Source organism: Sphaerisporangium aureirubrum (assembly GCF_042658925.1).
Classification (GTDB): domain Bacteria; phylum Actinomycetota; class Actinomycetes; order Streptosporangiales; family Streptosporangiaceae; genus Sphaerisporangium; species Sphaerisporangium aureirubrum.
This window is the reverse complement of the sequence record NZ_JBHSRF010000012.1, coordinates 56,797-114,300: the sequence shown is the minus strand read 5'-3', so window position 1 is coordinate 114,300 and position 57,504 is coordinate 56,797. Positions and strand designations below refer to the sequence as shown.

General features: G+C 71.9%; 49 protein-coding genes (2 of these 49 cut by a window edge). 30 read left to right on the top strand and 19 right to left on the bottom strand.

Annotated elements, in window-relative coordinates; translation table 11 throughout:
* Window positions 1-146, bottom strand: the beginning of a protein-coding gene (locus tag ACFP1K_RS11990; protein ID WP_380750726.1) for a class I SAM-dependent methyltransferase. The gene continues 622 nt to the left of window position 1, outside the view; 146 of the gene's 768 nt are visible here — the first part of the coding sequence; it begins with the start codon at window positions 144-146; the stop codon falls past the left edge of the window.
* Window positions 147-363: 217 nt separating this feature from the next.
* On the opposite strand from ACFP1K_RS11990, the gene ACFP1K_RS11985 reads away from it, so the two are divergent.
* Together ACFP1K_RS11985 and ACFP1K_RS11980 are read left to right on the top strand one after the other, a co-directional pair.
* The gene (locus ACFP1K_RS11985) at window positions 364-1,110 is read left to right on the top strand and encodes a copper resistance CopC family protein (RefSeq protein WP_380750723.1); all 747 of its coding nucleotides are present in this window, start codon (window positions 364-366) and stop codon (window positions 1,108-1,110) included.
* Entirely contained in the window at window positions 1,107-2,150 is a 1,044-nt protein-coding gene (locus ACFP1K_RS11980) for a copper resistance D family protein (RefSeq protein WP_380750720.1), read from the top strand. The genes ACFP1K_RS11985 and ACFP1K_RS11980 overlap by 4 nt, the downstream gene beginning before the upstream one ends.
* Window positions 2,151-2,565: 415 nt before the next feature.
* Here the strand turns inward: ACFP1K_RS11980 and ACFP1K_RS11975 are convergent, their stop codons facing one another.
* The gene (locus ACFP1K_RS11975) at window positions 2,566-3,762 is read right to left on the bottom strand and encodes a hypothetical protein (protein ID WP_380750717.1); all 1,197 of its coding nucleotides are present in this window, start codon (window positions 3,760-3,762) and stop codon (window positions 2,566-2,568) included.
* A gap of 132 nt (window positions 3,763-3,894) precedes the next feature.
* Between ACFP1K_RS11975 and ACFP1K_RS11970 the strand changes: the two genes are divergently transcribed.
* The 4 genes from ACFP1K_RS11970 to ACFP1K_RS11955 all read left to right on the top strand — a co-directional run bounded on the left by ACFP1K_RS11970 (window position 3,895) and on the right by ACFP1K_RS11955 (window position 11,950).
* Window positions 3,895-6,660 (top strand): alpha/beta fold hydrolase, encoded by a 2,766-nt coding sequence (locus ACFP1K_RS11970; RefSeq protein WP_380750714.1) that lies wholly within the window; start codon window positions 3,895-3,897, stop codon window positions 6,658-6,660.
* Window positions 6,657-7,553 carry an ABC transporter permease gene (locus tag ACFP1K_RS11965; RefSeq protein ID WP_380750711.1) on the top strand — a complete coding sequence of 299 codons (897 nt, stop codon included), beginning with the start codon at window positions 6,657-6,659 and terminating at the stop codon, window positions 7,551-7,553. Before ACFP1K_RS11970 ends, ACFP1K_RS11965 begins: the two co-directional genes overlap by 4 nt.
* A gap of 192 nt (window positions 7,554-7,745) precedes the next feature.
* The gene (locus ACFP1K_RS11960) at window positions 7,746-9,023 is read left to right on the top strand and encodes a hypothetical protein (RefSeq protein ID WP_380750708.1); all 1,278 of its coding nucleotides are present in this window, start codon (window positions 7,746-7,748) and stop codon (window positions 9,021-9,023) included.
* Window positions 9,024-10,813: 1,790 nt separating this feature from the next.
* Window positions 10,814-11,950: an NAD(P)/FAD-dependent oxidoreductase gene (locus ACFP1K_RS11955; RefSeq protein ID WP_380750705.1), complete on the top strand. Its 1,137-nt coding sequence runs from the start codon at window positions 10,814-10,816 to the stop codon at window positions 11,948-11,950.
* A gap of 320 nt (window positions 11,951-12,270) precedes the next feature.
* Here the strand turns inward: ACFP1K_RS11955 and ACFP1K_RS11950 are convergent, their stop codons facing one another.
* Entirely contained in the window at window positions 12,271-12,438 is a 168-nt protein-coding gene (locus tag ACFP1K_RS11950; protein WP_380750703.1) for a hypothetical protein, read from the bottom strand.
* Window positions 12,439-12,630: 192 nt separating this feature from the next.
* On the opposite strand from ACFP1K_RS11950, the gene ACFP1K_RS11945 reads away from it, so the two are divergent.
* Window positions 12,631-14,745: an ATP-binding protein gene (locus ACFP1K_RS11945; RefSeq protein WP_380750701.1), complete on the top strand. Its 2,115-nt coding sequence runs from the start codon at window positions 12,631-12,633 to the stop codon at window positions 14,743-14,745.
* Window positions 14,746-14,774: 29 nt separating this feature from the next.
* Here ACFP1K_RS11945 and ACFP1K_RS11940 read toward each other — a convergent pair whose 3' ends face one another.
* Window positions 14,775-15,707, bottom strand: a complete 933-nt coding sequence (locus tag ACFP1K_RS11940; RefSeq protein WP_380750698.1) for a 4-epi-cubebol synthase — start codon at window positions 15,705-15,707, stop codon at window positions 14,775-14,777.
* A 168-nt stretch (window positions 15,708-15,875) separates the two neighbouring features.
* Window positions 15,876-16,322, bottom strand: a complete 447-nt coding sequence (locus ACFP1K_RS11935) for an ankyrin repeat domain-containing protein (RefSeq protein WP_380750693.1) — start codon at window positions 16,320-16,322, stop codon at window positions 15,876-15,878.
* Window positions 16,323-16,444: 122 nt separating this feature from the next.
* Here ACFP1K_RS11935 and ACFP1K_RS11930 point away from each other — a divergent pair, with 122 nt between their 5' ends.
* Entirely contained in the window at window positions 16,445-17,350 is a 906-nt protein-coding gene (locus tag ACFP1K_RS11930) for a proteasome assembly chaperone family protein (protein WP_380750688.1), read from the top strand.
* 43 nt (window positions 17,351-17,393) lie between these two features.
* Here the strand turns inward: ACFP1K_RS11930 and ACFP1K_RS11925 are convergent, their stop codons facing one another.
* Window positions 17,394-18,248, bottom strand: coding sequence for a tyrosine-protein phosphatase (locus ACFP1K_RS11925; RefSeq protein WP_380750685.1), 855 nt, complete (start codon window positions 18,246-18,248; stop codon window positions 17,394-17,396).
* A 169-nt stretch (window positions 18,249-18,417) separates the two neighbouring features.
* Here ACFP1K_RS11925 and ACFP1K_RS11920 point away from each other — a divergent pair, with 169 nt between their 5' ends.
* From ACFP1K_RS11920 to ACFP1K_RS11885, 8 genes are all read left to right on the top strand, one after another.
* On the top strand, window positions 18,418-19,290 hold the full coding sequence (locus tag ACFP1K_RS11920; RefSeq protein ID WP_380750682.1) for a hypothetical protein: 873 nt from the start codon (window positions 18,418-18,420) through the stop codon (window positions 19,288-19,290).
* A gap of 237 nt (window positions 19,291-19,527) precedes the next feature.
* Entirely contained in the window at window positions 19,528-21,186 is a 1,659-nt protein-coding gene (locus tag ACFP1K_RS11915) for an ABC transporter ATP-binding protein (protein WP_380750679.1), read from the top strand.
* Window positions 21,183-21,755: an ECF transporter S component gene (locus tag ACFP1K_RS11910; RefSeq protein ID WP_380750677.1), complete on the top strand. Its 573-nt coding sequence runs from the start codon at window positions 21,183-21,185 to the stop codon at window positions 21,753-21,755. The genes ACFP1K_RS11915 and ACFP1K_RS11910 overlap by 4 nt, the downstream gene beginning before the upstream one ends.
* Window positions 21,756-21,759: 4 nt before the next feature.
* Window positions 21,760-22,575: an energy-coupling factor transporter transmembrane component T family protein gene (locus ACFP1K_RS11905; protein WP_380750674.1), complete on the top strand. Its 816-nt coding sequence runs from the start codon at window positions 21,760-21,762 to the stop codon at window positions 22,573-22,575.
* Window positions 22,563-23,855: an amidohydrolase family protein gene (locus ACFP1K_RS11900; protein WP_380750671.1), complete on the top strand. Its 1,293-nt coding sequence runs from the start codon at window positions 22,563-22,565 to the stop codon at window positions 23,853-23,855. The genes ACFP1K_RS11905 and ACFP1K_RS11900 overlap by 13 nt, the downstream gene beginning before the upstream one ends.
* 21 nt (window positions 23,856-23,876) lie before the next feature.
* Window positions 23,877-25,931 carry a sensor histidine kinase gene (locus ACFP1K_RS11895; RefSeq protein ID WP_380750668.1) on the top strand — a complete coding sequence of 685 codons (2,055 nt, stop codon included), beginning with the start codon at window positions 23,877-23,879 and terminating at the stop codon, window positions 25,929-25,931.
* 397 nt (window positions 25,932-26,328) lie between these two features.
* Window positions 26,329-27,339: a glycoside hydrolase family 11 protein gene (locus ACFP1K_RS11890; RefSeq protein WP_380750665.1), complete on the top strand. Its 1,011-nt coding sequence runs from the start codon at window positions 26,329-26,331 to the stop codon at window positions 27,337-27,339.
* Window positions 27,340-27,511: 172 nt separating this feature from the next.
* Window positions 27,512-28,636, top strand: coding sequence for a methyltransferase domain-containing protein (locus ACFP1K_RS11885; protein WP_380750662.1), 1,125 nt, complete (start codon window positions 27,512-27,514; stop codon window positions 28,634-28,636).
* An 82-nt stretch (window positions 28,637-28,718) separates the two neighbouring features.
* On the opposite strand, the gene ACFP1K_RS11880 is transcribed toward ACFP1K_RS11885, so the two are convergent.
* The 3 genes from ACFP1K_RS11880 to ACFP1K_RS11870 all read right to left on the bottom strand — a co-directional run bounded on the left by ACFP1K_RS11880 (window position 28,719) and on the right by ACFP1K_RS11870 (window position 30,710).
* Window positions 28,719-29,417, bottom strand: a complete 699-nt coding sequence (locus ACFP1K_RS11880) for an alpha/beta fold hydrolase (RefSeq protein WP_380750831.1) — start codon at window positions 29,415-29,417, stop codon at window positions 28,719-28,721.
* Between the two features lie 250 nt (window positions 29,418-29,667).
* Window positions 29,668-29,889 carry a DUF397 domain-containing protein gene (locus ACFP1K_RS11875; RefSeq protein WP_380750659.1) on the bottom strand — a complete coding sequence of 74 codons (222 nt, stop codon included), beginning with the start codon at window positions 29,887-29,889 and terminating at the stop codon, window positions 29,668-29,670.
* A complete protein-coding gene (locus ACFP1K_RS11870; protein WP_380750656.1) occupies window positions 29,820-30,710 on the bottom strand; it encodes a helix-turn-helix domain-containing protein in 891 nt (296 codons plus the stop codon). Before ACFP1K_RS11870 ends, ACFP1K_RS11875 begins: the two co-directional genes overlap by 70 nt.
* Before the next feature lie 605 nt (window positions 30,711-31,315).
* On the opposite strand from ACFP1K_RS11870, the gene ACFP1K_RS11865 reads away from it, so the two are divergent.
* Entirely contained in the window at window positions 31,316-31,717 is a 402-nt protein-coding gene (locus ACFP1K_RS11865) for an ATP-binding protein (RefSeq protein WP_380750653.1), read from the top strand.
* 190 nt (window positions 31,718-31,907) lie between these two features.
* Here ACFP1K_RS11865 and ACFP1K_RS11860 read toward each other — a convergent pair whose 3' ends face one another.
* From ACFP1K_RS11860 to ACFP1K_RS11840, 5 genes are all read right to left on the bottom strand, one after another.
* Entirely contained in the window at window positions 31,908-32,564 is a 657-nt protein-coding gene (locus tag ACFP1K_RS11860) for an HAD family hydrolase (protein ID WP_380750650.1), read from the bottom strand.
* A 307-nt stretch (window positions 32,565-32,871) separates the two neighbouring features.
* A complete protein-coding gene (hrpA, locus tag ACFP1K_RS11855; protein ID WP_380750647.1) occupies window positions 32,872-36,771 on the bottom strand; it encodes an ATP-dependent RNA helicase HrpA in 3,900 nt (1,299 codons plus the stop codon).
* Window positions 36,772-36,879: 108 nt separating this feature from the next.
* Window positions 36,880-37,317, bottom strand: a complete 438-nt coding sequence (locus ACFP1K_RS11850; RefSeq protein WP_380750644.1) for an ATP-binding protein — start codon at window positions 37,315-37,317, stop codon at window positions 36,880-36,882.
* Window positions 37,318-37,432: 115 nt separating this feature from the next.
* Window positions 37,433-38,179: a polyphosphate--glucose phosphotransferase gene (gene ppgK / locus ACFP1K_RS11845; RefSeq protein WP_380750641.1), complete on the bottom strand. Its 747-nt coding sequence runs from the start codon at window positions 38,177-38,179 to the stop codon at window positions 37,433-37,435.
* 104 nt (window positions 38,180-38,283) lie between these two features.
* Window positions 38,284-40,101, bottom strand: coding sequence for an aminotransferase class I/II-fold pyridoxal phosphate-dependent enzyme (locus ACFP1K_RS11840; RefSeq protein WP_380750638.1), 1,818 nt, complete (start codon window positions 40,099-40,101; stop codon window positions 38,284-38,286).
* A 714-nt stretch (window positions 40,102-40,815) separates the two neighbouring features.
* Here ACFP1K_RS11840 and lanKC point away from each other — a divergent pair.
* The 12 genes from lanKC (at window position 40,816) to ACFP1K_RS11780 (ending at window position 51,215) form a co-directional block, all read left to right on the top strand.
* Window positions 40,816-43,422 carry a class III lanthionine synthetase LanKC gene (gene lanKC / locus ACFP1K_RS11835; RefSeq protein WP_380750635.1) on the top strand — a complete coding sequence of 869 codons (2,607 nt, stop codon included), beginning with the start codon at window positions 40,816-40,818 and terminating at the stop codon, window positions 43,420-43,422.
* A 14-nt stretch (window positions 43,423-43,436) separates the two neighbouring features.
* Window positions 43,437-43,559, top strand: a complete 123-nt coding sequence (locus tag ACFP1K_RS11830; RefSeq protein ID WP_380750632.1) for a SapB/AmfS family lanthipeptide — start codon at window positions 43,437-43,439, stop codon at window positions 43,557-43,559.
* Window positions 43,560-43,629: 70 nt separating this feature from the next.
* Entirely contained in the window at window positions 43,630-43,755 is a 126-nt protein-coding gene (locus ACFP1K_RS11825; RefSeq protein ID WP_380750629.1) for a SapB/AmfS family lanthipeptide, read from the top strand.
* 70 nt (window positions 43,756-43,825) lie between these two features.
* Window positions 43,826-43,951, top strand: coding sequence for a SapB/AmfS family lanthipeptide (locus ACFP1K_RS11820; protein ID WP_380750629.1), 126 nt, complete (start codon window positions 43,826-43,828; stop codon window positions 43,949-43,951).
* Window positions 43,952-44,045: 94 nt separating this feature from the next.
* Entirely contained in the window at window positions 44,046-46,274 is a 2,229-nt protein-coding gene (locus ACFP1K_RS11815; protein ID WP_380750626.1) for an ABC transporter ATP-binding protein, read from the top strand.
* Window positions 46,271-48,058, top strand: coding sequence for an ATP-binding cassette domain-containing protein (locus tag ACFP1K_RS11810; protein ID WP_380750620.1), 1,788 nt, complete (start codon window positions 46,271-46,273; stop codon window positions 48,056-48,058). Before ACFP1K_RS11815 ends, ACFP1K_RS11810 begins: the two co-directional genes overlap by 4 nt.
* A gap of 149 nt (window positions 48,059-48,207) precedes the next feature.
* The gene (locus ACFP1K_RS11805) at window positions 48,208-48,672 is read left to right on the top strand and encodes an Asp23/Gls24 family envelope stress response protein (protein WP_380750616.1); all 465 of its coding nucleotides are present in this window, start codon (window positions 48,208-48,210) and stop codon (window positions 48,670-48,672) included.
* Window positions 48,669-49,160, top strand: coding sequence for a hypothetical protein (locus ACFP1K_RS11800; RefSeq protein ID WP_380750613.1), 492 nt, complete (start codon window positions 48,669-48,671; stop codon window positions 49,158-49,160). Before ACFP1K_RS11805 ends, ACFP1K_RS11800 begins: the two co-directional genes overlap by 4 nt.
* A 50-nt stretch (window positions 49,161-49,210) precedes the next feature.
* Window positions 49,211-49,405, top strand: coding sequence for a hypothetical protein (locus tag ACFP1K_RS11795; protein WP_380750610.1), 195 nt, complete (start codon window positions 49,211-49,213; stop codon window positions 49,403-49,405).
* Window positions 49,406-49,578: 173 nt separating this feature from the next.
* Entirely contained in the window at window positions 49,579-50,058 is a 480-nt protein-coding gene (locus ACFP1K_RS11790; RefSeq protein WP_380750607.1) for an Asp23/Gls24 family envelope stress response protein, read from the top strand.
* A complete protein-coding gene (locus ACFP1K_RS11785; RefSeq protein ID WP_380750604.1) occupies window positions 50,055-50,624 on the top strand; it encodes a DUF6286 domain-containing protein in 570 nt (189 codons plus the stop codon). Before ACFP1K_RS11790 ends, ACFP1K_RS11785 begins: the two co-directional genes overlap by 4 nt.
* A gap of 21 nt (window positions 50,625-50,645) precedes the next feature.
* Window positions 50,646-51,215, top strand: a complete 570-nt coding sequence (locus tag ACFP1K_RS11780) for an alkaline shock response membrane anchor protein AmaP (RefSeq protein WP_380750602.1) — start codon at window positions 50,646-50,648, stop codon at window positions 51,213-51,215.
* Between the two features lie 5 nt (window positions 51,216-51,220).
* Here ACFP1K_RS11780 and ACFP1K_RS11775 read toward each other — a convergent pair whose 3' ends face one another.
* A complete protein-coding gene (locus ACFP1K_RS11775; protein WP_380750599.1) occupies window positions 51,221-51,946 on the bottom strand; it encodes a TetR/AcrR family transcriptional regulator in 726 nt (241 codons plus the stop codon).
* Window positions 51,947-52,089: 143 nt separating this feature from the next.
* Here ACFP1K_RS11775 and ACFP1K_RS11770 point away from each other — a divergent pair, with 143 nt between their 5' ends.
* Window positions 52,090-53,085, top strand: coding sequence for an aldo/keto reductase (locus ACFP1K_RS11770; protein WP_380750592.1), 996 nt, complete (start codon window positions 52,090-52,092; stop codon window positions 53,083-53,085).
* A 93-nt stretch (window positions 53,086-53,178) separates the two neighbouring features.
* Here the strand turns inward: ACFP1K_RS11770 and ACFP1K_RS11765 are convergent, their stop codons facing one another.
* The 4 genes from ACFP1K_RS11765 to ACFP1K_RS11750 all read right to left on the bottom strand — a co-directional run.
* The gene (locus ACFP1K_RS11765; RefSeq protein WP_380750586.1) at window positions 53,179-54,447 is read right to left on the bottom strand and encodes a cytochrome P450 family protein; all 1,269 of its coding nucleotides are present in this window, start codon (window positions 54,445-54,447) and stop codon (window positions 53,179-53,181) included.
* Between the two features lie 21 nt (window positions 54,448-54,468).
* Window positions 54,469-55,194, bottom strand: coding sequence for a TetR/AcrR family transcriptional regulator (locus tag ACFP1K_RS11760; RefSeq protein WP_380750581.1), 726 nt, complete (start codon window positions 55,192-55,194; stop codon window positions 54,469-54,471).
* Between the two features lie 350 nt (window positions 55,195-55,544).
* Window positions 55,545-56,336: a peptidylprolyl isomerase gene (locus ACFP1K_RS11755; RefSeq protein ID WP_380750578.1), complete on the bottom strand. Its 792-nt coding sequence runs from the start codon at window positions 56,334-56,336 to the stop codon at window positions 55,545-55,547.
* On the bottom strand, window positions 56,333-57,504 hold the 3' end of the coding sequence (locus tag ACFP1K_RS11750) for a glycoside hydrolase family 38 N-terminal domain-containing protein (RefSeq protein ID WP_380750575.1). 3,004 nt of this gene lie beyond the right edge of the window; only the last 1,172 of its 4,176 coding nucleotides appear in the window; its start codon lies off the right edge, out of view; its stop codon occupies window positions 56,333-56,335. The genes ACFP1K_RS11755 and ACFP1K_RS11750 overlap by 4 nt, the downstream gene beginning before the upstream one ends.

The window sequence follows — 57,504 nt, the reverse complement described above, 5'->3', positions numbered from 1 at the left end:
CCGGGGCCGCAGCCGAGGTCGAGCACGCGTGAGCGCTTGTCCAGTTCCAGCTCGCGGGCTATGTAGCCGACGACGTCGTCGGAGTACCCGTGGCGGTACCGGCTGTAGTGCGCGGCGGCGCCGGCGAACAGTGACCCAGGCTCCACACGGCCCACATTACGGCAGCTCTCCCGCACCCGGCGGTCTCCCGGGCCGTCCCGCCCAATGTTCAGGGACCGTTCATATGCTCGTTCACGGCACTGTCCACAGGCGGCCCCGTCTTCGGTCGGTCGTCCACAGCCGCTCCCGCCCCGGCGCCCGCGGCGTGGCGCAGGTGGCAGCATGGCAGGCGTCACACGTAGTCCAAGGAAAGGTCGTACACCGGTGAGGCGACTTCTCACGGTCCTGCTCGTCGCCTGCGCGGCACTGGCCACGGCGGTGGCCCCCGCCCAGGCGCACAACGTGCTGACGGGCAGCGACCCCAAGAACGGCGCCCAGGTGACCGCCGTGCCCGCGCGGGTGACCTTGACCTTCGACCAGCCGGTGCGCGTGGAGTTCGCCCAGCTCGCCCTGACGACCCCGTCCCGCGCCATCGTCAAGATCCCGGACCTGAAGGTGCGCGGCACCAAGCTGATCGGCACCGTCCCCACGGCCACCGCCGGCGCCGGCGTCTACGCCGTCGGCTACCAGATCGTCTCCAACGACGGCCACCCGGTCACCGGCACCATCCTCTTCACCGTCACCTCCGGCACCCCCCCGCCCCCCACCACCACCGCCGGGACCACCCCCACCCCCGGGACGAGCACCACGCCCGTGCCCCCGGCGGACGGCGCCGGGACTCCCACGGCCGGCGCGGGTGCCGGGAATCCCACAGCCGGTACGGGACCCGGGAATCCCACAGCCGGTGCGGAAGCCGGGAATCCCACGGCCGGTGCGGGAGCCGGGGATCCGGCGGACGCGTCGGGAGCCGGGGATCCGGCGGACGGCGTGAGGGTGGCCACCTCGGCCGTTCCGCAGGCGGGGGGCGGGTCGTGGGTGTGGGGGCTGCTGGTGGTGGCGTTGCTGCTGTCGGGGCTCGGCATCCTCGTGGTCGTGCGGCGGCCGGCGGCGGGGCGGGGGCAGGGGGCATGAGCGCCGTCGGCCAGGAGCCCGGCGTGCGGGCCGGGGCGGGGCCGGAGGCCGTGCGGGCGCGCGGGATCGCGGTGGGGGCCCTGTGCGCGGCGGCGGCGGTGGCCGTGCTGGCCGCGACGTGGTGGACGTTGCCGCGGGCGGCGCCCGGGATCGTGGTGCCCGGGGCGCTGGTGGAGTACGGGCTGCCGGTCGCGCGACTGGTGCTCGTCCTGTGCGCGCTGGCGGCGGTGGGGCTGAGCCTGCTGCCCAGGCTGGTGGGCTTCGAGGAGCCCGAGCGGAGCGAGGCCGTCCTGGCCCGCGCCAGGGAGTGGGCGGTCGTCGCCGCGTTCGGGTGGGCCATGGCCGCGCTGGCCACGATGATCCTCAGCGCGGCGGAGGTCATGCCGGGCCGCGTCCCCGACCCCGCGTCCTACGTCGAGGTGATCGGCTCCGGCCAGGGCCTGGTGATCAGCGCGGCCTGCGCCCTGGTGTTCGCGTTCTTCGCCCTGCTCGCGGTGCGCTTCGGCGAGAAGGTCCCCGCCGAGCTGCGGGTCCTGGTAGCCGCGTTCGGCCTGCTGCCCCTGCCGGTCAGCGGCCACGCCAGCAACTGGTACTGGCACGACCTCAGCATGGTCTCGATGGAACTCCACGTAATCGGCGCCTCGGCGTGGACCGGCGGCCTGCTGGCCCTGGCCGTCCTGCTGGCCGCCAACCGCGACCTCCTGGCCCGCGCCCTCCCCAGGTTCTCCCGCCTGGCCACCGCCGCCCTCCTGGTCGTAGCCCTCTCCGGCCTGTTCAACGGCCTCGTCGAGCTGGCCCTCTCCCCCACCACGTCCCTGCCCGGCTCCCTATTGACCACCCACTACGGCCGTCTGGTCCTCATCAAAACCGCCCTGGCCGCCCTGATCGCCCTCTTCGGCGCCCACATCCGCTGGCGCCTCCTCCCCGGCGTCCAGTCCCAACGCCCCACGGCCTTCGCCACCTGGGCCACCCTAGAACTGACCACAATGGGCCTCGCCTACGGCGTCGCGGTAGCCCTGACCAGAGCCCCGGTCGCCTGACCGAACACGTTCCACCCCACCCCCGAGGGCCAACCACCCCACCGCCCCCACGCGCGGCGCGGCGCGGCCTGCCGCGCCACGAAAACCGAGACCCGTCCTCCGCATCCCCCTGGGACCGCAGCCGCGTAACCGGCGGGCACCCAGCCGCGTAACCAGCCCCGCCCCGACCATGCGACCGAGGTCTGCCCACCACGCAACCCCCGGCTCCCCAGCATGTAAGCCCTGGCTCCACCCCACCACGCAACCCCAGGCCCCCACCATGCAAGCCCCGGCTCCACCCCACCACGCGACCCCCGGCTTCACCCCTCTGCGTAAGCCCGGGGGCTGTGCGGCCGCGTAACCGGAGTCAGCCGGCCCATGTAAACCGAAACCCACCCGGTCAGGGGACCGGGTGGGTGGGTTGGTGGGTCTGCGGCTACGAGGTGATGGGGTCGGTCTCCGGGGCCGGGGTGGGCTCTGGGGCGGGGGCCAGGACGCCTCGGCGGCGGGGGGTTCGGGAGTGGTACCACTCGAAGGCGAGCCAGGTCGCGGCTACCAGGGCGGCGGTTATGGGGGCGGAGGCCAGGAGGAACGGGGGGGCCTCCAGGATGCGGTCCTGGGCCAGGAGGCCGCCGTAGACGCCCGCGGTGGCCAGGGCGGTGCCCAAGAGGGCGCGGGCGGCAGGCCAGGGGATCAGGAAGGCGACGTCCACGCAGATGGCGGCGACCACCAGGAAGAACGGGACGGCCGAGGGCGGGAAGCCGCCGAGGACCAGCAGGGGCCAGATGATCGCGCGGTAGGCGACGTAGACGCCCGCGACGGCCGTGGCCGTCCACCGGCGGCCGACCAGCTTGCGCGCCACGACCAGCACCAGCACCGCCGCGACGCCGTACCACATGGGGTACACCCAGTCGGGGACGGGCAGCGAGAACTTCGCCACCATGACGCGGTCGACCGCGCGGCCCATCTGCTCGGCGGCGAAGTTGATCAGGCTGGGCTCGGCGTACGGGGTGCCGCGATCCCAGGAGGCGAGCTCGAGCACGCCGTACTCCTGGTGCTCGCTCGGGAACAGCACGTTCTCCAGGAAGTAGACGAAGAACGCCCCGAGGATGATCGGACGGCCCCGCCCCGCCGGCGCGCTGACGTACCATCCGCGGATCACTCCGGCGATCATGAACGCCGTGCCGATGTACAGCAGCATGTGGGACGGGCTCCACGAGGTGATGTCGAGCCCGTTCACCCGGTGGTTGATCAGGTCCAGCGGCACGGCGACCAGGAACAGCCCCGTCCCCCACTGGATCAGCCGCTGCGCCACGCGGTCCACGCCGTACCCCGTGTACGCGTGCACGATGACGAGCGCGACCACGATGGCGGTGCCCACGCTGTTCAGCAGATGCGGAGGCGCGAGGTCGTCGCGCAGCCACTTGAAGTGCCACGACACGTCCCACGAGGCGCCGAGCACCTTCAACGCGAATGCGACGAGCCACCACGTGTAGAGAATTCGGACCAGCTCGGGCGGGGTCTCACGGCCCGCGCTCCCCCGCGTCCAGTAGGGCGTGGCCACCTCGACAGCTCGAGTGACCCTGCCCGTGACCGGAGCGGCCATGGCTTTGATACGCGCGCCTTGGTTCACGCGTAGAAATGATGCCCGTCCCGGCACATGCTCCGCAATCAGGGACTTCCCTGATTGCGGACCTGTTACGCCCGCCGATCCACCCGTGCGTCACCTCAGCGATCTCTCAGCTGGTCTCAGTAGGCTCGCGGCATGAAGCTCGCGGGGAGGCGGACGGCGGCACTGCTCGTCGTGGCGGTGCTGGCCGTAGGTACCGGGGCGTGGGCCCTGTGGCCGTCGGGAGGGCCACCGCGCGGGCTCGATCAGCGCATCACGGTGATGGACGGCCCCCGGGACGACCAGCGGGTCACGCTGGACGCCACCTTCTTCCCGCCCGCCGGAGGCGGGAAGGCACCGGCCGTGCTGCTGGCGCACGGGTTCGGCGGCAGCAAGCGCAGCGTGCGCACCGAGGCCGAGCTGCTGGCCGAGCGTGGGTACGCGGTTCTCACCTGGTCGGCACGGGGATTCGGCGCCTCCACCGGGGAGATCGCCCTCAACTCCCCCGACTACGAGGTCAAGGACGTCCGCCAGCTGATCGACTGGCTGGCCAAGCGTCCCGAGGTGCAGCTCGACGCCCCCGGCGACCCCCGCCTCGGCGCCACCGGCGGCTCGTACGGCGGCGCGATCTCCCTGATGGCCGCCGCCTACGACCCCCGCATCGACGCCATCGTCCCCCAGATCACCTGGTACGACCTGGCCGACGCCCTGTTCCCCGACGCCACCGGCCGCGGCCCCGAGAACGGCGTCTTCAAACGCATGTGGGCCGCGCTGTTCTTCAGCAGGGCCTCCGACTCCCCCTTGGCCCCCGGCGGCGGCGGCCTGATCGCCCAGCCCGGCGACACCTCCGACCCGGGAACCGCCCCCACCGGCGCCCCGGCAGCGACCGCCGGACCACCGGCGAGCGCCGATCCGTCCGGGACCGCCGGCCCGCCGGCGACCACCGAGCCCTCCACCTCCGCCCAACCGTCTACAGGCGCCGAACCCTCCGCCTCCGGCCAACCGTCTACAGGCGCCGAACCCTCCGCGAGCGCCGAGCCGTCCGCCTCCGCCGCACCGCCCGCGACCGGCGAGGCCGCCGGGGCGGCGGGGCGGGATGTGCAGTGCGGGCGGTTCCTGCCGGCGATCTGTGACCTCTACCTGCAGGTGGCGCGGAGCGGGCGGGCGACCGCGGACGCGGTGCGGACGTTGCGGGCGTCCAGCCCCATATCCGTGCAGGGCAAGATCCGGGTGCCCACGCTGCTCATCCAGGGCAAACGGGACTCGCTGTTCCCCCTGGGGCACGCGGACGCCAACGCGCGGGCCATCGCCGCGACGGGGGCGCCGGTGGAGGTGGCCTGGTTCGACGGCGGGCACGACGGCGGGGACGGCGAGCCCGAGTGGCTGACCGACCGCACCACCGGCTGGTTCGACCGCTGGCTGAAGAAGGACGGCGCCGCCACCGGGGACGCCTTCACGGTGACCAGGGACGGCGGCCGGGACCCCGGCACCCGCCGTCCCGTCCTGGAGCACGCCACCTCCGGCCGCTACCCCGGCCTGGCCGGGACGGCGACGGTACCGGTCAGGCTCACCGGCCCCGAGCAGCAGGTGGCGACCCCGCCGGGCGGCTCCCCCGCCGCTCTCTCCTCGGTCCCCGGCCTCGGCGCCCTGCTCAGCGCCGCGAGCGGCGCCGGGGCGGCGCTGGACATGCCCGGCCAGGTGGCCGTGTTCGACTCCGAGCCACTGGCGGGGTCGGTGCAGGTGACGGGCTCCCCGGTGGCGAGGATCCTGGTGCGCGGCACGGGCGAGGTCTCCCTGTTCGCCAAGCTCTACGACGTCGGCGGCCCCCGCCCGGTGCTGCCGCAGGGCCTGGTCGCGCCGCTGCGGATCACGGCGACCGAGCAGGGCACGCCGGTCACCGTCACCCTCCCCGCGATCGACCACCGCTTCGCCCCCGGTCACCGGCTGCGGGTGGCGCTGAGCACCACCGACATGGGCTTCACCTCCGACACGGTCCCGGCCGTCCACGGGATCGCCCTGGCCGCCCCCGACCTCACCGTCCCCACCGACCCGGCCCTGCGCCTCACCGCCGGCGGCGTCACCTGGTCCGTCTGGGCCCTCCCCCTGGCGGCCCTGGTCGTCGCGGTCCTCATCCTGCTCACCGTCCGCCGTCCCCACCGCACGAGGGCCGGGGCCGCCGGGGACCCGGTCCCGCTGGAGATCACGGGACTGACGAAGAGGTACCGCAACGGGGAGCTCGCGGTGGACGGGCTGTCGTTCCGGGTGGAGCACGGGCAGGTGCTCGGGCTGCTCGGCCCGAACGGCGCCGGGAAGACGACGACGATGCGCATGCTGATGGGCCTGATCCACCCGGACGCGGGCGAGATCAAGGTGTTCGGGCATGCGGTGACCCCGGGCGCGCCGGTGTTGTCCAGGCTCGGATGCTTTGTAGAGGGACCGGGTTTCCTGCCCCATCTGTCCGGCCGGGAGAACCTGCGGCTGTACTGGCGCGCGACGGGACGGCCGGAACAGGACGCCCGGATGGCGGAGGCCCTGGAGATCGCCGCGCTGGGGGAGGCGCTGGAACGTCCGGTGCGCACCTACTCCCAGGGCATGCGGCAGCGCCTCGCCATCGCCCAGGCCATGCTCGGCCTGCCGGACCTGCTCGTCCTCGACGAGCCGACCAACGGCCTGGACCCGCCGCAGATCGCCGAGATGCGGCGGGTGCTGATCCGCTACGCGCGCGAAGGCCGCACCGTGATCGTCTCCAGCCACCTGCTGGCCGAGGTGGAACAGGTCTGCGACCACGTGGTGGTGATGCACCGCGGCCGCCTGGTCGCCGCGGGCCGGGTCTCCGACCTGCTGGTCGGCGCCACCTCGGCCAACGGCCACAAGGCCCGTCTGGAAGAGGTCTTCCTCGACCTGATCCAGGAGAGATCATGACAAGCGCAGGCACGGGAGAAGACATGGCGAGCCCCGGCACCGAGACGGCCCGCGCGGTGAGCCCCGGTTACTCCCCGAGGCGCACGCTGCCGCTGCGGGTTGAGGCGGTGCGTCAGTTCAAGCGCCGCCGCACCATGGTGATGTTCGGCCTGCTGCTGGCCCTGCCGTGGGTCCTGGTGATCGCCTTCGCCCTGGGTCCCGCCGCGACCCGCCCCGGGAACTTCCGCCTGTCCGACCTGGCGACCCAGGGCGGCCTCAACTTCGCCGCCTTCGTCCTCTCGGTCTCGGCCACCCTCCTGCTGGTCGTGGCGGTGGCCCTGTTCTGCGGCGACACGGTCGCCAGCGAGGCGAGCTGGTCCTCCCTCCGCTACCTCCTGGCCGCCCCCGTCCCCCGCGCCCGTCTCCTGCGCCACAAGCTGATCGTCGCTCTCGGCTACTCCGCCGTGGCCGTCATCGCGCTTCCCCTGATGGCCTTACTGGCGGGCACGGTCGCCTTCGGCTGGAACGACGTCCAGCTCCCCGGCACCGGCGACGTGATCCCCGCCGCCGCCGTCCTCCCCCGCTTCGGCATCGTGATCGGCTACGCCCTGATCAGCCAGCTGGTGGTGGCGGCCTTGGCCTTCCTGCTGTCGGTGAGCACCGACTCCCCGCTCGGCGCCGTCGGCGGCGCCGTGGGCCTGGTCATCGTCAGCAACATCCTCCAGGCGGTCGAGGCCCTGGGCGCCCTCCGCGAGTTCCTTCCCACCTTCTGGAACACCGCCTGGCTCGACGCCCTGGTCCCCGAACTCGACTGGAACGGCATGATCCGAGGCACCGCACTTTCCGTCACCTACGCCGTGATCCTCATAGCCGTCGCCTTCCGCCGCTTCCAGCACAAGGACATCGTTTCCTAGCCCCTCGGCCGTGCGACGGAGCGTCACGGGCCGGGTGTCCTGGGGGCCCGGGTGGGCCGGGTACTTGTGGGGGCGGAGAGATCGGATACTTTCTGTGTGGTCGATGTGGGTTCATGGAACATCGGGGCCGATGTTCTGCAATGATCCTCTCGGTAAATCCTGTCGGATATCGAGCATGACGGACAGTGACTGATGCCCCCCATTGATCAGATAACCACTTTCGCGTCGGACAATCCGGTCGGAACGGCCGTCATCTGCGTCTTCGCCCTCGCCCTGCTCGTCCTCGCGTACATCGCGCTGCGGACGGCCTATCGGGCCGGGGCCCATACCTTCCGGCGGTTCGCGGCCAACCGGCCGGCGGAGGATATTCTCACCATCGTCGCCGCCAGCATCGCCACCGGCGTGTCCGCGCAGGGCATGTGGCGGTTCTCGGGGGACGTCCTCGGGTTCGACGGGCCGCTCCGGCTGCTGCTGTTCGCGTTCATCGAGGTCGCGGTGATCACCAGCGCGGTGCGGGCCCGGCGCAACATGCGGGAGAACTTCTCCGCGGGCATCGACGGGATGGCCGTGTGGGTGCTCACCGGCCTGTCCGCGGTGCTGTCCAGCCTGGACGCGCGCAGCCTGGCGGAGGCCATCTTCCGGCTCGCCGCCCCGCTGGTCGCGGCGTGGCTGTGGGAACGCGGCATGGCCATCGAGCGGCACCGCATCACGGGCCGCTCCCGGATCAAGTGGCGGTTCACGCCGGAGCGGGCGATGGTGCGGCTCGGCCTGGCCGAGGTCAGTGACCGCACGGTCACCGAGGTGGACGCCCACCGCCGCCTGACCCGGGTGGCCCTGGCCGCCAAGCGGGCCCGCGCGCTGCGCGAGGCCGGCGCGTCGGACCGCCGCATGCGCGTCGCGCTGACCAAGCTGGACCGCATGATGGACCAAGCCGTGGAGCACACCGGGCTGGCCGTCGACCAGGCGCGCCAGGAGGCGTTGCTGTCCCAGATCGGCGCCCTGTACAACACCAGCGCCCTGATCGACCTGCGCCCGCCGGTGCCCTGGGAGCCCGAGCACGAGGAACCCCGCAACGCCCTCCCCCCCGTGACCTCCGCGCGCGGCCGAGGCTACCCCGACGACGACGAAGAGCCCGAGATGATGCACCAGTCCGCCCCCGTGGTGGACACCGCCCAGCGGGCCGCCCTGCTGCGCTCCGCCCGGGCGTACTGGGACAAGCAGATCGACCGCAAGTTCGTCCCCCGCGCCGCCGACATCGCCCGGGAAACCGGCCTGTCCCTCGCCACCGCCCGCGAATACCGCGCCCTCTGGAAGCTGGAGCCCCGAGCCCACGCCCTCATAGAGGCCGCCTACCGCGAACACGGCATCGTAGACACCGGCACCTTCCCCGCCATCGTCGTCCCCGACACCCCCGACCCCGACCCCTCCACCCCAGTCCTGTCAATGAACGGCGCCTCCCCCACCCTCTGACCCCCAACCCCCCAACGGCCCGGAGGCCCCAACCGGCCCCGGGCCGTCACCATACCCAGACCCCCAAAGTCCCGCAGTCCGCCTCAGCCGGCCCCAAAGGACCGCTCTCCCTACCCCGACGACCACCCCACCCCGAGGGGCCACCCCACGCCGGGGAGCGGCCCCACCCCGAGGGGCCGCCCCATCCCGGGGGAGCCGCCCCATCCCGGGGGAGCCGCCCCATCCCGGGGGAGCCGCCCCATCCCGGGGGAGCCGCCCCACCCGGGGGAGCCGCCCCACCCGAGGGGCCGCCCCACCCGGGGAGCCGCCCCACCCGGGGAGCCACCCCCCGGGGGAGCCACCCCACCCCAAGGGGCCGCCCCAAACCGGCGCCGCGTCGGCGGGACGTTGTACGGCGAATCCGGCGCCGCCGTACGGCGGGAAACCCGCACGTGCCGGGCGCCCTGGGAAATGGTCCTCGCGGAGGGCGCGCTCCGCGCGGAAGGCGCAAGGGCTGTTCCTCAAGCGGGGGACACCCCCGCACCCCCGGCCCTGCCGGGCTCATCCGGCGCCGCCAGGACGCGTTCCGTCAGGCCGGTGTCCCGCCGTACGGCGGCACCGGATTCGCCGTACCACGTCCCACCGACCCGGCGCCGATAAGACGAACCCCGACAAAGCGACGGCGCTTCGCGACGGGGCCGCCGCACGGCGGAAACCCGTGCCTACCGGGCGCCCTGGGAAATGGTCCTCGCGGAGGCCGCGCTCCGCGCGGAAGGCGCAAGGGCTGTTCCTCAAGCGGGGGACGCCCCCGCACCGCCGGGCCTGCCGGGCTCATCCGGCGCCGCCGGGACGCGTTCCGTCAGGCCGGTGTCCCGCCGTACGGCGGCACCGGATTCGCCGTACCACGTCCCACCGACCCGGCGCCGATAAGACGAACCCCGACGAAGCGACGGGGCTTCGCGACGGTGCCGCCGCACGGCGGGAAACCCGCGCGTACCGCGCGCCCCGGAAATGGTCCTCGCGGAGGGCGCGCTGGTGACGTCCCGCCAGGTGCTGTGATTTCCGTGACCGTGATCATGAACGCGCCGCCCTAGGCGCCAGGTAGCGGGCCATCGACACCCTTCACGAAGATCCCCAGGAGTTACACCATTTCAGGGGACGTCACAGGCGCTGCTGCTCCGTGCGGATAGCGCAAGGGCTGATCTCATGCGGGGGGGCACCCCCGCACCCCTGAGTCTGCCGGGGAGCGGGGACCCCCGTACCCCCGAGCCTGCCAGCCCGTCCCTCTCCCACCGCCTTGGCTCCGCTCCTCGAACGTCGCCGCATACGACCTGCGTGCGGTCTCGGCCCGCATCCAGGCCCACCCCGGCCTCGTCGCCCTCTGGGCGCCGTCGACGGCGGCCTCGTCCGCTCCCTTCAGGCCACGACCCCGACGGCTACGCGGCCGAGCTCTACATCGACATCCCCAGAGCCGGCCGGACCGACCCCTACCTGTTCATCAACGCGCCCGCAGGCCCTTTCGCCTGTGCCATCCGGGCCGCCACCATCCCTGATGAAGCCGTTACAGGAAGTACATGTAGTCGAACCGTGTCGGCGACACCCCGGCCAGTAGGTCGTCGGTGACCGGGAAGCCGCCGTAGACGGGCTGCCTTCTTCCGCATGCTCTCCGGCGTGCGAAAGCGTCCTGCCGGATGCCTTGAAGCCACCTCACGGCAGAGGAGCGTCCCCGAGTGTGGCGACGGTGTGGAGGTATGGGGCAGGTAGCGTGCAAATCATCGTACGGATGAGGCGGCGCACCTACCGTCGCGAGTATGCGGACGGTGGATGTACTGGTCGTGGGCGCGGGGCTGGCCGGTCTGCGCACAGCCTGCCTGCTCGCGCGACGGGGGCTGGACGTGATGGTGGTCGACCGTCGCAGGTCCTTGTCGGCCGGCATCCGCACGACAGGGATCTTCGTGCGCCGCACCCTCGACGACTTCGACATGCCGGAGCACCTGCTCGGGCCGGGGGTCCGGGACGTGCTGCTGTATCCGCCGTCGCGGCGGGCGCCGATCCGGCTCACCAGCGACCGGGACGAGTACCGCGTGGCCGACATGGCGGCCGTCTACGAGCATGCGCACCGCGCGGCGGAGTCGGCCGGGGCACGGGTCTTCTTGGGCGTACGGTACGTCGACGCGTCGCGGGGTTCTGTGCGGTTCGTGGGTGCGGAACCGGTGACGGCCCGGTTCATCGTCGGCGCGGACGGCGCCCGCTCCCGGGTGGCCCGTGATCTCGGCCTCGATGTCAACCGGCGCTTCCTCGTCGGCGCCGAGCTCGTCTACCCGATCGCGCCGGGCACGACCGCCCCGGCGTTCCACTGCGTGCTGGACCCCCGGATCGCCCCGGGATACCTGGGATGGGTCATCGACGACGGCCGGCATGCGCACGTCGGCGTCGCCGGATACCCGAACGCGATGCGCACCGGCATCCGCCACCTGCTCGACGCCTTCGCCGCCGATGCGCCCGGCACCACACCACCGGCCGGCCCGGTCGAGCGCCGAGGTGGCCCGATCCCGGTCGGCGGTGTGCTGCGACGCTTGGCATGCCCCGCCGGCCTGCTCGTCGGAGACGCGGCCGGCGCGGTGTCACCGCTGACGGCCGGCGGCTTGGACCCCTGCTTACGCATGTCCGAACTCGCCGCGGCCGTCACCGCCGCATACCTGCGCACCGGCGACCAGCGCATGCTGAGCCAGTACGACGGAAACGCGCTACGGACCCGCTTCCGAGGCCGGCTGCTACTGCGCCGCGCGTTCGCCGGCATCCGCTCCCCCGCCGCCGCAGAGGCGGCGGTGACCGCACTACGCGGCCGCGCCGGTCGCGCCTTGACGGCGCGGATCCTGTTCGGCGACGGCTCGTTTCCCGAAGTCAACCCACACCTCGCGGACCTGGCGATCGACCACCCTGACTGATCCCGGAAAGCGATCCATCCCGTTCCGGAGGGACCCTCGGCCAGGCGCGCGGGTACGCCTCGGCCCGGGGCACGGCTACGGCGGGACACGGTGAGCCCGGCAGGGCCGGGGGTGCGGGGGCATCCCCCGCAGGAGAACAGCCCTTGCGCCTTCCGCGCGAAGCGCGGCCTCCGCGAGGACCATTTCACCGGGCGCCCGGGTACACCGGGGGCTCCAGGCCTGCGTGAGGACCATTTCCAGGCGACCGGCATGGTGGGGGTAGCGGTGTGTGACGTGCCCGTTCATCTGTGGGGAGGGGGGCTCGGCCCGGGGGGCCGGGGTTAGCCCCAGTGGGGTGGGCGTTCCTCTAGGAGGTGGGAGACATCGTCGGGGGAGGGCCAGTCGCCCCAGCCTGAGTCGGTGTCGTCGCTTGTCTGGTCGGGTAGCACCGGCAGTCCCTCGTCGTGGAGGTCCACCGGACGCAGGTCATCCGGCTCGTGCGCAGTCACGGGGTCAATGCTACGCGGGTGGCGGGATGGTCGATCGCACCACCCGAAAAACCCCCGCAAATCCCTACGAATCAGCTGGTCGGCGGCTCGGATGGAGGGTGGGGAGGGCGTGTCAGGACCGGGACAGTGGGGACGGGACACGGGTACGATGCGGGGCAGACAGCACGCCGGGACGAGACCCGTGAGGCGGCCATGGCAACCCCCGCAGGATGGCGCAGAGAGGGCAACTTACCCGCGGAGCTGACGAGCTTCGTCGGACGTGACCGGCTGCTGGCCACGGTCAGACGGCGCCTCCAGGACGCGCGTCTCGTCACGATCACCGGCATCGGCGGCGTGGGCAAGTCCCGCACCGCCCTGCGCGTCGCCCATCAGGTCGGCCAGCAGTTCCCCGACGGCGTCTGGTACGTGGACCTTTCCCGCCTGCAGGACCACACCATGGTGCGCCACGCCGTCAACGCCGCACTAGGCATCGCCGACCAGTCGGCCCGCCCGGAGGTCGAGACCCTCACCGAGTGGCTGTCGGCCCGCAGGCTGCTGCTGGTCGTCGACTCCTGCGAGCACCTCATCGACGCGTGCGCCGAGCTGATCGACCGGGTGCTGCGCGACGCGCCGCAGGTGCGCGTCCTCGCCACCAGCAGGCAGTCCCTCGGCGTGCCCGGCGAACAGTCCATCCCCATCGCCCCGCTGCGGGTACCCGGCGAGGAAGCCGGGGAGAGCCCTTTCCTCAACGAGTCGGTGCAGCTGCTCACCGAGCGGGCGACGGCCGTCGTGCCGGACTTCACGGTCGACGAGGACAACATCGCGGCCGTCTCCGAGCTGTGCCGGCGGCTGGACGGCATCCCGCTGGCGATCGAGCTGGCGTCGGTGCGGCTGCGCGCGCTGTCGGTGGAGCAGATCCTGGCCCTGCTGACCGACCGCTTCAGCCTGCTGGCCGGCGCGAGCCGCACCGCGCTGCCGCGCCACCAGACGCTGCGGGCCGCGATCGGCTGGAGCCACGAGCTGTGCGAGCCCGCCGAGCGGCTGCTGTGGGCCCGGCTGTCGATCTTCTCTGGCGACTTCGAGCTGGAGGCGGCCCGTTACGTCTGCGCCAGCGAGGACCTCCCCGCCGAGCGCATCGTCGACCTGATCGCCGGGCTGGTCGAGAAGTCGATCCTGCTGAGCGGCAACGAGCGCATCGGCGTGCGGTACCGGCTGATCGACACGCTGCGCCACTACGGCAAGGAATGGCTGGACAAGCTGGAGGAGGGCGACTGGGTGCGGCGCCGCCACCGGGACTACTACCTCCAGGTCGCCCAGCGCGGCGAGCACGCCTGGTCGGGCCCGCGCCAGGTCTACTGGTTCGGCCGCATGCGCCAGGAGCACGACAACATCCGCGCCGCGCTCGACTACTGCCTGCGCGATTCGCAGGAGGCGCGCACCGGCCTGGAGCTGCTGTCCTCGCTGTGGTTCATGTGGGTGGCGTGCGGGTTCGCCCGGGAGGGCCGTCTGTACCTCGAACGGGCGCTGCACGCCTGCGTCGAGCCGAGCAAGGAACGTTGCAAGGCGCTGTGGGTGCTCGCCTACGTCCGCAACGCGCAGGGCGACACCACGGCGGCGCTGGAGGCCGCGGAGCAGTGCGCGTCGGACGCGGTGCGGGTCGGCGACTCCATCGCGGTGATCCTCGCCACCAAGATGCAGGGCACGGTGGCGTTCCTCCAGGGCGATCTGCACAAGGCGACCGCCCTGCTCGGCGTCGCGATCGAGTTCCACCGCAGCGGGCGCGAGCTCAACCCCGGGCTGCTGCCGGCCATCGCCGAGCTCGCGGTGGTGCTCACCCAGCAGAACGAGCTCGCCGAGGCCGAGTCGCTGCTGCGCGACTGCCGCCAGCTGTGCACCGAGCGCGGGGAGCTGTGGCTGCGCTCGTACGCCATCTGGGCGACGGCGTCGATCGAGCGGATGACCGGCCGCACCGAGCAGGCGGTGCTGAGCGCCCAGGAGGCGCTGCGGATCAAGCGGGACTTCCACGACGTGCTCGGCGCGGTGCTGGCGATGGAGACCCTGTCCTATCTCGCCGTCGAGCAGGGCGACGGCGTGCGGGCGGCGCGCATCCTCGGCGCGGCCCAGTCCAACTGGAAGCTGTTCGGGCTGCCGCTGTTCGGCTCGCCGTTCTTCGGCACCGAGCACGAGGCGTGCGTGAAGGAGTGCAAGCGCATCCTCGGCGAGGACGTCTTCGTCGAGGCGTACCAGCACGGCAGCACGATGAACTTCGAAGAGGCCGTCAGCTACGCCATGGGCGAGATCGACGCGCCCGAGGTGGCCGTCGGCTGACCCGGCGCGATCAGGGCGGCGGGACCGTGTCAGTTGTGGCGGTGGTGCGGATGTCGGTGGTGCGGTCGGGGCTGGGAGTGGCCCTGCCAGGCCCTGGTGTACCGGGTGCTGGTCAGCGAGTAGGCGATGCTGCCGCTGATCCAGTGCTCCAGGCCGCGGACGTAGGCGTCCACCGCGGGCGAGGTGAGCCGTTCCAGCCGTACGCGCAGGTCCTGCATGCCGCTGATCGCCTCGTCGCGCATCCGGCCGATGAGGTTCATCGCGTCCTGGATGGACCGATGCCGGTGCCGCGACAACACGCTGACCAGGTTGTTGCGGGCGTTCACCCCGCCGCGCTCCTTGGCGTAGGACAGCAGGTCGTTGTCCCAGACCACGACGTCGTTGGCGAACTGCGTGATCGCCCGGGTGTCGGGGTGCCGCCACTCGGCGGCGGTCAGCGGGTGGCCGGCGGCCAGGTCGATGAGCGCGAACACGGTGAGCATGGCGCCCGTTCGACGGCGCATGAAGATGTAGTCGCCGTAGGTGGGCACGATGTCGTCCTCGCGGTTGGCCGCCTCCCAGACCTGGGCGAAGAGATAGTCCTTTGTGACCCATCGCCAGCGGTCCAGCTGGTCGGGGTTGCCCGCCTCGGCGACTCGCAGCTTGACGTCCAGCAGGGCGCGGGCGAACGGGTCCGCCGCCTCCTCGCCGGCCCCGGCGTCGTCCAGCACGGCGAGCAGTTGCGGCAGCGCCCTGGCGATCTCCGCGGCCCGCCGGTCGGACTCGCAGAAGGCGTCGTCAAAGGCGAACAGCCACACGCACCAGTCGGTGACCAGGCGCAGCTCGGACGGCTCGGCGTAGGGGTAGGTGCGGGCCCCCAGCCAGCCGTACGCGGCCTCACGGTATCGGTCCAGCTCGGCCTGGTCGCTGATCATGTGGCTCGCGACCAGCCACGAGTACGTCTCCCTGTCCACCTGGTCCACGTGCGGGTTGATAAGGCTGGGGAACGGGCACGACAAACGCGGGAGAACAAGCTCGGACGGCGCTATTTCAGCCATCTCCATATCATGGCAATAAAAATGCACCGCAACTACAACGTGTTGCCCGGCACCCTGACACCGTACCGCCGCCCACCCCCGCGACCTGGCATTTCACGACGCACGGCCGCCAGGCGGCGCGTCACCGCGTCCTCCGGGCCGGGAGTTTCCCCCGCCGAACCATTCCAGGTATTCATCGTGGCCGAACATGCGGGCCGTGGCCACGGCGGACGGGGTGCCCTCGGCGGGGTCGGCCCCGGCGTCCAGCAGGGCCCGCACCACCTCGGGCTCCTTCTTGAAGACCGCCCCGGCCAGCGGGGTCTGGCCCCGGTCGTTGGCCCGGGAGGGATCGGCGCCCCGCGCGACCAGCGCCCGCACGGTCTCGGCGTGGCCGTGGTAGGCGGCCAGCATCAGCAGGGAGTCGCCCTTGTCGTTGGTGAGGCCGGCCGGGACGCCCGCGTCGACGTACGCGCACAACTGCTCGGTGCGCCCGGCCCTCGCCATCGCGAACAGCCTGGTCGCGAGCTCCTCCACGTCGTCGTCATCCCGCACGAGGTCCATTCTGCACCCGGGTCCCGGGCGGCCGGCGGCACGGTCGTGTCCACCTGCCGACTCGCCCGGCGGAATCCACAGCGCATCCCATAGGTTCTCTCTTCAGGACGATAGAAAGGCTGGGACCCGAGGTGTTCGACCCGACGGATCTTTACCGGCTCAGCGGCGATGTGCCCGAGCTGACCGATCCGGTGCTGCTCTACCACTTTGAGGGCTTCGTGGACGCGGGAGGGGCCGGCAGGCTCGCCGTCGGGCACCTGCTCGCCGAACTGGAGCACCGGGTCGTGGCGACGTTCGACGTCGACCGCCTTCTCGACTACCGGTCGCGGCGCCCGATCATGACCTTCGACACCGACCGGTGGGTCGACTGCGAGGCCCCTGAGCTGGCGGTGCGCCTGGCCCACGACACCACGGGCACGCCGTTCCTGGTGATGAGCGGCCCGGAGCCCGACCGCGAGTGGGAGCTGTTCACCGAGGCGGTGGGCGCGCTGGCCACCAGGCTGAAGATCGGCAAGCTTGTCACCATGCACGGCATCCCGATGGCGGCGCCGCACACCCGGCCGCTCGGCGTGACCGCGCACGGCACCAAGCCCGAGCTGCTCACCGGGCCGGGCAGCCCGTTCGGCAAGATCCAGGTGCCGGGCAGCGCCGCCGCGCTCCTGGAGTTCCGCCTCGGCGCCCGGGGCCACGACGCGCTCGGGTACGCCGTCCACGTCCCCCACTACCTGGCGCAGGCGGAGTACCCCCGGGCTGCCGTGACCGCCCTGGAGGCCGTCACCCGCAGCACCGGGCTGGTGTTCCCGATGGAGAACCTCCGGGACGCGGCCGAGAAGACCACGGCCGAGATCGAGGAGCAGATCGTCGCGTCCGAGGAGCTGTCCACCGCGATCAAGGGCCTGGAGCAGCAGTACGACGCGTTCACCGCGGGCGCCGAGCACGAGAACCTCATGGCCGAGCCCACCCCCATGCCCACCGGCGACGAGCTGGCGGCGCAGTTCGAGCGTTTCCTGGCCGAGCGGGACGAGCGCGACTCCTGACGTCCCGCCGCGCCTTTCCCGGGCGGCGCGCCGGGAGGGGGCGTCAGTCCCGCAGGCGGGAGCGCAGCGCCGCCGCGTCGGCGGCCGTCCAGCCGTGGCGGTCGAGCCAGCCGAGCGGGCCGTCGTAGTCCGCGCCGAGGGAGTCCAGGAAGAACTCCATGTACTCGGGCCGCGGCCGGTGGCTGTCGGGGGGGCGCGAGTCGAGGTCGTCGCGGTAGGTGGAGCTGCCGCGCAGCCGGCCGAGCAGGGACTCCAGCCGGTCTCCGGTCGCCACGTAGTCGGCCACGATGGCCTCGCGGGTGACGTCCGCCACCGACAGCGCCAGCGCGGACACCACCCCGGTGCGGTCCTTGCCTGCCGCGCAGTGCACGATGGCCGCGCCGTCGCCGTACGCCAGCACCCGCAGCGCCGCGAGCACCGAGTCGGGCCGGTCGCGCAGGTAGGCCGTGTAGAAGCCGACGACCCTGACCTCGGCGACCTTGTTCTCGTGCCGTCCCTGCCAGGGCAGCACCCGGTCACCGTCGATCCTGGCCGCCGCCTCGCGGGCCTCGGCCTCGGCGGTGGCGCGCAGCGGGACGGCGGAGGTGTCGGCCTCCACGTCGGTGTGCCTGCCGGCCTCGGCGAACAGGGTGTGGTGGTGAATGGTCACGTCGGGCACCCGCGTGAGGGGGCCCGGTCCCTCCAGGTCGACCTCGGCGTGGGAGCGAAGGTCCACCACGTCGCGCAGCTTGAGCTCCCCGAGGAGCCGCTCGATGTCCGGGTCGCTGAGGTCCTGGAGGTTGTCGGCCCGGAGCACCCGGCCGAACCTCGTCGTTCCGCCGTCCAGCGTGGGGAGACCGCCTAGGTCCCGCACGTTGACGGCGCCGTCCAGATCTATCCACCTCGTTAGTTCGTTCATCACTCCCCAGCGTATATGCGTTATATGTCCACACAGGGAATGCGGCAGAGGCACAGTGTGGAAAGAAGTTGAAGTGTCCACCACGTGGCGACCACCCCGGCCCGCGACGCGCTGATCCCGGCGTGGAGCGGTCCCGATCAGGCCCGGCCGCCTCTGCGAAGGAGCTCACGTGGAGCGTCCGGTGCCGCCGCCCGTCCCGGTCCTGGACCCGGCCCTCCCCCCGGACGTGGCGCGCTCCCTGCGCGACGGCCCCGAGGCGCTCAGGGCGGTGCGCGCCGGGGTACGGCCGCCGCCGCCCGGACCGAGCCCCGCGATCGTCCTGACCGTCAGCCTCTTCCTGCTGCTCGGGCTGATCTTCACCGGGCCGTGGGGCATGTTCGCCATGGGGGCGGCGCTGGTGTGCGTCGGCGGGGCGCAGGCCCTGGCCGCCGATCCCCGGCCCCGGGCGGCCCGGCGCCGCCTGCGGGTGGCCGCCCGGCACGCCGACCGGTTCGTGCTGCCGTCCGACCTGGACGCCGAGGGCCGCGAGCTGATGGCGAAGGCGCAAGCGGCGGTCGGCGAGGTGCTCGGCTCGGGGATCAACCGGGACCGCCTGCTCGACGACCTCGACAACGCCGTCACCCTGCCCGCCGAGCTGTGGAACCTCGGCCTGCGGCTGGCCGAGCTCGGCCGCGCCAGGGCCGAGCACGAGCGGATCGTGCCGAAGGACCTGCCGAGCGACATCGCCGAGATCTTCGAGCCGTACGACCAGGCGCTCGGCCTGGCGCGCCGGGCGCTGGCCGCGCGGGTGGCCGCCCTGGAGGCCTACGCGCGCGAGGTGCGGCGGGCCGACGCCGTCTACCGGGCCTACCGGCAGCTCGGGGTACTCAGGGAGCGCACCGGCGAGTACCAGCGGCTGGTGGCGGAGAACACCGTGGACCCGCCGTCCGCCGTGCCGATCGGCCGGCTCGGCGAGCAGGCCGAGGACGTGGAGCGGGTGTTCCGGCGGAGCATCGACGAGGCGAGGAAGGCCGGCGGCCACCTGCTCTCCCTGACCGCCTGAGCGAAGATTTTCCCTGCTCCCGGAGCCGCCGGATCGCATGGCACGACATGTGTCCGAAACCTCCATGACATCGTTTTACCGGTCCATCCCACCCGTTCGTAATTGAGCGACCCGAAAACCGGTAATCGGTCCATCGGATGCCCGATTCAAATGTCCTGCCTGCTAATTGCACGGAGTGATGATCTCCCCTTTAATCTCCTACGGGCATCGACCCGGGAAGGGAGGGGGGATCCCGTCATGACCACGCTCATCGAGGTCCGTGACGCCGGCGTCCGTTACCTCTCCACCGGGCTCCCCGCGCTCGGCCCGGTGAGCCTCACGGTGCGGCCCGGCGATCTCACTCTGGTGAGCGGGCCGTCCGGCTGCGGCAAGAGCACCCTGCTCCGGCTGATCAACGGCCTCATCCCCCACTCCTACCGCGCCGAGATCACCGGCGAGGTGCTGATCGGCGGGCGCCCGGCGGCCGGGCGGAGCATCCGCGACCTGTCGGCGGTGGTCGGCACCCTGCTCCAGGACCCGCGCACCCAGATCGTCGGGACGACCGTGGCGTCCGAGATCGCCTTCGGCCCGGAGAACCTCGGGCTGCCCCGCGCCGAGATCAGGCGCCGGATCGACGAGGTCGCGGCCCGGGTCGGCGTCACGCACCTGCTGGACCGCCCCACCGCGGGGCTGAGCGGCGGCGAGCTGCAGATGGTGGCCTTCGCGGGGGTGCTGGCGATGCGCCCCCAGGTCGTCATAGTGGACGAGCCGCTGGCCAACCTGGACCCCGCGGCCGGGTTGCGGCTGATGGGCGAGATACGGCGGTTCGTGGACGAGGGCGGCGCCGCGGTCGTCGTCGAGCACCGCGTCGAGGAGATCCTGGACTCCGGCCCCACCGAGGTCCTGTACCTCGACGACGGCGTCGCCCGCTACCAGGGCCCGGTGGACGGCTTCCTTCGGGTGGCGCCGATCGGGCAGGTCAAGCTGCCGTTCGGCACGCTGGTGTCCCGCGCCGCCGAGCTGCCGCCCACGCCCGCGCCGCCGCCGCGCGCCGCCGCGCCCGGCCCGGAGCCGCGCCTCGAGTACCGCGCGGCGAGCCTCGGCTACGGCACGCGCACCGTGCTGTCCGGCGTGGACCTCGCGCTCGGCGCCACCGAGCGGGTGGCGGTGCTCGGCCCCAACGGCGCGGGCAAGTCCACGCTGCTGCGCGCCGCCGTGCTGCTGATCGCCGCCCAGCGGGGCGAGGTGCTGGTGGACGGCTCCCCCATCGCCGAGCGGTCGGTGCTCAGCCTGGCGACGACGTTCGGGTACGTCTTCCAGCATCCCGGCCAGGCGCTGTTCAGCCCCACCGTCCGCCAGGAGCTCGCCTTCGGGCCGCGCAACCTCGGCTGGGACGCCGAGCGCATCGCCGAGGAGTCCTCCCAGGTGCTGAGGGCCATGCTGCTGGACCGCGAGAAGGACATCCTGGACCGCCCGCCGCGCACGCTGTCGTTCGGCCAGCAGCGGCGCCTGACCGTCGCCCTCGCGCTCGCCATGCGCCCCCGCACGCTGGTGCTGGACGAGCCGACCGCCGGGCAGGATCTGCGCACCACCACCGAGTTCATGGGCCACGCGCTCGCGGCGGGCAGCGTGGAGAGCGTCTACTTCATCACCCACGACGTCGACCTCGCGCTGACCTACGCCGACCGCGTCGTGGTGGTGGACGACGGCCGCGTGGTCGCCGACGGCACGCCCGCCGCGCTGGCGCGTGCGAAGGACGTCTGGGCGGGCGCCGGGCTGCGGGCCACCAGCCTGGTCCGGGCGATCCGCGACCATCTGCCCGAGGCGGGGACCCTGCCCCACCCTTTCGACCTCGCGCGCGGCCTGCCGCCCCATAAACGTTCCAACCCCTCCCCCCAGGAAGGAACCATCCCATGAGTGCAGAAAGCGCGGGTGCGACGGCGCCGCGAGAGCCTCTCTTCGCCATCTCCTCCCGCACGGTGGTGTTCGGTGCCGTGGGCGCCGCGCTGTACGCCGTGCTCGGCCTGTTCAGCTTCGTCATCCCCGGCACCCAGAACGTCACGGTCCGCCCGGCGTTCGCCCTGGTGCCGTTCTTCGGCAAGCGGTTCGGGATCATCGCCGGATTCTTCGTCGGGTTCGTCGGCAACGCGATCATCGACCTGATCCAGGGCTCCGGCCTGACGTACTGGAACTGGAGCGTCGCCAACGGCCTGGTCGGCGCGTTCGCCGGGCTGATCTTCGCCTACATCCCGCCGATCACCGGTGAGGCGCTGCGCCTGGTGGTGACCGCGCTCGGCTCGCTGCTCGCCACGGCGCTCGGCCTGCTGTTCGTGATCACCGACATCTGGCTGCAGGGCATCAGCTTCGAGACCTTCCTCACCCTGAACTACGGGCCGGTCCTGCTCGCCAACGGCATCGCCGTCGTCGTGCTGACCCCCGCGCTGGACGCCATCTGGGAACCGCTGTCCAAGCGGACGGGACGGTAACCGGGTGGATGTCACGCCCCGGTATCTCGGCGCGGGCTCCTTCCTCAGCCGCCGCGACCCCCGCGTGCTGCTGGTGGTGCCCGCGCTCTACCTCGTGGCCGTGGCCGGGATCGACGACCTGCGCGCCGTGCTGGCGTGCACGGTCGTCGCCCTGGTGTACTACCGCGCCGCGGGCATCCCGTGGCGCGGGGTACGCGCCAACTGGGCCTTCATGCTGACCTTCAGCACGCTCCTCGTGGTGGCCAACAGCATCCTGACCGGGGCGGACACCCGGACCGCCGGCGCCGAGCTGTTCACCGTGCCCCTGACCGGTACGGTTATCACCTGGGCCACGCTGTCCTACGCCGCCACGCTGCTGGTGCGGTACGTGTCGCTCGCCATGGTGGGCTTCCCTGTGGCGTTCAACATCGCGCCCACCGACCTCGGCGTGGCGTTCGCCCGGCTCGGGCTGTCGCAGCGGCTGGCCTACGGCGTGGACCTCACGTTCCGGTTCCTGCCGTCCACCTGGGCGAGCCTGCAGGAGACCGTCGACGCGCAGCGCATCCGCGGATACGAGCACAGCCGCAGCCGCAACCCGGTGAAACGGCTGCTCACCCTGAAACCGGTGGTCATCCCGCTGACGGTCAACGCGCTGGTCGACGCGGAGGACACCACCAACGCGATGGACCTGCGCGGCTTCGGCGGCAGGCACCGCACCTGGATGCGGGAGCTGGCGTTCGACCGCACCGACCGCCTGGTGCTCGGCGGCTTCGCCGCGCTGGCCGCGATCATGATCGTCGCCCGTGTTCTCGGCCTGACGGAGCACGTATGGGTGCCGTGATCCACTCGGCACCGCTGATCGTCCCCGTCTCCCGCCCGCCGATCCGCGACGGAGCGGTGGCCGCGCACCACGGCAGGGTGCTGGCGGCCGGGCCGCGCAGGGAGATCCGCGCCACCCATCCCGACGCCGAGGAGATGCGCTGGCCGGGCATGATGGTGGCCGGCCTGATCAACGCGCACACCCATCTGCAGTTCACCCGGATGGCCGAGGTGGGGCGGCAGTCCCACGACACCTTCGAGGACTGGTCCAGCGCCTTCGACGCGGTGTACTTCGCCAGCGCCGACACCGACTGGGCCGCCAGCGCCCGCGAGGGGGCGTACCTGGCGCTGCGGCACGGCACCACGGCCGTCGCGGACGTGGTGACCGACGTGGAGGTGCTGCCGATCCTCGCCGAGACCGGCCTCGGCGGCGTCTCCTACCTTGAGGTGCTCGGCGACACCGACGCCACCTGGGCGGCGACCGGGCGGGACCGCCTGACCACCCGGGTCCGCGAGTCCGGCGCCGTCGGCATCTCGCCGCACGCCCCCTACACCCTGGACACCGGGGTGCTGGCCGACCTCGCCGTGCTGGCCCGCGCGTTCGGGCTGCGCCAGCACATCCACCTGCTGGAGTCGGTGCACGAGCGGGAGTACACCGTGTCGGGCACCGGGCCGATCGCCCGGCTGGTGCGCGACCTCGGCTTCGACTTCCAGATCCTGCGCGCCGGCGGCACAGGCCACGGCCCGGTCGCCTTCCTCGACTCGCTCGGCCTGCTCGGCCCCGAATGCCACGTCGCGCACGGCGTGCACCTCGACGCCGGCGAGCGCGCCCTGCTGCGCGAGCGCCACGTGAGCGTGGCGCTGTGCCCGCGGTCCAACCAGGCGCTCGGCCTGGAGGGGCCGCCGATCGCCGCGCTGCTGGAGGAAGGCGGGCCGATCGCGGTGGGCACGGACTCGCTGGCCTCCGCGCCGTCGCTGGACCTGCTGGAGGACGTGCGGCTGCTGCGCGACCTGGCACGCAAGCAGGGGTACCGGCACCCCGACCTGTCGCGGCGGCTGGTGGAGGCCGCGACCGCCGGGGGCGCGCACGCACTCGGGCTCGGCACCGGGCCCGGCAGGATCGGCACGCTCGGGCCGGGCGCGCGGTGCGACTTCGCCGTCTTCGCCGTCGAATCCGGCGGCCGCAACCCCTATGACACGCTGGTCGAGGACGGCGCCGGCCGCTGCGTCGCGACCGTGACCGGAACCGGCCGGGCCGGGCGCGTCCATCCGGCCACCCTCTCCCCGCAGGACATCCCGTGACCCCCCACCCGGAGGTGCGCCGTGGGCGCCAGCTCCCCCGTCTTTGATCCGGGCGCCGCGTTACGCCGGGTCGCCTCCTACCGGCCCGGCGGCCAGGCCGGGTCCCCGGCGCGGCTGCGGACCATCCGGTTCAAGCTCTACTCCCTGCTGTGCCTGCCGATCGCGGCGCTCATGGTGTTGTGGGTGTTCATCACCGGGCACACCGTCCGGGACTACTTCGAGCTGCGCCGGGCCGTCACGCAGTTCGACCAGGTGGCCACGCCCGCCGCGAAGCTCGCGGGAGCCCTCCAGCAGGAACGGCGCCTGTCGTCCATCTACGTGAGCAGCGGCGTGCCGGACGGGGGGCGGCTGTCGGCCGCGCGCAAGCGCACCGACGCGGCGGTGTCGCTGTTCCACCAGCGGGCCACCTCGCTGGAGGGCCTGTCGGCCATCGGCCCCGAGGTGCTGGCGGACGTCACCGAGCTGGAACGCCAGGCGCAGGGCCTCGGCGCGATCAGGCAGGACGTGGACGGGCGGGCGCTGGACCGCCTGCGGGTGATCCAGGAGTACACCAGGGTCCAGGACACCCTGTACGGCATGTACGACCGGCTCGTCACCGTGCCGGAGGTGGCGCTGTACCGCCAGGCCTCGGGGCTGCAGACCGTGGTGCGCTCCCGCGAGCTGCTGTCCCAGGAGGACGCGCTGCTCACGGCGGCGATCCTGCGCGGCTCGCTGCCGGGCCACGAGCGGCGGGCCCTCGCCGAGATGGTGGCCGGGCGGCGGCTGCTGCTCGCCCGCGGCGTCGGCGCCCTCGACGCCGAGCTGCGGCGGCCGTACGACCAGCTGCTGGACTCGGCCGACTATCGGCAGCTCACCACGATGGAGAACCAGGTGCTGTCCAGCGAGGGCCTGCCCGCCTTGGTGAACGGGTGGCAGTCCCTGGCCGACGCCCTCGGGCAGCGGCTGGACCGGCTGTCGGCCGACCGTGAGGCGCTGCTCACCACCCGGGCCGACACGAACGCCTGGCGGCTGATCGCCGAGATCGTGGCCGCGGGCGGGCTCGGCCTCGTCGCGATCGTCGCCGCCCTCATCCTGTCCGCCCGGCTCGGGCGCGGCCTCGCGGAGGAGCTGGCCGACCTGCGCAGCGCGGCCCTGGAGCTGGCCGACGTGCAGCTGCCGCGGGTGGTGCGCAAGCTGCGCGACAGCGAGGCGGTGGATGTGGAGTCCGAGGCGCCGCCCGTCGTCATCACCGGAACCACGCTGGAGGCGCAGGACGTCGCCCAGGCGCTCACCACCGTGCGGCGCACCGCCATCGAGGCCGCCGTCGGCCAGGCGGACCTGCGCAACGGCGTCAGCCACGTGTTCCGCAACCTGGCGCGGCGCAACCAGTCCCTGCTGCACCGGCAGCTCACCCAGCTGGACACCATGCAGCGCAAGACCAACGCGCCCGACTCGCTCGCCGACCTGTACCGGCTCGACCACCTCACCACCCGCATGCGCCGCCAGGCCGAGGGCCTGATCATCCTGTCCGGCGCCCCCGCCGGGCGCGCCTGGCGCCGTCCCGTCCCCGTGCACGACGTGGTCCGCGGCGCCGTCACCGAGGTCGAGGAGTACTCGCGCGTCACCGTCCTGCCGATGTCCGACGCGGCCATCGCCGGGACCGCCGTCGCCGACGTCATCCACCTCCTGGCCGAGCTCATCGAGAACGCCACCGTGTTCTCGCCTCCCAGCACCCGCGTCCAGATCCGGGGCGAGCTGGTGGGCCGCGGCTTCGCCGTGGAGGTGGAGGACCGCGGCCTCGGCCTCACCGAGGACGACCGCGAGGAGATCAACCGCCGCCTGGCCGACCCTCCCGAGTTCAACCTCGCCGACAGCGACCGCCTGGGCCTCTTCGTGGTGAGCCGCCTGGCCGCCCGCCACCAGGCCAAGGTGACCCTCCGCCGCTCCCCCTACGGCGGCACCACCGCCGTGGTCCTCCTCCCCTCCTCCATGATCATCCTCCCGGACGGGGACCTCCCCCCCGACCCTCATCCCGCCCACCCCCTCGCCCGGAACCCTCACCCGGACCCGGCGTTGCATGATCCGAAAAACCCCTGAAACTTTCGGCGATTTTGGCCCCCAAATCTGAAAGTTAACTGGCGGCTCTGACAAGGCAGGCTCCGGCCTTGATCGGTTAAGTTAACGCTCTGACCAGGCAAAATCGATTTACTTGAGAGATCATTAGCCAAGATCAGGTTTCGGCGACATTTCCGAAAGTTATTGACAGCTCACCGAAAGCCGACCCATACTTTCGCCAATCGACAGCCCCCCAACCACTGTCGACTCAGGTCCCTTCCGCGACCTGCCTCTCCGGTCGTCGACCGCCCGACGACCGGCCACACCCCCGCGTTGCTACGACGCCGACGCGCGGTGGCCGTGACGCCGGTCACCGGCGGTCCCGTGTCGTATCACGCTGCCTGGCCTCCGGTCGGCCTCACGAGGAGGAAGCACGCACATGAACGACGTCCCCACCCACCGGAAGCGCCGCGGACGCGGCCATCCCCTGCTGTTCGCCGCCCGTGTCTGCGCCATAGTGGCGGTCGCGATCATCACGATGCTGCCGAGCATGGCCAACGCGGCCGTGACGACCAACCAGACCGGCACCAACAACGGCTACTTCTTCTCGTTCTGGACCGACAGCCAGGGCACGGTCTCCATGGAGCTGGGGTCCGGCGGCAACTACAGCACCTCGTGGCGCAACACCGGTAACTTCGTCGCCGGCAAGGGCTGGAACCCCGGCACCCGCAGGGCCGTGACCTACTCGGGCAGCTTCAACCCGTCCGGCAACGCGTACCTGACGCTGTACGGCTGGACCAGAAGCCCGCTGGTGGAGTACTACATCGTCGACAACTGGGGCACCTACCGGCCCACGGGCACCTTCAAGGGCACGGTCACCAGCGACGGCGGCACCTACGACATCTACCAGACGACCCGCTACAACGCCCCCTCCATCGACGGCAACCAGACGTTCAACCAGTACTGGAGCGTCCGGCAGCAGAAGAAGACCGGCGGCACCATCACCGCGGGCAACCACTTCGACGCGTGGGCCCGTAACGGGATGAGCCTGGGCAACCACTACTACCAGATCCTCGCCACCGAGGGTTACCAGAGCAGCGGCAGCTCCAACATCACGATCGGCGGCTCCGGCGGTGGCGGCGGCGGCGGGACCACCACTCCCCCGCCCGGCGGCGGTGGCGGCGGCGGCTGCACCGCGTCCCTGTCCGCGGGCCAGTCGTGGAGCGACCGCTACAACCTCAACGTCTCGGTCAGCGGCTCCAGCAACTGGACCGTCACGATGAACGTCCCCTCCCCCGCCAGCGTCCTGTCCACCTGGAACGTCAGCGCCAGCTACCCCAGCGCACAGGTCCTGACCGCGAGGCCCAACGGCAGCGGCAACAACTGGGGCGTGACCATCAAGCACAACGGCAACTACACCTGGCCATCGGTCTCCTGCAGCGCCGGCTGACCTAAGCCCTCGAAACACCCGTGGCGCGGCGGCCCTTGGCCGCCGCGCCATTCGAATCTGGAGGGAAAGCCACGCCCGAAGGCACGGAAGACGGGAAGTTGGCCCGCGGAGGGAAGCAAGGGACGGCGGGAGCCGAGGAGGACGGCAAGAAGTAACCGAGGGTGGGATATCTATGGAATCCCGGATCGAAGCCCTGGCCGACGAGCTCGCCGTGCGGGTGGAGATGGACGTGGGCTGGCGGGCGGCGATGCTCGCCGCGCCACGGCATCTCTTCGTCCCGCTCGTGGCGTGGGCCACGCCCTATGACGAACCGGGACATGTGATCGACCACGACGCCGACAGGGCGGGATGGCTCAAGGCGGCCTACGCCGACCACCCGATCGTGACCCAGATCGACGACGGGCGGACCGGTATCCGGGAGGCGGAGACCGGGGAGTGCTTCTCCTCCTCGTTGTCCGCGCCCGGCGCGGTGATGAGCCTCCTGGACCTGCTCTCTCCCTACCCCGGCGACAGAGTCCTGGAGGTGGGCACGGGAACCGGGTGGACGGCGGCGCTGCTGTCGCACCGGGTCGGGGCCGCGAACGTGACGAGCGTCGAGATCGACGCGAGCGTGCTCGCCACGGCGGCCGGCAATCTCGAGCGCGCCGGTCACCATCCCCGGCTCGTGCTGGGTGACGGCCTGCTCGGGCACCCCGGAGGCGCCCCGTACGATCGCGTGCACGTCACCTGCGGCGTTCACGAGGTTCCCTACGCCTGGGTGGAACAGACCCGGCCGGGAGGTCTGATCGTGCTGCCGTGGAATCCACCGTTCGAGACGGGACACGACCTCGCTCTCACCGTCACCTCCGAGGGAACCGCCGTCGGCCGGTTCCGTGGCGGCTCCTCGTACATGACGGTGCGCGGCCGGCGCCATCCGGCCAGACCACAGGTGGAGCCGGACCAGTGGCGCCATCGTGAGACGGCGGTCGACCCGCGCCGCGTGATGCGCGCGGGATACGGCGCGGACGTGGCCATGGCCACGCTGGTGCCGGGGGTCTGGTCGGAGACCGAGCCGGGCCGGGAGTCGATGACGGTCCGGTTGTGGGACCGGACCTCGGTGGCCCTGGTCCGCGGACGCGAGGTCCGCCGGTACGGCGAGCGGGATCTCTGGGGCGAACTGGAGACCGCGTTCTCCGAGTGGGTCGGATGGGGAAGCCCTGGCCGCAACCGATTCGGGCTGACCGTCACCCGGCACGACCAACACGTATGGCTGGACAGTCCGTGCAATCCCCTCAAGAAGATCGAACCGGCGACGTAGCGGGCCGGCCCAGCCAGACGTTCAGCCGACGCGTGGATCGACGGGAGACGCGGGCGATGCCGGCGCCGAGGCGGCCACGGGTTCAGCCGGCGCGTGGATCGACGACCTCGGCCACCAGGGACACGACCTCGCCGAGGTGGGCCGGGGTGGTGAGGTGGCCCGCGCCGGAGAAGACCCGGGTGTCGAGGTTCATCGTCCGGCGCACGGCCGGGACCAGCCGGTGAGGCGGGAGGAAACGGTCGTGCTCTCCGACCCCGACCACGCACGGCCGCCCCGCGCGAAGGGACAGTAGCTCGGCGGGCAGCGGTGGAGGGGCCAGGGTGGTGTGGCAGCTGGCGGCCATCAGCGCCATCCATTCCACCTCGACGTCGGGCGGGTCCGTGCCGGGAGCCACGAACAACCGCAGCATGCGGCGGGTGTGGTCGGCGGTGGGACGCAGCAGCCAAGTGGCCGAGGCCAGCACCAGTGCCGGATCCACACTGAGACGGATGAACCCGGCGGGAGAGACCAGCGCCCGCCCCGCGATCCGAGGCGAACCCGCCGCCAGGGCCACGGCCGCCCCCAGCGAGTTGCCCACCAGCACAACCCCGTCCGCGTCCATGACCGCCAGAACCTCGTCCAGCACCCGTCCGTACCAGGCAAGCCGCCCCCGTAGAGGCCGACGCGGATCACTGAGCCCAGGCTGCCCCGGCAGATCCACCACCGTGGTCGCCCAACGAGCCGACAACGCCCCCAACCACGGCAAAGCCACCGCCGCATTGGAACCGGTCCCCGGCACCATGACGACCCGCACCCGCCCACTCCCGGCCGAGGTCAACTCCACCCGCCCAACACTGGTGTCCACACTCACAGACCTGACCGAAAAGTCCACCCGCCCCAGGGCCTCCGAACACCACCGCCGCACCGCACGCTGACCACGGGGATTCTTGTACACGCTCGGCATCGCGCAAGTCTGTCCGTCACCTCACGCTTCGTCCAGCCCTGATCAACGCCGGCGGCTCATGCACCCTCGGGACCCGGCTCCAGGAACCTCAAAGGCGGGCACCCTCGGCCTTCAGCCACTCCAGGAAGGACGACCAGCCGTGAGCTGAAACGGCCACTGCCCGCCTCGCCGGGCTCTTGCTGTCCCTCACACCGGCTACGCCCGTCGGTTTCGAGGTGACCTCTACGCAGTTGCCACCCTCTACGCCCGACCAGCTTGATCGGCGCCATTCGGAATCGGGCAGATCAAGGCACCGCTCGTCGCGTTCCACAGGTTTCGCACATCCTTGATCATCTTTAGTGAGGTTCGGGCAGAACAGGCTTCGGATCGTATTTTGTCGTAGTAACCCCAGAGCCGGGCTACTAGCTCGTGATCTGCACTTACCTCCCCTCGGCCTGCCGACTCAACAGACACGATCATTCTCCGGTCCGGCAACTGGGCAAGAACGAACCCCGATGACAGACCAGCCAGACACGGAGCGTCGCCCGGTACGACTTGAATGTTCATGTTGTGGCGTTGAACCACTTCCAGTATGTAATCCAACTGCTCGCGCATCACTGCCACGTCACCTATCGGACGACGCAGCACCCACTCGTCGATCGTGATCCAGATAACGGGGGGCCGTTCCCGGTCCAGGATCATCTTCCGCCGCATGCGAGCCTGAACCCGGCTCTCGATCTCGTCGGGGGTCGCGTCGGGTGCGGCCGAGAACAAGCATCTGGCGTACGCGGGGGTCTGCAGCAGACCGGGGACGAGCAGCGGATCCCAGCTCCGTAGGACCACGGCTTCCGGCTCGATCTCCTCCACCCACCGCATGTACCAGCCTGGCCCGGCCGCGCGCTCGGTGATCCGCTCGCGGAGTTTGACGAAGTACCCGCGCTCGCCGAGCCCGAAAACGCGATCAAGCGTCTCCGCCTGACTCAGCTGCGGGGTTCGCTTCCCCATCTCCAAGCGGGACACATGGGTCTGTGTGACTTTCAGGCGCGCCGCGATCGCAGCCTGGGAGAGTTCGGCCTCCTCTCGAAATCGGCGCAATTCAACACCGAAGCGCAAACGTGGCGACTCTTGGTCGCAATAGGCCTCGTCGCTCAAACTTTCCTCCATTCAACAGGCAGCAGAGACCCGAACTCACGCCTTCTAGTCCTAAGCCAGTCCCTAGCAGTCCAGATCAAGAGCATGCCTTGTCGTTGCGTGGACTCAGGAACTGATGCCGAAAAGGGCTTCACCACCGGCATTCTAAACAATCAGTCCCGTACCCAGCGGGGCGATATCACGAATGCATGACCGGCTCAGACCTCTGGTCTGCTCGCGACAAGCATGGCAAAAGGATATAAACCACTCAATACGAGTACGGATTCGAATGGAGTTTCAATGACGGGCCGGAATCCTGTCCACAGCTTTCGCCAATGGGGCGACATACCAGTGGACAACCGACAGATACCTCGAACGCTGAGAAAGCAGCAGTACGGCCATCTCGTCCGATTGGCGTGGGCCCTGAACGCACGCGGACTCTGTGCTGCCGTCGACCTACCCATCACTGCCGAACCGCTTCTTCTGGTTCCACGGAGATCCGGTGCGCTGAGGGTCATGGCCGTATGTCACAAGGGGACCTGGTTCTACACCTGGGGCCGAGGCGCGAACCTGAGGGCGCGCGTGCTCGCGGATGACGCCGCCGACCGGATCTGGGAGGCCGCGCAGTGAAGACCGCACAAGTACTCGCCACGGTTGAGGTTCCGGGTGAGGCTGGTTCCGTCACGATCGCGCGAGCGTACATACGCGGGATACTTCTCGCGGCGGGACGACCGACCGTAGACCACATCGAGCTACTCATCGGCGAACTGCTGACGAATTCCGTGCAGCATTCGGACTCAGGCCGAAGGCCGGATGGAGTCGTACGACTCAGGGTGTTCGACGACGGAAGGACCGTACATGTCGATGTGACCGACCAAGGCTCATCGGCGTCCGTTCCACGGATCCCGCCGTCGACTGATCTGCTCAGCGAAAGTGGCCGTGGATTGCGGCTGGTTCAAGAGCTCTCGTCAGCATGGGGATGGAGAGCAGACCACTCCGGGCGAACCGTATGGTTTGAGGTGACGTGAGATTATTTTTCCACTCGATGTACGGCAACACACACTTCCCTCACGAAACCCAGCACCAGGTCTTTGGCGTGGTGCGGATCTATCGTGCGGGACGGACATAAAGCCATGAGGCGAGGGTCGCCTGAAATAAGGCTGCGCCGAAGGCACCGTTTCGGGGGTGGGTGCGTTCATATCCCTCGAACGGGAGCCCTCACAGGGGGGTCTTTGTCAGGGTGGTGGTGATTTCGGGGATGGTGTTGACGATCAGGTCGGCGTGGTGGGCGTTGGGGCGGGTGGCGTGGAGGTGGCCCCAGGGGCCTCGGCGGATGAGGGCGGTGCGTAGGCCGGCGTGGTGGGCCGGGAGGATGTCGTTGTCGAGGCGGTCGCCTACGTAGAGGATCTCGGCGGGGTCGCAGGTGACAGCGGCGGCGACCTTGGCGAAGAAACCGGGGTGGGGCTTGCTCACCGACCAGGCCGCGGAGGTGTGGATGGAGTCCACGGGGAGATTCATGGCGGCGAGGGCCTCGTATGCCTGGGGAGGCTGGTTGCCGGCGATGACGACCTGGTAGCCGGCCTCGCGCAGGGCCTCCAGGCCGGGGCGGGCGTCGGGGTACAGGTCGTCGGCGTCGAAGTTCTCGCGCAGCCCGGTGGGATCGTCACGGCGCCAGGCCTCGATCTCCGCCTCGACGTCGAGGCCGGGCCGCACCACCTCGAAGGCCTCCCGGTGCGAACGGTCCAGCGCGGCCATCCCCCCGAGCACGCCGAGCATCGTGAACCGCGACACTCCCAACCGATCCGCCCACCGCGTCCAGATGCGCGTCTCATCGATCAGCGTCTCACCGACGTCGAACACCACCGCCCGGATCACCCGGAGTCCCCCCTTCGCGCGAACAGCCGCCACAAACCTTACTGAACTGGTGTGGTCAGCCGGTCCGGGCCGTACCTTGCGGCCACTCCGAGAAGCCATTCACGTAGGTCTCGCGCGATCCCTGATCAGCTTCGAGAAAGTGGTCCGGATGGGTGCCGAGGATGCGACGCCCCTGTGCGCGGCGGGCATCTGGATGTGAGGCGAGGGTCGCCTGAATAAGACAGCGCCGAAGGCACCATTTCAGGGGGCAGCCGCGCACATCCCGAGGATCGCGAGTTCAGGCGGCGGGCCGGACGTGGCGGGCGGGCTACTGGGGCGGTGCGGTCAGGCGTTCCAGGGCCTTGCGGAAGCGTTTGTCGGAGACGGGGTAGGGGGTGCCGAGGGTTTGGGCGAAGTAGCTTACGCGGAGTTCTTCCAGCATCCAGCGGAGGTCGGTGACCGCCTCTTCCGAGCGGCGTGCCGGAGGGAGGTGGTCTACGGCCTCCTCGTAGGCGCGCCACAGTTCGTCCAGCTGGAGCATGCGGCCGCGGTCGCGGTAGGGGTCGTCGGGGAGTTTCTCCAGGCGGCGTTCCACTGCCCTGAGGTAGCGCTGGAGGTCGGGGAGGCGGCGGTAGCCGGTGCCGGTGACGAAGCCTGGGTAGACGAGGGTGCCGAGGTGCTCGTCGATCTCGTCGAGGGTGTCGGCGGGGTCCTTCATGGCGGCCAGGGCGGCGCGGGCGCGTTGCCAGATCGCCAGGGCGCCCTCCACGCGGGCCACGGCGGCGGCGGTGGTGTCGTACAGCTCGGCGCGGACGTGGTCGTGCAGGCGCAGGAAGGCGGCGGGGGTCCAGGCGGGGCCGCCGGCGTCGGCGATGAGCTTGTCGGCGGCGCAGGTGACGCAGTCCTCGAACAGCTCGGCGGCGTCGCGGTGGGGGCTGTGGCTGAGCGCGAGCTTCTGCTGGGTGGTGAGGGTGCGCAGGATGCCCTTGGCGGGGGAGGCGACGTTGAGGAGCACCAGGCGGCGGGTGCCCGCCCACATGGCGCTTCGCTGCTCGGCCTCGGTCTCGAAGACGCGCACGCCCACGGAGGCGCCCTCGTCGGTCAGCGCGGGGTACGCCTTCACCCGGCCCTGCTCGAACACCTTGGGCAGGTCGCCGAACGTCCAGGTGCGCAGGCCCGTGCGTTCGAGGTGCTCGCCGACCCGTGCCAGCGTGGCCCGCATCTTGGGGGCCAGGCGCTGTTTCAGTGCGGGGAGGTCCTTGTCCTCGGCCACGGTGTGGCGGCGCTCGTCGACGACGCGGTAGGTGACGCGCAGGTGGTCGGGGAGCCGCGCGGGGTCCCAGGCGTCCGGCGGCACCCGTACGCCGGTCAGGTTGAACAGCTCCCGCCCGACGGCCTCGGCGAGCGGCTCGGCGCCGGGCGTGACCCGCTCCAGCACGCGGCGGGCGAAGTCGGGGGCGGGCACGAAGTTGCGGCGCACCGGCTTGGGCAGTGAGCGGATCAGCTCGGTGACCAGTTCCAGGCGCAGGCCCGGGATCTGCCAGTCGAAGCCGTCGCCCTCGACCTGGTTGAGCACCTGCAGGGGGATGTGCACGGTGACGCCGTCGGCGTCCGCGCCGGGCTCGAACTGGTAGGTGAGCCGCATGCGCTGCCCGCCCTGGCGCCAGGTGTCGGGGTAGGACTGCTGGAGGTCGCCGCTCGCCGCGCCCTCGTTGATGAGCATCTCGGTGGAGAACGTCAGCAGCTCGGGCTGGTCGTCCCGCGCGCGCTTCCACCAGGAGTCGAAGTGGCGGCCCGACACGACGGTCTCGGGTACCCGGCGGTCGTAGAACTCGAAGAGCGTCTCGTCGTCGACGAGGATGTCGCGTCGTCTGGCGCGGTTCTCCAGTTCCTCGACCTCCGACAGCAGCCTGCGGTTCTCCTTGAGGAAGCGGTGGTGGGTGTCCCACTCGCCCTGCACCAGGGCGTGCCGGATGAACAGGTCGCGGGACAGCTCGGGGTCGATCCCGCCGTAGTTGACCTTGCGGTCCACCACGATCGGCACGCCGTACAGCGTGATCCGCTCCAGCGCCATCACCGCGCCCTGGTTCTTCTCCCAGTGCGGCTCGCTGTAGCTGCGCACGACCAGGTGGGCGGCCAGCGGCTCCACCCACTCCGGCTCGATCTTGGCGGCCACCCGCGCCCACAGCCGGGACGTCTCCACGAGCTCGCCCGCCATGACCCACCGGGGCGGCTTGCGGAACAGCGCCGAGCCCGGGAAGATCGCGAACTTGGCGCCGCGGGCCCCGATGTACTCGCGGGCGGGGCGGCGGCGGGGCCCCGAGTCCTTGCGGTCGGACTTGTCGACGTCCATCAGGCCGATGTGGGACAGCAGGCCGGCCAGCAGCGAGACGTGCACACGCTGGGGGTCGGGGCGCACGGAGTTGAGGGTGACGCCCATGCCCTGGACGACCTGGCGCAGCTGGCCGTAGAGGTCCTGCCACTCGCGGACCCGCAGGTAGTTGAGGAAGTCGGCCTTGCACATGCGGCGGAACTGGCTGGAGGACAGCTCGCGCTGCTGCTCGCGCACGTACTCCCAGAGGTTCAGGTAGGTGAGGAAGTCCGATTCCTTGTCGGCGAACCTGGCGTGCTTCTGGTCGGCCTGGACCTGCTTGTCGGCGGGCCGCTCGCGGGGGTCCTGGATGGACAGCGCCGCCGCGATCACCATCACCTCGGTGGCGCAGCCGTTGGTGTCCGCCTCCAGGACCATGCGGGCCAGCCGCGGGTCGATGGGGAGCTGGGCCAGCTTGCCGCCCATCGGGGTCATCTTGCGCTCGGCGTCGAAGGCGCCGAGTTCCCGCAGGAGGTTCACGCCGTCCTTGACCTGGCGCTGGTCCGGCGGCTCGACGAACGGGAAGGCCCCGATGTCGCCGAGGCCGAGCGAGGTCATCCGCAGGATCACCGAGGCGAGGTTGGTGCGCAGGATCTCCGGGTCGGTGAACTCGGGCCGGCTGAGGAAGTCCTCCTCGGAGTACAGCCGGACGCAGATGCCGTCGGAGGTACGGCCGCAGCGGCCCTTGCGCTGGTCCGCCGACGCCCGCGAGATCGCCTCGATGGGGAGGCGCTGCACCTTCAGGCGGAGGCTGTAGCGGGAGATCCGGGCGAAGCCGGCGTCCACGACGTACTTGATGCCGGGGACGGTGAGCGAGGTCTCGGCGACGTTGGTGGCGAGCACGATGCGGCGGCCCCGGTGGGACTGGAACACGCGGTGCTGCTCCCCCGACGACAGCCGGGCGAACAGCGGCAGCACCTCGTCGTCGCGGCCCTTGAGCGCCTCGGCGGTGTCGCGGATCTCCCGCTCGCCGCTGAGGAACACCAGGATGTCGCCGGGGCCCTCGGCGCACAGCTCGTCCACCGCGTCCACGATGGCCTGCGCCTGGTCCTCCTGCTCCTCGCTGATCGGGCGGTAGCGCACCTCGACCGGGTAGGTGCGGCCGGAGACCTCGACGATGGGGGCGTCGCCGAAGTGCCGGGAGAACCGCTCGGGGTCGATGGTCGCCGAGGTGATGATCACCTTGAGGTCGGGACGCTTCGGCAGCAGCTGTTTCAGGTAGCCGAGGATGAAGTCGATGTTGAGGCTGCGCTCGTGGGCCTCGTCGATGATCAGCGTGTCGTACCGCGAAAGGGTGCGGTCGCGCTGCATCTCGGCCAGCAGGATGCCGTCGGTCATCAGCTTGACCAGGGTCTCGTCCCCGGACTGGTCGGTGAAGCGGACCTTGTACCCGACCGCCTCGCCGAGCGGGGTGTCGAGCTCCTCGGCGACCCGCTCGGCCACCGTGCGCGCCGCGATCCGGCGCGGCTGGGTGTGGCCGATCTGGCCGCGCACGCCGCGGCCGAGCTCCAGGCAGATCTTGGGGATCTGCGTGGTCTTGCCGGACCCCGTCTCGCCCGCCACGATCACGACCTGGTGGTCCCTGATCGCCTCAAGGATCTCGTCCTTGCGCTGGCTCACCGGCAGGGCCGGGGGGTACGTGATGCGCGGCGTCAGCGCCCGGCGGGCCGCCACCCTGGACTCGGCCGCCTCGATGTCGGCCGTGACCTGGTCGGCGATCGCCTGCAGCGCCTTGCCGTCCCGCACCCGGCGCGCGCCGTCGATGCGGCGGCGCAGCCTGAGCTCGTCGCGCAGCATCAGCGCGGGCAGGCGTTCACGCAGGCCGGTGAGGGGTGATGTCGTCGAAGAGGTTCCCATGGTCGCTTTCCCGGCCGCCTTCGTCGGACGACCGCCCCCGGCAAGGATAAGCAACTCGCACGGGGGCTTCGCCAACGGTTTACCGGGGGGACCCGGTTCCGGCCGGGTTCACCGGGTGGTGAGCATGTGGCCGGCAGCGCCGTTTGTGAAGCGCAGGGCCTTTTCCAGGCAGACGATCGCACCGTGCCTGGGGCGGTTGATGAAGCGCACGTCGTCCGCGAGCGCGCGCATGATCTGCAGCCCGCGTCCGTGCTCGGCGAGCAGCGCCCCGTTGGCCGCGGCGACCTTGTCGGGGTCGAACCCATGGCCGGTGTCGACCACGGTGATCACGCAGCGGTCCCCGATCAGTTCGGCGCTCACGGTGTACTCGTCGGTCTCGCCCGCGTGCCTTATGACGTTCGTGCACGCCTCCGTGAGCATGAGCTGGATGTCCTCGCGTATCTGCCGCTCCACCCCGAGCACATCGAGTTCCGCCGCCAGGATCTGCCTGGTTACGGACACGCTCGCGGCATCGCGCGGCAAACGCAATGCGATGGTCACCTCCACGTCTCCTCCTTCCACCCTCGCTCTCTTAGGTGCCCTCAGCACCAGGCGCAAACACCGGGAGCGAGGGGAAAGGACGATCTCCAGTGACCTGGCACCTCTTACGGACCGGCTCGGGTCAGGGGTGCGCGGGGGGCGCGGCGGCCATGGCGGCGCCGATGATTCCCGCGTTGTTCAGGAGCTCCGCCGGGACCACGGGGGTGTCCCCGAGGTCGATGTGCGGGAGGAACTTCTCGGCCCTCTTGCTCACGCCGCCGCCGATGATGATCAGCGACGGGGACAGCAGCATGCGGACGTGCTCCAGGTACGCCTGCACCCGCTCGGCCCACTTGTCCCAGCTCAGGTCGTGCTTCTCCCTGGCGTGGTCGGACGCGCGGTGCTCGGCCTCGTGGCCGTCCAGCTCCAGGTGGCCGAACTCGGTGTTCGCGATGAGGACGCCGTCCTGGATCAGTGCGCTGCCGATGCCGGTGCCGAAGGTCAGCAGGAGCACCAGGCCACCCCGGCCGTGGCCCGCGCCGAACCTCGCCTCGGCGATGCCCGCGGCGTCGGCGTCGTTGAGCACGGTCACCTCGCGGCCGGTGGCCTCGGCGAACAGCTTGCGCGCGTCCAGGCCGATCCAGGCGTGGTCGACGTTCGCCGCCGTGCGGGTGACGCCGTCGACCACCACGCCCGGGAAGGTGATGCCGATCGGGCCTTGCCACGAGAAGTGGTCCACGATCTCGCGGACCACGGCCGCCACCTTGGCCGGCTCGGAGGGGCTGGGCGTGAGCACGCGCCACCGCTCCTCGATCATGGTCCCGGTCGCGGTGTCGACCGGTGCTCCCTTGATCCCGGATCCGCCGATGTCGATTCCGAGTACGTTCATGCCGCTCCTCACCCACTGCGCCGGTCTCGGCACCATAGGAATCAGTGCCCCGGCAGGACCCCCATAGTCCTAGCAGGTGCGAGGGGCGTTTCGCGCGTCGTGGATCAGGATCTGCGGTCGTACCCCCGCGACCCGTCGCCGCGGCCGTCGCCGAGTGCCCGGAACGGCGAGGTGTCCTCCCCGAAGGTCCACCGGGTGCTGAGGTCCAGCGGGTCCAGCCTGCCGTGCCGCGGGTCGTCCCCGCCGACCACGAAGGGATCGTCGGGATAGCCCTGCGTCCCCTCCCGGCGCGGGGGCTCCATCCGGTACACGGGCGTCTCGGTCACCGCCGGCGCGGGGGTGGCGTATCCCTCGGGGCGGTAGGCGGATCCTTCGGGGCGGTACGCGGGCCCCTCGGGGCGGTACGCGGAGGGGGTGGCCGGTTCCGGGCGGTAGGACGGGGGCGGCGGGGCTATCGGCTCCTGCCGGTACGCGGAGGCGGCCGTGTCCGTCCGGTAGGGGGACGGTGGCGGCGTCCCGGAGTCCCGGTAGGGGGACGGTGACGGCGCCAGGGCGTCCGCCCGGTAGGGGGACGGTGAGGGCGCCACGGTGTCGGTCCGGTAGGGAGACTGCGGCGGGGCCGCGGTGTCCGCACGGTAGGAGGACTGCGCCGCGACGGTGTCGGTGCGGTACGAGGACTGCTGCGCCGCCACGGTGTCGGTGCGGTACGAGGACTGCTGCGCCGCCACGGTGTCCGTCCGGTAGGCGGGGGGCGGGGCGGTGATGGCGGTGGGGGTGAGAGCGGCGGTGGCGGCGCGGTTCTGGCCGCTGTTGTAGAGGAAGGAGCGGAGGCCCTCGGTGAGGCGGTTGACGTCCTGGCGGGGGCGGACGGCGAAGCGGAGGAACCTGCTGCTGGAGCCGAGCTTGTTGCCGCACTCCCGCACGTGGAGGTTGTGCACGGCGAGCAGGTGGTCGCGCAGCGCCACGCCGTCCTTGCCGTCGGGCAGCCGTACCAGCAGGAAGTTCCCCTGGGAGGGGTAGACCTTGAGGCCGGGCAGCGAGGACAGCTGCTGGAACATCGAGCGGCGGTCCGCCGCGACCAGCCGCAGGCTCTCCTGGTAGGACCGGACGTGCTCCTTCATCAGGAATACCACTGTCTCGGCGAAGGAGTTGAGATTCCACTTGGGCAGCATGCGGCGCACCGTGCCGGCGAGCGCCGGGTTGGCGACCATGTAGCCGAAGCGGATGCCGTGCAGGCCGAAGTTCTTGCCGAGGCTCTTCAGCACCACGACGTTGGACCGCAGGGCCGCCTCGTCCGCGACGCTCGGGTCGACCTCCTCGTCCACGAAGTCGATGAACGACTCGTCCACGACGACCAGGTCCAGGTCGGCGAGCCGGTCGAGCAGGTCGACGACCTGGGTGCGCCTGAGGAACCCGCCGTCGGGGTTGCTCGGGTTGCAGATGACCGCGGCCCGCGACCCGCGCGCCCGGATGAACCTGACGAAGTCATCGGTGTCCAGGGCGAAGCCCTGCGCCTCGGGGAGGCGGTACATGTCGACCCGCTTGCCGGTCTCCAGGGGCTGGTCGGTCCAGCGGCCGAACGTCGGCACCGGGACGGCGATGCTCTCGCGCACCAGCAGGTGGTCGATCCAGGTGATCAGCTCGGTCGAGCCGTTGCCCATGACGAGGGTCTGCGACTGCATCCCGAGCAGCGAGGCGAGCTCGGCGGTGATGGCGCCGGCGTCGCTCGGGTAGTACTTCAAGATCGTCGTGAGGTTCTGCTGAAGCAGCTCGAAGACCTCGGGCGTCGGGAAGTACGGGTTCGCGGGGATGCAGAAGTCCACCGGCGCGTCGCGCAGCCCGGATCTTCCGCGCAGCAGCGAGAAGTACGACGCGCTGTGCGCCTCGGCGCGCGGCGTGCCGGCATCGCTGGCACCAGGCAACAGGGCCTCCTCATGACGGCGGGCGTCGCCGGGAGGCGACACCGGAGGTACGTGAGGCCGCGGCGCGCGGTTCACCCGCCGCGAAAGCTTTTCGTCGGCCTTCTCCGTCAGGCGTCCGCCCTCAACGCCGCCGTTTTACCTGTCGACCGGTCAACTTCGGACAAATACTTATGTACACGCATGAACTCCGACTTAGGCCGCGATTCTCCGTACGGAAAAACTTCTTCGTCTACCCGTGGAAAAAGGGCCTAAACCCCGGCCCTTCCTCCGGGAGCGGTCCGGCACCCCCGGAAGGCCCTGGAATCGGGGATCGTGCTGGGGCGCTACGTCAACAGAAGCCAGTGAAAAAAGTCCGGGAACCAGGTCGACGCCGACGGCTCGAACCGCTCGCCACCTTGACAGACAACCGTGGACCGAAAGCCGCTCGGTGCCTGTCGGAGCCTTGGATGCTCCAGGTAGAACTTAGCTCTATCGCAGGCCAGATGCCATGTTGACCTTCGCAAGTCACCCCAAATCAACACAACAAAGAAATTTGCAGCGAGTCATGCAGTACCGCCGCACAACTAATCACAGCTAGGGGCCTAAAAATATGACGAATGTCATGTTGCGAACAGTGACATGCTCCCGTAGCACCAATGGAGAGTGTCACTAGGCAGGGGTCTGGTTATCCGCAATTCTCCTCCTAGCGATCGAGCGATGAGAGGGGTGCCCAGCGTGATCGACAAATACGCGATGTATTGCCTGGCCGGTCCGTTGTTTTACGACACCCTCGACGGTAAGCGCTCGGACCACCCCGACTATCCGGCGGCGGCCAGGGACGTCCCCCCCGGCTGGGCGCACCGCGCCACCGACACCTGGTTCCACTACATGCCCGAGGACCGGCCCCTGTCCCCCCAGGGCTGGAAGATCCACATCTCCTCGTGCCTGGACGACGCGGAGCGGACCCTCGACATCGTCTGGGACTACTGCGTCGGCCGCCGGCTTCCGTTCAAGTTCCTCCGCGGGCCGCGCGTGGTCATGATGCTCAACAGCAAGTACGCCGACCGCGGCGGCAGCGGCAAGCTCGTGACGATGTACCCGGCGGACGCGGATGAGCTTGAGCTTGTGCTCAAGGAGCTCGGCGAGCTGCTGCACGGCGTACGCGGGCCGTACATCCTCAGCGACCTGCGCATCGGTGAGGGCCCGTTGTTCGTCCGGTACGGCGGCTTCGCCGAGCGCTACTGCGTCGACGGCAACCGCGAGCAGGTGCTCGCCATCGAGGACCCCGACGGCACCCTGGTGCCCGACCGCCGCGGCCCGTCGTTCACCCCGCCGCCCTGGGTCACCCTGCCCGACTTCCTCGCCCCCCACCTGGCCGCCCGCAACTCGGTGACCATGGAGGGCCTGCCGTACACCGTCGAGAAGGTGCTCCACTTCTCCAACGGCGGCGGGGTCTACAAGGGCACCGACACCCGCTCCGGCCGGACCGTCGTGCTCAAGGAGGCCAGGCCGTGGGCCGGCCTCGACGCGGTCGGCCGCGACGCCGTCGCCCGCCTCAGGCACGAGGCCGACATCCTCGGCCGGCTCAAGGGCCTGGACGTGGTCCCCGAGCTGTACGACTACTTCACCCTCGGCGAGCACCACTTCCTCGTGCAGGAGTTCGTGGAGGGCACGACGCTCAGCCAGGAGTCGGTGCAACGGCACCCGCTCACCCGGGCGACGATCACCCCCGAGCACGCCGCCGAGTTCACCGAGTGGGCCATGGCCATGCTCGGCCGGGTCGACCGCGCCGTGGAGACACTGCACGGGCGCGGGGTGGTCTTCGGCGACCTGCACCCGTTCAACGTGCTGGTCGACGGCGACCGCGTGGTCCTCATCGACTTCGAGGTGGCCACGCTCGCCGAGAAGAACGCCCGGCCCACGCTGGCCCACCCCGGCTTCTGCCCGCCCGCCGACCGGCTCGGCGTGCACGCCGACCGGTACTCCCTGGCCTGCATGCGGCTCGGCCTGTTCGCCCCGATGTCCACCGTCCTGATCCCCCTCCACCGGCCCAAGGTGAACCACCTGGCCGAGCTGGTCTCCGGCACCTTCCCCGTGCCGGCCGCCTACCTGAACGAGGCGGTCGCGCTGATCCGGGGCGAGGACGGGCAGGATGACGCGCCGATGCGGGAGCTGCCACTCCCCGGGCGCGCCCCCTGGGCCGAGGTCCGGGACGCCGCGGCCCGCGCCATCCTGGCCTCCGCCACCCCAGAGCGCGACGACCGGCTCTTCCCCGGCGACATCGCGCAGTTCCAGCCCGGCGGGGGGATCAACCTGGCGTCCGGCGCCGCCGGCGTGCTGTACGCCCTGGCGGCGACCGGCGCCGGGCGTCACACCGAGCACGAGGAATGGCTCAGGAAGCGCGCGTTCGCCCCCAAGCCCGGCACCGGCCTCGGCTTCTACGACGGCCTGCACGGCATCGCGTACGCCTTCGACGCGCTCGGCAGGCGCGGCGACGCCCTTGAGCTGGTCGGCCTGTGCCTGAAGGAGAAGTGGGAGCGGCTCGGCCAGAGCCTGTACGCGGGCCTGTCCGGCATCGGGCTCAACCTGCTGCATCTCGGGCGGGCCACCGGCGAGCGCGACCTGACGAAGGCCGCCGCCGAGGTCACCGACATGGTGGCCGGCCGGCTCGGCGACGTGGACAGCGTGCCCGAGGTCAGCGGAGGCGGCAACCCGCACGCCGGGCTGATGCGCGGCTCGGCCGGCCCGGCGCTGCTCTTCGTGCGGATGTACGAGGAGACCGGCGACGAGGCCCTGCTCGACCTCGCGCACACCGCGCTGCGGCAGGACCTCAAGCGCTGCACCCGCCGCGAGGACGGGCAGCTGCAGGTCCAGCAGGGCTGGCGCACCAACCCGTACCTCGACGAGGGCTCGGCCGGCATCGGGCTGGTCCTCGCCCTGTATCTGGCGCACCGGGAGGACGAGACGTTCCGCGAGTCGCTCGCGGCCATCGCCCAGGTCGCCACCCTCGACTACTACGTGCAGCCCGGTCTCTTCGCCGGGCGGGGCGGCATGATCGCCGCCCTGTGCGCGGGCCTACAGCCCGGCCTGGACCGCGCGGCGCCCGAGATCGCCGGCCAGATCACCCGTCTGGCCTGGCACGCCATGCCGTACGGCGGCGGGCTGGCGTTCCCCGGCAACCAGTTGCTCCGACTCTCGATGGACCTCGGGAGCGGCACCGCCGGAGTGCTCCTCGCTCTGGGCGCCGCGCTGCACGACCGGCCGGTCCACCTGCCGTTCCTTACCCCCCCGAACTCCCCTCCCGGCGCTCCGGCCGGGGCGGCGGACCCGCTGAGCGCCTGAAGGAGGTGAAATACATGGCACTTCTCGACCTGCAGGACATGGAGGTAGCCGGTGGCGGCCACGGAGGTGGCAGCAACCTGTCCCTCCTGGGGTGCACCCCCCACGAGAACAGCAGCCTGAGCATCATCTGCGGCTGATCATCTAGTACGGCACCACCGCGTCACTCCCAGCGATCCCACGTAGCAACAACACGGAAGGCGAACCATCATGGCGCTTCTCGACCTGCAGACCATGGAGACCCCCGACGGCGGACACGGCGGCGGCGGCAGCAACCTGTCCCTCCTGGGCTGCACGCCCCACGAGAACAGCTCGCTCAGCATCATCTGCGGCTGATCACCGGCTCCGCGGTACCCCGCTTCATCCCTGGCGATTCCCACACCACGAACACGGAAGGCGAACCATCATGGCGCTTCTCGACCTGCAGACCATGGAGACCCCCGACGGCGGACACGGCGGCGGCGGCAGCAACCTGTCCCTCCTGGGGTGCACCCCCCACGAGAACAGCTCGCTCAGCATCATCTGCGGCTGACATAGGGCATAGCTGAACAAATCGCCTGGGGTGGCCCTAGCCCGGCCGCTCCAGGCCTTGTTCATTCCCGAACCATCGGAAGGGAAACTTCGTCATGTCGGACACCCAGGCGGCGAGCGGCCGGGTGACCGGCACCCCCGAGCCGGGCCGGGTCTCCGGTGACAGGCTGTTGTGGGACGTACTGCGCCGCAGCGGCGCGTGGCCGGCCGTGTACGCGGTGACCGCGCTGACCGGGGCCGTGGTCGAGCTTCTGCTCCCCGGCGCTCTCGGCCGCGCGGTGGACGCGCTCGTCACACCGGGTGGCGGCGTGGGGGACGCCTTTGTCACCTGCGCGATACTGATCGTCGCCGTGGTGGCCTGCGACGCGGTGGCCGTCCTCGCCGCCGGAGCCGGCGGCGCGCAGGCGGCGCGGTGGATGCGGCGCCGGGTGGTCCGCCACATTCTCATCGCCGGGCCCGGCGTCTCGCGGCGCTTCCCGGCCGGCGACCTGGTCACCAGGGCCGGCGCCAACGCCGACGAGGTCGGCACCGCCCCCGAATCCATGATCACCGCGGTGGCGCTCCTGGTGCCGGCGGTCGGGGCGCTGATCGTACTGGCCCTGATCCACGTGTGGCTCGCCGTCGCCTTCTCGGCCGGGCTGATCGCCATCGGCCTCGTCCTTCGCGCGTTCCTGCGGGAGACCACCACCGTCTCCTCCGGCTACCAGGAGGCGCAGAGCGACCTGGCCACCCGCCTGATCGACGCACTCTCCGGCGCCCGCACCATCGCCGCCGCCGGCACCGAGGACCTGGAAACCCACCGCGTCCTCACCCCCCTCCCCCGCCTGCGCCGCCACGGCATGGCTCTGTGGCGCGTCAACGCCAGAGCCGGCGTCCAGGCGGCGATCGTCGTCCCCCTCCTGGAGACCACCGTCCTGGCGGTGGGCGGCATCCTCCTCTCCAACGGCGACCTGACCCCCGGCGACCTGTTCGCCGCCGCCCGCTACGCCGTCCTCGGCGCCGGCCTGGCCGGCGCCCTCGGCTACCTGAACCGCCTGGCGAGAGCCCGCTCCGCCGCCCACCGCCTCCACCACCTCCTGGCCCACCCCCCCACCGCCTACGGTCCCCTCCACCTTGTGCGGGGGGGCGAGTGCGGGCGGCTGGAGTTCCGGGGGGTCGGGGTGGACGTGGACGGGCGGACCGGGTTGTGTGACGTGGATCTGGAGGTGCCGGGAGGGCTGGCGGTGGCGGTGGTGGGGCGGTCGGGGAGCGGGAAGTCGCTGCTGGCGGCGGTGGCGGGGCGGCTGGCGGATCCCGACCGGGGGGAGGTGCTGCTGGACGGGGTTCCGTTGCACCGGCTGCGGCACACGGCGCTGCGGGAGGCGGTCGCGTACGCCTTCGAGCGGCCCGTGCTGTTCGGCACCACGATCGGCGACGCCATCGCGGCCGGGCGGCCGACCACCACCCGGGGGGAGACCGCGGGACGGAAGGCCGCGCGGAACGGGCCGGACGAGGAAGCCGGAGGGAACGGGTCGAAGCGCGAGGTGACGCCGGAAGGTGCGGGGAAAGGCTCGGGGCGGGGGGCCGCGATCGTGCGGGCCGCGGCCAGGGCCGCCGCGGCGGACTCGTTCATCCGGAAGCTTCCCCGGGCGTACGACACGCCTGTCGGCGAGGCGCCGATGTCCGGTGGTGAGCGGCAGCGGGTCGGGCTGGCCAGGGCGTTCGCCCACGGAGGGCGGCTGCTGATCCTCGACGACGCGACCTCCAGCCTGGACACCGTCACCGAGCACCAGGTCGCCCAGGCGCTCACCGGCCGCCTGCGCGACCGCACCCGCCTGATCGTCGCCCACCGCGCCACCACCGCCGCCCGCGCCGACCTGGTCGTCTGGCTGGACGAAGGCCGCGTCCGCGCGCAGGGCCCACACGACGTCCTCTGGCAGGACCCCGCCTACCGCGCCATCTTCGAGGTGGCCGAGTCCTCACCGGCAGACCAGCCCTCCGGCGCCACGCTTCCCGAGCCGGGATCCGTGGTCACGCCTTTCGAAGCGATGCGTCCTTCGTCACCGGTCCTGGAATCGTCCGACGCGATACCTCCGACGGCGGGGCCGGTGGCTGGTCCTCTGCCGCCGATGGATGAGCTGCGGGCGGAGGGGATCGGGGTCAGGCCGCGGGTGGGCAGGACGACGCCGCCGTTGCGGGGGACTCGTTTCGGGGATCGGGCCATCGAGAACACACCGCCGTTGGACGTCGTGATCCATGTCCATGCCGACGAGGCCGGTGGGGACGCGGGGTCCGCGGAGGACGTGCCTTCGGTCAGGGTGTCGCGGTGCGGGGAGGGGCGATGACGGTTCCGGGGGTTCTGCGAGCCGCCTTGGTGCGGAGGCCGCGGCATCTGGTGCGGCTGTTCCTGTGGTCGTTCGCGGAGACGGCGCCGTCGTTCGTGTCGGGGCTGGCGATCGCGCACGCGCTGGACGACGGGTTCGCGGCGGGGCGGCCGTCGGTCGGGCTGGGCTGGTTGTGCATCCTCGCGGGGGCCTGGATCGCCGCGGCGGTGGGGGCACGGCAGACGCTGATGTCCATCGCCGGGATCGTGGAGCCGTTCCGTGATGATCTGCTGGGCTATGTGGTGGCGGGGACCCTGCACCGGGCGGCGGGCTCGGGGCGAGGGCCGGACACCGCGGCCGTCGCCCGGCTGAACCGGCAGGTGGAGCTGGCGAGGGACTCGTTCGCCGCGGTGATCGCGGTGGTGAGGTCGTTCGTGTTCTCGGTGACCGGCGTGGTGCTCGGCGTGCTGTCGCTGATGGGGTCGATCCTGCCGCTGGTGCTGCTGCCGCTGGTCGGCGGGCTCGCGCTCTTCCTGATGTCGCTGCCCGCCATGGCGGCGCGGCAGCGGCGGGCCATCCTCGCCGAGGAGGGCACGGCGTCCGCGCTGGCCACCATGGTGGACGGGCTGCGGGACGTGCGGGCCTGCGGCGCCGAGGGCCGGGTGGCGGCGCGCGTCGGGCGGACCGTGGACGAGCAGGCGCGGGCCGCCACCGGCCTGGCCCGTCTCACCGCCGTCCGCACGCTCTCGCTCGCCGTGGGCGGGTGGCTGCCCATCCTGCTGGTGCTCGCCGCCACCCCGTCCCTGGTCCGTGCGGGCGCGACCGCCGGGGTGGTGCTCGGCACGCTGACCTACATCGCCCAGTCGCTCACCCCCGCGCTCGGCAGCCTCGTCCAGGGCGTCGGCGTGAACGGCGTACGCCTGACGGTCGCACTGGAACGCATCCTGTCCACCGGCGCCCGCCCCTCCCCCGCCGCGCCGGGCGAGCACGGGCCGTCCAGCCCGAGGACGCCGGGTGGCCGTCCCGCCCCCGGGAACGCGACGGCCCCGAGCGGCCACGGGCCGAGACCGCCCCGGGAGGGCCTGTTGCGCATGCGGGGGGTGACGTTCGCGTACGGGCTGGGGGCCGAGCCGGTGGTGGAGGGGCTTGATCTGACCGTGCGCGATGGGGAGCATCTGGCGGTGGTGGGGCCGAGCGGGATCGGCAAGTCGACGGTGGCGGCGCTGGCGGCGGGGGTGCTGCGGCCTAAAGAGGGCCGCGTGCTGATCGGGGGCGTGCCGGTGGACGCGCTGGACCGGGGCGCGTTGAGCCGGGTGCGGGTGCTCATCCCGCAGGAGGCGTACGTCTTCCGCGGCACGCTCGAGGAGAACCTGGCGTACCTCGCGGGGACGCCCGGCCGGCGGGAGATGGACGCGGCCGTGGAGGCGCTCGGGATGACGGGCCTCGCGGCCAGGCTGGGCGGGTACGCGGCCGAGATCGATCCGGGGACGCTGTCGTCCGGTGAGCGGCAGCTCGTCGCGCTGACCCGGGCCTATCTGTCCCCGGCCCGGCTGGTACTGCTGGACGAGGCGACCTGCCATCTGGACCCGGCCGCCGAGGCGCGGGCCGAGGAGGCGTTCGCCCGCAGGGACGGCACGCTGATCGTCGTCGCGCACCGCCTCACCTCGGCCCTGCGCGCGCGGCGGATCCTCGTGATGGACGGCAGCCGGGCGGTGAGCGGTACGCACTCCGAGCTGGTGACGGCGTCGCCGCTCTACCGGGACCTGATGGGCCACTGGGAGGCCCCCGCGCCCGCCGGCGTGTGACCCCGGCGGATCGCCTGTTCCATCAAAACGGGTAAACCTGACAAATCAGGGCATAACCCCTGATGAAGTGTGAGCGTGTCTGCCCGCCGTGCCCTCCCCGCCCGTCCTACCGGGCGGCTCGGGAGGGGCCCGCGGGAACGGGGGACAAGATGAGCACACAGAGGCACGAGACCGTACAGCGAGCCGGGGACGTACCGCGTCCGAGGCCACGCGAAGGCGGCACCGCCCTGATGACCGAGCACGGCAGGACCGTGATCGCCGACACGGTGGTCGCCAAGATCGCCGGGATGGCCGCCCGGGAGGTCACCGGGGTTCACACCCTGGGCTCCGGGATGACCCGCGCCCTCGGCGCCGTACGGGAGCGCCTGTCGGGCGGGACCAGCCCGACGCAGGGTGTCACGGTCGAGGTCGGCGAACGCCAGGCCGCCGTCGACCTGGACCTGATCATCGAGTACGGGGTCTCCATCCCCGACCTCGCCTCGGGTGTCCGGCGCAACGTGATCAACGCCGTGGAGAAGATGTGCGGCCTGGAGGTCACCGAGGTCAACATCGCCGTGCAGGACATCCACATCCCCGGCGAGGAACCCGAGCCGGAGGAGTCCCGGGTCCGATGAGCGCCTCGGGCTCGGCCCGCCCGTCCCGGAAAGGCCCGCGGGCCCCGGACCGGGCGGCGGACGTGCGGACGGAGCGCCACGGCGACCCGGCGAGCCCGGCGAGGGCGGACCGGACCGGTGCCGGGCGGGCGCTGATGGCCGTCCCGGGCGGGGAGACGCCGCAGGGGACCCGGGCCGCCGGGAGCGTCCCGGCGGAGACCCGGGCCGGTGACCTGGCGGACCGGATCGCCCAGGTCGTGCGCGCGTGCCCCGGGGTGGTGGACATGGCCGCCGGGACGGTGGCCACCCACCTCGCCAGGCGCACGGTGCGCGGGGTGGCCGTGCGGGACCAGGGGGTGCGGATCGCCGTGGTCGCGGAGTACGGCCGCCCGCTCGCAGGCGTGGCGGCCCGGGTACGCGCCGCCGTCCAGCCCCTGGTGCCCGGCGAGCCGGTGGACGTGCACGTCGAGGACGTGCGCCCGCCGGGCCCGGCGAAGGACCGGCGGTGACCGGCACGGGGGTCCGGGGACGGGCCGCGACACAGGGGAAGGTGAGCGATATGGATGAGACCCGCTGGTGGCCGATGATCGGCCTGTTGTGGGGGACCGCGCTGGGCTTCGCCGGCTCGTTCGGCGGGTTCACGGTGTTCCTCATCGTGCTGGTGCTCAGCGTGCTGGGCTTCCTGGCCGGGCGGGCGATGAGCGGCAGCAGCATGGACATGAGCGGCATGCTCGGCCGGAGGCGTTCGTCGTGAACACCGGCACACCCCACCCGGACGGCCCCACTCCGGCGGAGCCCTCGGGCCACCCCCAGGGAGAGCCCGCGGGTCACACCCCGACGGAGCCGTGGGGTCACATCCCGGCGGACCCTTCGGGCCAGACCCCGGGAGAGCCCGCGGACCACACTCCGACGGAGCCCTTCGGGAGGATGCCCGCGGATACGGAGCCCTTCGGGACGAAGCCGGCGGAGCCCTTCGGCGCGACGCGGGCGGGTCCATCGGGACCGGCTGCGGGGGGCGGGTCCGGTGCCCGGAGCGCGCCGGAGGGGCGGGGCCGTACCCGGATCTCCGATCGTGTCCTGGAGGGGATCGCGGCGAGGGCCGCGGCCGAGGTGGACGAGGCGGGCCGGGCCGCACGCCGTGTGCTCGGCGTGACCATCGGCCATGACGCTCCCGGGGCGACGCCCCGGGTGACCGGTCACGTCGACGGGAAACTGGCCACCCTGCATGTCCACCTCTCGGTCGCCTACCCCTCCCCCGTGCGCCAGGTGACCCGGCGTGTCCGCGACCACGTGACCAGCCGCGTCCACGACCTCACCGGCCTGGACGTCCGCCAGATCGACATCGACGTGGACCGCCTGCTGCCCGGCCCCGAGCCGGCCCTGCGCGACGAAGAGGTAAGACCATGAGCACGTCCGATCGAGGAGCCTGGCGCCACGCGGCACGGGCGTTCCGGCCGCACCGGACGATCCCGGCGATCGTGGTGGCGGCCCTGCTGGCCGCGGCAGCGATCCTGACACTGGTGGGCGCGATCGCGGCGACGGCGGGAAGCCCGGTCCGGCTGCCCGCCCTGGAGCGGACGATGGGGTGGGCGGCGGCCAACTGGGCCGATCCGGCGACGCTGGTCGCGAGCTCGCTGGCCTGCCTGGCGGGCCTGGTCCTGCTGGGGTTCGGCCTGATACCGGGCCGGCCACGGCTGATCCCGCTCGCCTCGGCGGACCCGAACTCGGTGGTCGGCATCACGCCGGGCGCGGCGCGGCGGCACCTGGCGTCCGTGGCGGACCAGGTGGACGGGGTGTCGCGGGCCCGGGTGCGCCTTGGCCGGCGCCGCCTGGACGTGCGGGTCACCACGCCGCTGCGCGAGCCCGGCGACCTGCCGGAACGGGTGACCGCGACGATGGAGCACCACCTGGAGGAGCTGGCGCCGCTGCGGCCGCCGCGGGTCCGGGTGGACGTAAGACACAGAGGCCACTGAACGGATGACGGGAGGACGTCGATGAACGACCGTACGGCTCGGGCGAATCGCGTCGGACTGACGCTGGTAGGTCTGCTTCTCACGCTGGCCGGGGCGGCGGCGCTGACGCGGGCGCTCGGGCTGTACGGGCCCCCGGGGCCCCTCGTCCCGGCGGACGTGCGGCGGCTGGCGGACACCCAGGTGTGGCTGTGGCCGGTGCTGGGACTGGTCGCGCTGGTGGTGGCGCTGCTGGCGCTGCGGTGGTTGTTCGTCCAGGCGCGTCCGGGCGGGGTCACCTATCTGGACCTGGAGCCGGACACCGGGCACGGCACGACCCGCCTCGGCGCGCGGGCCGCGGCGGGGGCGATCGAGGAGGAGCTGGACCACGGGCCGTACGGGGAACGGGTGCACGCCGGATTCCGCGGCGCTCCCACCGACCCCGGGCTCGCGCTGAACATCAGCCTCCCCGGGGACGCCGACCCGGCCGCAGCCGGGCGACGCGCGCAGCAGGGCGTCGCCCGCCTGCGGCACGCGCTGGAGAGCGACCGTCTCCCCGCCGTCATCCGGATCCGCGCGGCGCACGGCCGCGCGGCCCACCCGATCCCGCACTGAACCCCTCAGTGGGACAGGCGGTCCAGCCATTCGACGAGCAGCTCGTGCTCGGCTCCGGTGAGACGGCAGTCGGGCAGGGCGGGGTGGACGGTCAGCGCGGCGCGCAGGGCCATGGCGCGGTCGGTGACCAGGTCGCGGGGGGTGGGCGGGGTGACGCCCGGGACGCGGTCGGTGGTGACGGCCTGGAGGATGGCCTCCCGGGTGGTGGGGGACAGCTCGGGGTCGCGGTGCTCGGGAGGCGTGGCGATGAGGGTGAGGGTCACGCCAACCCCGGCGGAGTGGACCAGCTGGGCGGCGCGCTCGACCCCGGTGCGCAGGCGCCCGGCGGCGGCCACCCGGGAGATGAGGCGGTGCAGGAGGCGGGTGGCCTCCTGGGCGGCGGGGGTGCCCTGGCCGGGGCGGGCGTCGCCGTACATCAGGGTGTAGAAGGCCGGGCGGGTCAGGCCGAACTCCACGTGGAGGTCCCAGCCGCGGCGCAGGTCGGTGACGGGGTCGTCGGTCTCACCCATCGCCAGCTTGCCGACCAGGTACTCCTCGAAGCCGTACGCCGCCACCGCGGCGAGCAGGCCGTCCTTGTCGCCGAACAGGCGGTACAGCGTCGGCGCCTGGATGCCGGCGGCGGCGCTCACCGCGCGGGTGGAGACGGCCTCCCTGCCTCCTTGGGCGAGGAGGTCGGCCGCCGCGCGCAGCACGCGGTCCCTGGTGCTGCCTGGCAGCGTCTCACCGGTCATATATCGATGATAACAGCGCACGGGTAGCGTTGCTAAGGTAGCGGTGATAACGTGAAGGAGTTAGCGGCGATGCGGTCCGTTGGAGGGCGTCGCCCGGGGAAGTCATGGCGCCCGGCGCGGCGCCGGAAACTTGGGAGACATCCATGCGTACTCGTGCTCTCGGCAACACCGGACCCACCGTCTCGGTCCTCGGCCTCGGCCTGATGGGCATGTCCGACCTGTACGGCCCGGCGGACGAGGCCGAGTCGATCGCCACGGTCCACGCGGCGCTCGACGCGGGCATCACCCTGATGGACACCGGCGACTTCTACGGCATGGGAGACAACGAGATGCTCCTGCGGAAGGCGCTGGCCGGGCGGGACCGGGACAAGGTGGTCGTCAGCGTGAAGTTCGGCGCGCTGCGCGACCCGGCCGGCGGGTGGGTCGGGCACGACGCCCGCCCCGCGGCGGTGAAGAACTTCGCCGCGTACAGCCTGCGGCGGCTCGGCACCGATCACATCGACATCTACCGGCCGGCCCGCCTGGACCCGGACGTCCCCATCGAGGACACCGTGGGCGCCATCGCCGAACTGATCCAGGCGGGGTACGTGCGTCACATCGGCCTGTCCGAGGTGGGCGCGGAGACGCTGCGCCGGGCGAACGCCGTGCACCCCGTCGCCGACCTGCAGATCGAGTACTCACTGCTGTCGCGCGGCATCGAGCGGGAGATCCTCCCGGTCGCCCGGGAGCTCGGCATCGGCGTCACCGCGTACGGCGTGCTGTCCCGCGGCCTGCTCAGCGGCCACTGGACGCCGGACCGCGAGCTCGGCGCCCGGGACTTCCGCGCCAACAGCCCCCGGTTCCAGGGCGACAACCTGCGCCGCAACCTGGAGCTGGTCCAGGCGCTGCGCGAGATCGCCGACGGCCGGAGCGCGACGGTCGCGCAGGTGGCCGTGGCGTGGGTCGCCTCCCGCGGCGAGGACATCGTGCCCCTCGTCGGCGCCCGGCGCCGCAGCCGCCTCACCGAGTCCCTCGGTGCCGCCGACCTGAAGCTCACCCCCGATGACCTCGCGGCCATCGAACGCGCCGTCCCCGCCGACGCCGCGGCCGGGGGCCGCTACGCCGGTCCCCAGCTCGCGTCGCTGGACAGCGAGAAGTGAGCCCCCGCCGCCCGCGGCCCTGACACCGGTCAGGGCCGCAGGGACGGACGGGCCGGGCGCCGGAGGCGTCAGAGCCGCGAAGGCCAGGGCCCGTCAGAGACGGAGTGGCAGGCGGGCCAGGCGCCACGAGCCCGGGAGGGGTTCGCGTTCCAGTTCCGCCGGGGGGACGGCCAGGGACAGGCCGGGGTAGCGGCGCAGGAGGGCCTCGAAGGCGACCTCGCCCTCCTGGCGGGCGAGTGCGGCGCCGAGGCAGTAGTGGAGGCCGCTGCCGAAGCCGACGTGGGTCTCCCTGCGGCCGTCCGGCTCGCGGGTGATGTCCAGGCGCTCGGGGTCGTCGAACTCCCGGGGGTCGTAGTTGGCGCCGACCAGCATCGCCATCACCGGGGCGCCCTTCGGCACGGTCATGCCGCCGAGCTCGACGTCCTCGGCCGCGTAGCGGATGCGGGTGCCCTGGATGGGGCCGCACCAGCGCATCAGCTCGTGGACGGCGCGCGGCATCAGGGACATGTCCCCGCGCAGGAGGGCGAGCTGGTCGGGGTGGGTGAGCAGCGCGGCGGTGCCGTTGCCGATCAGGTGGGCGGTGGTCTCGTGGCCCGCCAGCACCAGGGTGAGCACCATCGTGACCATCTCGGTGTCGGTGAGGCGGTCGCCGTCCTCGTCGTGGGTGCGGATCAGGCCCGTGAGCAGGTCGTCGGCGGGGGCGGCGCGGCGGCGCGCGATGAGGTCCTCGATGTAGTGGACCAGGTCGCCCACCGCCTTGGCCAGGCCGTCCTGGCTGAACAACTGCTTGCCCCACTCCCGCCACAGCGCGCGGTCCTCCTCGGGGATGCCGACCAGCTCGCAGATGACCGTGATCGGCAGCGGGTAGGCGAAGTGGGGCATCAGGTCGACGACGCCGTCCTCGGCGTTGTCCGGCAGGCGGTCGAGGAGGTCCTCGGTGATCTGCTCCACCCGGGGCCGCAGCTCCATGACCCGGCGCGCGGTGAACGTGCGGGACACCAGCCGCCGCAGCCGCAGGTGGTCCTCGCCGTCCGCGTCCAGGATGCTCTCCAGGATGTACCTGGCGTACTCGGGCGGGATGCCGCGGGCCGCGATGACCTTCTCGCGGAGGTTGCCGACGTCGAGGCCGGGGACGTGCGCCGGGTTGTTGACGAAGCGGTGGTCGCCGAGCACGGTCTTGACGTCGTCGTAGCGGGTGACCAGCCACAGCAGCTGGTCCTGCCCGAGGAACGACCCCTGGACCAGCGGGGCCCGTTCCCTGATGCGGGCGTAGGCGGTGAAGGGGTCGCGCATCAGCTCTGGATCGAGCAACCGGACCACCCCGGGTCCCCCGGGTGCGTCCTGGCCGGCGGTGGTGCTCATGCTTGCCCTCCTTGTGTGCGTCTAAGGGAGTGTGTGCTTCTCGATCTCCAGGTGGAGCCGGTCGTGGAACTCCTGGAAGAGGGCGATGGCGGCGGGTGCCGCGGCGCGCACCGCCTCGGCGGGGGCGTCGGTCTCGAAGGACGACCGCACGATCCCCCGGAGCGCGTCCGCGCGCTCCGCCACGTCCGCCGTGCCCGTCCGGAACGGCTCGAACACCAGGAAGCCGGTCATGATCGCGGCGTACGAGTGCCGCTGGAGCTCGGCGGGGAGGTCGGTCCGCACCAGGCCGTGCTCGCGCAGCACCCGGACGTAGCCGCCCATCGCCCGTTCCCGGACCTCCATGAGGCCGCCGGCCACGGACGGGGCGGTGCGCAGCAGCGCCCCCAGTGTCTCGGCGTCGCCCACGAGCATCGCCCGCACGATCGGGTCGTCGTGCACGGCGAGGTACGCGAGCCGGGCCAGGTCGCCGAACCTGATGGCCCACGGGTCCTCGCGGCATGCCTGGAGGATGCGTGCGATCATCTGCCGCTGGGACCGCATCAGCACCGTCAGGAACAGCACTTCCTTGGTGCTGAAGTGCAGGTAGACGGTGCCCTTGCCGACGCCGGCGCGGCGGGCGACCTCGTCGATGGTGACCCGCCGGTATCCCCAGGCGACCAGCAGCTCGGCGGCGGTGTCCAGGATCAGGCCGGCACGGCGGTCGCGGCCCGATCTGACGTCGTCCGCCGGGGCGCTGATGCCTTCCACCGTGCTTCCTCTCCGTCGATCTCGTGACCTCGTGACCTCGTGACTGATTTTGAAATCTGGTCACGACGTCACGCTAGACCTGGGACTGTCGCGGCGGCAAGCCTTCTCCGGAAAGCGCAGAACCCCGCCAGGTTGGCCCTGGCGGGGTCCTACGCGTGCGAACCGGTGTGCGGGTCGCCTCTCGGCGAAACGCTCAACGCGGCTCCAGCCGAACGGTATTCCGCGAAGGCAATAGGTGAGGCCCGGGGACACCGGACACACCGGTCACGAGGAATGTAACCCCGGGAGCCCCGCGGATGTTCCCCCGCCACGAAAAAGTTGGCCGACACTTTCCGGTGGCGTGCGCCGGGTCAGTGGCGGTGGGTGGCGTCGGGGTGGCGGGGGTCGGCGGGGTGTTCGTAGCCCTCGTGCAGGTGGACGCGTTCGGCGTAGCGGCGCTCCAGCAGGGCCGCGAAGGCGCGGCCGGCGGCCACCTCGGACAGTTCCGCCGCGATGCCGTCCCTGACCTCCTCGTACGGCCGCGGCCCGCCCGGTTCCACCCGGTCCACCCGCAGCGTCCACGGCCCGCCCGGCCCGTCCACCGGCCCCACGACCTCCCCCTCCTCGGCGGCGAACACGGCGTCCTCCAGGGCTCCGGTCATCTCGCCGCGCCGCACCGGCCCGAGCGACGGCCCATCCGCGCGGCTGACGTACCGGACCTCCGGCCGGGTGAACCGATCACGGTTGCGCTCGTAGTACCCCCGCACCACCTCCTCCGGCACCCCGGCCCCGGCCGTGACCGCCTCCCGCACCGCCCGCGCCACCGGCATCGACGCGGCCACCGCCGCCACCACTCCCCCGGCCCGCAACGCACCCCCCAATGTCAGCGCCCCCGGACGATCCGCGCACGGAGCAGGGACCGGAAGCCCGAGCGCCACCGCCTCCTGCTCGATCAGCACCTCGGTCACCAACACCTGGACCGTCCAACGACGCAAATTGCGCCCCTCCGCGCCGTACGGCGACGGAAGCCGCCCCGCCAACGGCCCCGCCCGCAACGCAGCCTCCCGCGCGTCCACTTCGTCAACCGTGATCACCCGCCGCCCCACCTCGGCCGCGACCCGCCCGGACGCCGGGGCCGGGGTGTCGGCGGGTGGCGTGCTCATTCGGTTACCTCGATCTCGATGGGCTCGGTGTAGTGGAGGGTGCCTGCGCAGGCGAGTTTCACCAGCGCCCACCAACGGCCGGGGGTGGATCCGGTGGGGGCGTGCAGGGGGAAGTGGAGGCTGGCCTCGCCGGTGGGGGGGATGGTGGTGCCGGTGTTCCAGTGGGGGGTTAGGTCGAATGTGTGCCAGGGGGTGATCAGCTGGGCCTGGACGGAGACCTCGGTGCGGGCGGGGGAGCGTAGTAGTACGTCCAGGCCGGTCGGCGGGCCGCCGGGGGTGAGGCGTATCCGGGGGGTCCGCACGGTGACGGACAGGGTGTGGTCGTGGGGGCCGCCGGTGTGCAGCCTGGTCACGTCCTCGTAGGTCTGGCCGTCGTGGGAGATGCGGGCCCGCAGCCAGTACACGCCGGGCTCGGCGCCGGGTGGCGGTGTCACCCGCACCGGGAAGGAGGTGTGCCCGCCGGGGGGCAGGACGTAGGGGCGCCCGGCGGGCTCGCAGGCCCAACCGTCCGGTGGCAGCAGCGTGACGACTCCGGCCGCCTCGCCCTCGGTCAGGCCGGACGCGACCGAGACGACCGTCTCGACGGGACCGGACACGTCCAGGTCCGTCGCCGCCAGGTGCACGGCCACCGGCATGTTGCCCGCGGGGGCCGGGCCGGTGTTGTTCAGCCAGTAGCGGGTGTAGACCGGCTGGTACGGCTCCCCCTCGGGCCCGAGCAGGACGTCCGGCTCGCCCTGGGCGGCGCTCGCCAGCGGGGCCGTGACGGTGGCGATCTCCATGCCGGTCAGGGGTACGCCGCCGGGCGGCAGCGGGGACAGCGGGCGTTCCAGCAGGTCGGCGCGGTGGGGGGCGCCGAGGGGCAGGGTGGTGTGGATTCTGGCGGTGACCGGGGTGCCTGTCGCCTCGTACATCCGCAGGGTCACGCCGTCGACCCGGCCGGGCTGGCGGGCCGAGGCGAGGGGGTTGCCCTCGGGTTTGAGCGCGGTCAGCACCACCTGGCCCGCGGGCTCCACGGACAGGAAGGAGTGCGTGGCGGGGAGGTCGCCGTCGTGGGCGGGGGCGGTGACGGCCTTGAGGGGGTGGGCGGCGTCGTGGCCGTGCTCGACCAGCCGGGCGGCGCGCCAGTCGCCGGGGGCGGTGACCAGGGTGTACTCGAAGGCGTGCGTCC

Bases quoted from the DNA above. Each gene is read 5' to 3' on its own strand.
- ACFP1K_RS11820 (WP_380750629.1), top strand. From the start codon at position 43,826: ATGGCGCTTCTCGACCTGCAGACCATGGAGACCCCCGACGGCGGACAC.
- ACFP1K_RS11765 (WP_380750586.1), bottom strand. From the start codon at position 54,447: ATGAGCACCACCGCCGGCCAGGACGCACCCGGGGGACCCGGGGTGGTC.
- ACFP1K_RS11795 (WP_380750610.1), top strand. From the start codon at position 49,211: ATGGATGAGACCCGCTGGTGGCCGATGATCGGCCTGTTGTGGGGGACC.
- ACFP1K_RS11935 (WP_380750693.1), bottom strand. From the start codon at position 16,322: ATGGACCTCGTGCGGGATGACGACGACGTGGAGGAGCTCGCGACCAGG.
- ACFP1K_RS11755 (WP_380750578.1), bottom strand. From the start codon at position 56,336: ATGAGCACGCCACCCGCCGACACCCCGGCCCCGGCGTCCGGGCGGGTC.
- ACFP1K_RS11810 (WP_380750620.1), top strand. From the start codon at position 46,271: ATGACGGTTCCGGGGGTTCTGCGAGCCGCCTTGGTGCGGAGGCCGCGG.
- ACFP1K_RS11970 (WP_380750714.1), top strand. From the start codon at position 3,895: ATGAAGCTCGCGGGGAGGCGGACGGCGGCACTGCTCGTCGTGGCGGTG.
- ACFP1K_RS11775 (WP_380750599.1), bottom strand. From the start codon at position 51,946: ATGACCGGTGAGACGCTGCCAGGCAGCACCAGGGACCGCGTGCTGCGC.
- ACFP1K_RS11780 (WP_380750602.1), top strand. From the start codon at position 50,646: ATGAACGACCGTACGGCTCGGGCGAATCGCGTCGGACTGACGCTGGTA.
- ACFP1K_RS11965 (WP_380750711.1), top strand. From the start codon at position 6,657: ATGACAAGCGCAGGCACGGGAGAAGACATGGCGAGCCCCGGCACCGAG.
- ACFP1K_RS11885 (WP_380750662.1), top strand. From the start codon at position 27,512: ATGGAATCCCGGATCGAAGCCCTGGCCGACGAGCTCGCCGTGCGGGTG.
- ACFP1K_RS11900 (WP_380750671.1), top strand. From the start codon at position 22,563: ATGGGTGCCGTGATCCACTCGGCACCGCTGATCGTCCCCGTCTCCCGC.
- ACFP1K_RS11790 (WP_380750607.1), top strand. From the start codon at position 49,579: ATGCCCGCGGATACGGAGCCCTTCGGGACGAAGCCGGCGGAGCCCTTC.
- ACFP1K_RS11815 (WP_380750626.1), top strand. From the start codon at position 44,046: ATGTCGGACACCCAGGCGGCGAGCGGCCGGGTGACCGGCACCCCCGAG.
- ACFP1K_RS11980 (WP_380750720.1), top strand. From the start codon at position 1,107: ATGAGCGCCGTCGGCCAGGAGCCCGGCGTGCGGGCCGGGGCGGGGCCG.
- ACFP1K_RS11910 (WP_380750677.1), top strand. From the start codon at position 21,183: ATGAGTGCAGAAAGCGCGGGTGCGACGGCGCCGCGAGAGCCTCTCTTC.
- ACFP1K_RS11825 (WP_380750629.1), top strand. From the start codon at position 43,630: ATGGCGCTTCTCGACCTGCAGACCATGGAGACCCCCGACGGCGGACAC.
- ACFP1K_RS11800 (WP_380750613.1), top strand. From the start codon at position 48,669: ATGAGCGCCTCGGGCTCGGCCCGCCCGTCCCGGAAAGGCCCGCGGGCC.
- ACFP1K_RS11830 (WP_380750632.1), top strand. From the start codon at position 43,437: ATGGCACTTCTCGACCTGCAGGACATGGAGGTAGCCGGTGGCGGCCAC.
- hrpA (WP_380750647.1), bottom strand. From the start codon at position 36,771: ATGGGAACCTCTTCGACGACATCACCCCTCACCGGCCTGCGTGAACGC.
- ACFP1K_RS11770 (WP_380750592.1), top strand. From the start codon at position 52,090: ATGCGTACTCGTGCTCTCGGCAACACCGGACCCACCGTCTCGGTCCTC.
- ACFP1K_RS11785 (WP_380750604.1), top strand. From the start codon at position 50,055: ATGAGCACGTCCGATCGAGGAGCCTGGCGCCACGCGGCACGGGCGTTC.
- ACFP1K_RS11945 (WP_380750701.1), top strand. From the start codon at position 12,631: ATGGCAACCCCCGCAGGATGGCGCAGAGAGGGCAACTTACCCGCGGAG.
- ACFP1K_RS11955 (WP_380750705.1), top strand. From the start codon at position 10,814: ATGCGGACGGTGGATGTACTGGTCGTGGGCGCGGGGCTGGCCGGTCTG.
- ACFP1K_RS11960 (WP_380750708.1), top strand. From the start codon at position 7,746: ATGCCCCCCATTGATCAGATAACCACTTTCGCGTCGGACAATCCGGTC.
- ppgK (WP_380750641.1), bottom strand. From the start codon at position 38,179: ATGAACGTACTCGGAATCGACATCGGCGGATCCGGGATCAAGGGAGCA.
- ACFP1K_RS11880 (WP_380750831.1), bottom strand. From the start codon at position 29,417: ATGGTGCCGGGGACCGGTTCCAATGCGGCGGTGGCTTTGCCGTGGTTG.
- ACFP1K_RS11925 (WP_380750685.1), bottom strand. From the start codon at position 18,248: ATGAACGAACTAACGAGGTGGATAGATCTGGACGGCGCCGTCAACGTG.
- ACFP1K_RS11915 (WP_380750679.1), top strand. From the start codon at position 19,528: ATGACCACGCTCATCGAGGTCCGTGACGCCGGCGTCCGTTACCTCTCC.
- ACFP1K_RS11890 (WP_380750665.1), top strand. From the start codon at position 26,329: ATGAACGACGTCCCCACCCACCGGAAGCGCCGCGGACGCGGCCATCCC.
- ACFP1K_RS11805 (WP_380750616.1), top strand. From the start codon at position 48,208: ATGAGCACACAGAGGCACGAGACCGTACAGCGAGCCGGGGACGTACCG.